Consider the following 57671-nt stretch of genomic DNA (forward strand, 5'->3'; position numbering starts at 1 on the left):
GCCGCTCTCCACGGCGGCCCGGACGGCGCAGCCGGGCTCGCGGACGTGGGTGCAATCGGCATAGCGGCAGTCCTGGGCCAGCACGAGAATGTCCTCGAAGCCTTGGGCCACCCCTTCGTCGGCGCCCAGCAGGCCGAGTTCGCGCATGCCGGGGGTGTCGATCATCAGCGCGCCCTGATCGAGGGCGATGAGCTGCCGCCGGGAGGTTGTGTGGGTGCCTTCGCAGGTGGCGCTGACACCCTTTGTCTTGAACGTGTCGCGCCCGATCAGGCGGTTGATGAGGGTGGTCTTGCCGACGCCCGATGACCCCAGCAGGCCATAGGTCCGCCCGGGCCTCAGCACTTGTTGGAATTGATCGAACCCGGTGCCGGTGACGTTGCTCAGGGCGATCACGGGAACGGCGGGGGCGGTCTGTTGCACCACCGCGAGCTGTTGCGCCAGTTCTTCTTCGGCGATCAGGTCGGTCTTGGTGAGCACGATGATCGGCGCGACCCCGCCGTCGGCGGCCATCACCAGGTAGCGTTCCATTCTGCGCGGGTTGAAGTCGAAGCGGCAGGATTGAACGATGAAGGCGGTGTCGATGTTGGCGGCGATCATCTGGTAGTCCACGTTGGCGCCGGCGCACTTGCGGCGCAGGAAGGTTCTTCGGGGAAAAAGGTCGTGGATGACGGCGGCGGTGTTATCGGAGTGATATTGCACGCTCACCCAGTCGCCGACGCAGGGCAGGTCGACGGGGGAATCGGCGCGGAAATAGAGTTTGCCGGCTGGTTCCGCGGGCACCTCCTTGTGTTCATCCCGAACCATATAGGCGCCGCGGTCGACGGCCGAAACGCGCGCGACGGCCCGATCCGCCTGCTCCAAGGCCCCGGCGTGTGCTTCGAACCAGGGGTCGAAGCCGAGGTCGTTCAATGTCATGGATTCCGCCATTGTTTCGTCCTGGGCGCGGGCGCCGGGTGGGAGGGAATTTCCGTGCACCCGCCGGGCCGGGTTGGTATTCACGTGCTTCCCGTGGCCTTGAAGAAGGTGTAGCAAAAGGTGCCGTCCGCTTCGGTGGTGCGATAGAGGTCCGCGACGCCCTGGTCGAATGCGGCCGGGGCGATGATGTGCGCATCGACCGCGGCTTGCCGCACACCTGCGATCATGGCCGTGAAGGTCTTGCGGGTGAACCCATCGACCAGTTCGGGCTTGCTTGAATCGACGTAGACCATGCGCGGCGATACCCGGACGTCGCGATAGCCGGCTTCCGTGAGCAGCGGGTAGAGCGATCGGCCGATCAGCGCGTTGCCGCCCGCGCGGGCCTGCAGTTCCACCTGGCACTGAATGGCGGCGCAGGCGGCGTCGCTGCGCGGATGGAAATAGGCGGATCCGTGGTCCCCTTCGATGACCGTGATCGTTCCGCCCGCCCGCAGGAAGCCTTTCAGGTGCGTCAGGGCCGCACCCGGCGCTTTCAGGTGCTCCAGGACGAAGCAGACGAAGATATGGTCGAAGGATTGCGGGTCGAAGGGCAACTGGAAGATGTCGCCCTGCCGGAACCGCACATTGGTCAGCCCTGCCGCGGCGACCTTGCGCCGGGCTTCGGCGACCGATTGCGCGGAGATATCGACGGCGGTGATTTCGGCGCCGGGGCTGTTCCCGGCCAGGGTCAGGGTTTGCGCGCCGACGCCGCAGCCGGCTTCCAGAACCCGGCTGCCGGCCGGGAACGCCGTATCGGCGTGCAGCAGATCGACCAACGTGGTGGCCTGGTCTTGCAGGCGTATGTTCTCTTGCGGGTCATACCCGTGAACGTATGCCGTCGTCATGTCTCCCCTCTTCCCGGCGAACCTTTGAGCGGCGCACACGGGCGCCATGTGTGGCGGATCCGCCGGAACCGTTGCGGCCTGCCGCTGCCGCCCAATGGTTCCGAAAATCGACCTTTTGCGAATCCATCGGGCCTTCGCTATGCCGAATCGGGATAATTGTCAATGCTCTCCCGGTCTTCGAGCAGGGCAATCGCATATGGTGGATACCGCGTCGCGCCGGGCAGGTGGCCCCGTCACGGTGCACATCGTAATCGCTTTGCGGCCCGGATAGCAAGAGCCGTTGAATGGTACATATATGGCCCACAAAAGATCCCCACGGTCTATAAGAATACCAAACATGTCTTGACTTTTTTCTCAACGGTCATTATGCATAAGCCTTGTTGGGATCACCGGGCGGTTGTGCGCTCTTTTTGCGAACCAAAGGACAGCTTATGCCGAAGTCCATCACACGTGCTTACTCGCGCTACAGCCGGGATGCGGCGGCCTTGCTTGGCGCGTTGATCCGCGAAGCGCGCAAGGCGCGCAGGCTCACGGCCCGGGAATTGGCTGATCGCGCGGGTATTTCCAGAGGAATGCTGCAACGCATCGAAAAGGGCAACCTCAAATGTGAAATCGGCGCCGTGTTCGAAGCGGCCGCCATTGTGGGCGTCAAACTGTTCGATGCGGATGAAGGCGCGCTGACGAAACACCTGCATCAAACCACGGAAAAGCTGTCCCTTCTGCCCAAATCCGTTCGCAAGAAATCCAAAGCGGTGCGCGATGACTTCTAGACATGAGAAGGAAGCGTTTGTCTGGATATGGCTGCCGGGCGAAACCGAGCCTGTGGTGGCCGGACGCCTTGAAGCGGATGACGGCAAGCTCTTTTTCAACTATGGCAAAAGCTATCTGGAGTGTCGGGGCGACGGCACGCCCGCGATCGCTATTTTCGATCCCGAATTGCCGTTGCAGGCCGGCGTGCTGCCGCTGCACGAGGGCTTGACCATGCCGGGCTGTATCCGGGATGCCGCCCCCGACGCCTGGGGCCGGCGCGTGATCCTCAACATGACATTGGGGCTTAAAGGCGCTGGCGACGATACGGCCGAACTGGATGAGTTGACTTACCTGCTGGCCTCCGGCTCCGACCGCATCGGCGCGCTCGATTTTCAACGCTCCCCCTCGGAATACGTGCCGCGTACCGCGAATAATGTCCTTTTGGAGGAGTTGATTACCTCCGCCGAACGGGTCGAGAATGGCGTGCCGCTTACGCCGGAGTTGGATCGGGCGTTGTTCCACGGCAGCTCCATTGGCGGCGCGCGTCCCAAGGCCTTGATTCAGGACAAAGGCAAGAAGTACGTGGCCAAGTTTTCTTCCGGCACCGATTTGTACAGCGTTGTCAAGGCCGAGTATGTCGCCATGCGGCTGGCCCGGTTGGCCGGGTTGCATGTCGCGCCGGTAAAGCTGGTCAAGGCCGCAAACAAGGACGTCCTGCTGATAGAACGGTTCGACCGCGTGCCGCAAGGCGGCAAGTGGGCCAGGAAGCTCATGGTATCGGCGCTGACGCTGTTTCGGCTGGATGAGATGATGGCGCGGTACGCCAGCTATGAAGTGTTCGCCGAAATCATCCGTCACCGCTTCACCGATCCGCGGCCGACGCTCAAAGAGCTGTTCTCGCGGCTCGTTTTCAATGTGCTGTGCGGCAATACCGACGATCATGCGCGGAACCACGCCGCATTTTGGGATGGCCATGCGCTGACCCTGACACCCGCTTACGACATCTGCCCGCAAGGGCGCGCGGGCAATGAGGCGTCACAAGCCATGCGCATATCCGGCGATCATCGTTCGAGCCAACTGAAAACGTGCCTGTTGACCGCAAGCAATTTTCTCCTCTCCAACAAAGAAGCCCGCGACATCTTCGGCCACCTGACCGCCGTGATCGAACGGCATTGGGACGCTGTCTGTGAAGAAGCCGAGCTCAACGAGGTGGATAAGCGACTGCTGTGGAAACGGCAGTTTCTGAATCCCTTTTCCATGGAGCAATAGACCTGGCACCTTCGGCGGTCGCCGAGACGCCCCGTGTTATCAACGGAGTTGAACAGTGCGGGCCCCTTTCCCGCGAACCCCACGCCGCACTAAAACGTATTGCGGACGGAACGCGAATCTGCTGCCCGGCACGGCGGCGCGGGCTCGCGCAGCAGTGTCTGCAAGGCGCTGAGCTGATCGACCGAGGCGGGGATGCCGGCCTGTTGGAGCAGGTGGCGCAGACCGGTGCGGCCGGAGTGGGGACCCGGCAGGAAACGTTGGCGGCGGCCGATGCGTTCCGGCGGGAAGGGTTGGTAGGTGTCCGGGTTGCGCAGCAGGGCGTGGCAGTGGATGCCCGAGGCGTGGGTGAAGGCCATCGCGCCGACGATGGGCTGGCCCGGCGGGATCGGCCGTTCGGCGGCCCGGGCGACGCGGCGGCAAAGGGCCGGCAGGCCGGCGGGGTCGAGCCGACTGGTGAGGTCAGGGTGGCTGTCGAGCAGCACGGCCACCTGTTCCAGGGCGGCGTTGCCGGCCCGTTCGCCGAGGCCGTTGACGGTGAGGCTGAGGGCCGCGGCGCCGGCTTCGGCGGCGGCCAGGGCGTTGGCCGTGGCCAGGCCGAGGTCGTTGTGGGCGTGAAACTCCAGGGGCAGGTCCGGGGCGGCGGTTATCAGTGCTTCGATCAGGGCGGTGACGGCGGCGGGGCGGGCGATGCCCACGGTGTCGGCGATGCGCAGGCGATGGACCCCGAGGGCGGCGGCGGCACGGGCGATGGCGATGAGGCGCTCGGCGGGGGCGCGGGTGGCGTCCTGGGCGCCGATGGTGACGCGCTTGAAGCGGGCGCGGGCCGGGGGGACGAGGGCGTGCAGGCGGTCCAGGGGCCAGGCGGGGTCCTTGCCCAGGGCGGCCAGGTGAATGTCGGAGAGGGGCAGGCTGATGTGGACGGTGTCGGCCCGGCCGGCGGCCGCCGCGTCGAGGTCTTCGGGACGGGCGCGGCACCAGGCGGAAAGGCGGCAGGGCAGGCCCAGGGCGGCGATGGCGCGCATTGTCCTGATTTCGGAGGGTCCCATGGCGGGGGTGCCGATCTCCAGTTCGTCGATGCCGATGGCGGCCAGGGCGCGTGCGATGGCGAGACGGTCTTCGCGGCCCATGGCGACGCCGGGGGCCTGCAGGCCGTCGCGCAGGGTGGTGTCGACGAGGGTTACGGGCCGTCTGTGGAGCGCGGGCGGGTGCATGGCGGTCTCTCCCGGTTTCAGGGGGTGGGGTGCCGGCGCAGGCAGATCATGCGGGTGGGGCGCCAGCCGATGCAGTGGTAGAAATCCAGGGCGTCGAAGTTGGTGCGGTCCGCCAGCAGTTGCAGGCGGGTGGCGCCCCGGTCCAGGGCCCACGCTTCCAGGGCGGTGGCGATGCGGCGGCCGATGCCCTGTTGGCGCCAGGCGTCGTCCACGACGATGTCCTCCACCAGGACGACAAGGCCGCCCTCGGCGGTGGAGATGAGGGTCTGGGCCGATCCCATGGCCACTACCTCCCCGGCCGCGGCGGCCACCTTGATGCAGCGGTGCTTGCCGCAGCCGTCGAGCAGCAGGGCCAGGCCGCGCCGGTGGCGGAGGGGATCGATGGCGAAGTCGGTTTCGATGGCGAAGAGTTGTTGCAGCAGGTGGACCATCGGTTCGATGTCGTCGGGCCGGGCGTCGCGGATGGTCATGGTCATGGAATTCTCGCGATTTTGCTGAGTTTATTGAGTTTTTTGGGTTTATTGGGTTCTTTGAGTTCTTTGGTTGATTCCGATGGTTGGGTTGGGGTCAGGTGATCAGGTGTGTTGTGGCCTGGGTGTTGTCTTCTACGGCATCGAGGATTTCGTCGACGATGGCTTCGCTTTCAACGCCGCCGTACCAAGTACCCTGGGGTTGGACGATGAGCACCGGGCCGTGGTCGCAGGCCTTGAGGCAGCCGGTGCTGGTCACCTGGGCGTCCATGCCGCGGTCCAGGATTTCGTTCTCGATGTAGGGCAGCAGGGCGGTGGAACCCTTTTTGTGGCAGGCCCCCTTGGGGTCGCCGTCGGCCCGGAAGCTGGCGCAGACGAAGATGTGGCAGGCGGGCTTTTCCATGGTTTTTCTCCTTTTGTGGAAGTGTTTTCTGATTATTATGCGAATCGGTGGATCCGCTACGCTTGATCCACCCTACGGCATCTACGATGGCAGGGAATGGGTGGATTTGCTGCCCTTATTTTTTCACCCACACCCCATCATATCTCCTCCGCAGGAGGTCCCGCAGGATCGCCGGGGCGCGATGGGCAGCGGCGGAATCGGTTGCCCGGCGAAGAGGCGCTCCAGGGTATCGTGGATGAGCCCCTCGCAGGTGATGATCTCGATGCCGGCGGCGGCGAGGGTTTTGCGGGGGGTTTCGCCGATGCCGGCCACCAGCAGGGTGTGGCAGTCGCGCAGGCGCATGGCCAGTTGGCGCCAGCGCAGAGGGCCGGTGCCGGGTTCGGGGGTGGCCCGGCGTTCGAGCAGGGCCGGTCCCTCCGGAGTTTGGGCGTAGATGTGCAGTTCGGCGGCTTCGCCCAGGTGCTGGTTGATCAGGGCGCCTTCCATGGTGGCCACGGCCACGTGGGGGCGGTCGGCGGCGCTGGTGGTCGGTTTGGCGGCCACCGGTTCCGCCGCGTGGCCGCAGCGTTGCAGCAGGTCCGTCAGCTCCGCCGAGGGGGCTTCGCCGAGCAGGCCCACGGCGTCGGCCCGGCAGCGGGTGCAGTGGGCCATCTGGGGCACGTGGCGGCCGGCGGCGGCGCGGATGGCGGCCACTTGCGCGGCGGCCGGGGGTTGCAGGTGGGCCAGGGCGCTGCCGGGGCTGGGATGGTAGGGCATGCTGTTGAACAGGTCCACGCCCAGTTGCCCCATGCGTTCGGCGATGGCGACGATGTGGTGGTCGTTGATGCCGGGCAAAATGATGGCGTTGATCTTGACGATCATGTCCCGCGCCTTGAGGGCCCGAATGGCGGCGATTTGGCGCTCCAGCAGCAGTGCGGCGGCCTTTTCGGCGCGCACCACGTGCTTGCCCACCCGCATCCAGCTGTAGACTTGGGCGCCGATGGCCGGGTCGATGGTATTGACGGTGAGGGTGACGTGGCTGACGGCCAGGCGGTGCAGGGCCTCGATGTGGGGCAGCAGTTCCAGGCCGTTGGTGGCCACACAGAGCATCACGTCGGGAAACCGGCGGCGCACCAAGTCAAAGGTCGCCAGGGTTGCGTCGGCGTTGGCAAAGGGATCGCCGGGGCCCGCGATGCCCACGACCCGGATTTCGGGGCGCCGGGCCATCACCTTTTCCAGGTAGTCCAAGGCCTGGGCTGGGCTGAGCAGGGCGCTGGTGACGCCCGGGCGGCTTTCGTTGACGCAGTCGAAGCGCCGGTTGCAGAACTTGCACTGTACGTTGCAGCGCGGGGCCACGGGCAGGTGGATGCGGCCGAAGCGCCGGTGGCTGCCGGGATTGAAACAGGGATGGTGGCTGAGATTCATGGCGATACGCTTTTCTTTTTCCGCTCACATGTAGGTGTATCCCACCGGCGATGCGGCCTGGCGGGTTTCGATGAGGGCGTTGGCCAAGCGGTCGAAGAGGCACGCGGCCCCTTCGTAGCCGACGTGCAGCAAGCGCGGGCCGCCCATGCGGTCGTGGATGGGAAAGCCCACCTGCACCAGGGGAATGCCCAGGCGCCGGGCCATGGCGTAGCCTTTGCTGTGGCCCACGATGAGGTCCGGCCGGGCGCCGGCCACGGCTTCTTCGATGGTGGCGAAGTCGGCGCCTTCCAGGATGGTCATGCCGGCGTGTTGCCGGGCGGGCACCAGTTGGTGCAGCACCGGGGCCAGGCGGCGGCCGGCGCCACCCGAGGCGCACACTACGGGGTGGATGCCGATCTCGGCCATGAAGGCGGCCAGGCCGGCCACCAGGTCCGCCTCGCCGTAGAGGGCGGCGCGCACGGTGTTAACGTGCTTGTGCCCATCCACCAGGGTGTCCAGCAGGCGACCGCGCTGGGCCTGGTAGATGTCGGGCACCGGGCGGCCGCTGATCTCGGCCAGGGCCTGGAGCAGGGCGTCGGTGTGCCGGATGCCCACGGGCAACCCTAGGCGCCGGGCGGGCACGCCGCAGCGGGTTTGCAGGTCGGTGGCAGCGGTGTCGCGCTCTGCGGCCAGGGTGTGGCCCAATTCGATGGTGGCGGCGGCGTTGCCGGCGGCGATGATGTCTTGCAACGGAGTGCCGCCGGGGGGGATGCGCTGGTAGCTTTCCCACTGGCCGCCGTCCAGGGTGTCGCTGTAGTCGGGCAGCACCATGGCCTGGAGACCGAAGGCGGCCGCCATCTCCTTGAGGTGGCGCAAGTCGGCGGGCGACAGCAGGCCGGGCAACAGGTTGACCTGGATCGTTGCCTCGCCGCCGCGGCCTTGGGCCAGGGCCCCCAGGACGGCCCGCACGGCGCGGTGAAACCCTTCCATGTGGCTGCCCTGGTAGCTGGGGGTGCTCACGTGGACGATGGGCGGCCGGGCGCTTTCGGGCACGGCGGCCAGGAAGGTTTTGATGAACATGGGCACGTCGTCGCCGATGGTCTCGGACAGGCAGGTGGTGGCCACGCCGATCAGGGCCGGGGCGTACTGCCGGCAGACGTTCTCCAGGGCCAGTTGCAAATTGGCTCCGCCGCCGAACACGGCCGTCTGCTCGCCGAAGTTGGAGCAGGCGATGTCCATGGGCTCCTTGAAATGGCTGATCAGATAGCGCCGGATGTAGGTGCTGCACCCCTGGGAGCCATGCAGCAAGGGCACCCCGCCGGCAATCCCCTTGAACACCAACGAAGCCCCCAACGGCGCACACAACTTGCAGGCATTCTGCACGGCGGAAGCGGCAACAACCGGCACAAGCGAAGCCAAAGTGTAACCATCATCGCAAGGCGTATCGGATTCCATAACACCTCCATAAGGAGTAGAGTTGGTAGAGTTGGTAGAGTTTGTTGGGTTTGTTGGGTTTGTTGGGTTTGGAAGCGATGGCCGCCTTTGTAAAACAGGTACTTCTCCCCTACAATCCACACCCGCACCCCCGACCATAAAACGACCCGATCCTTAACTTAAAACTTAACACTTAACACTTAAAACTACTTTGTTTCACTATCTCCCATACCGGACTTGTCACCGACAAATGCACTTCCCTCGCAAAATTTCGCATCCCCTCAAACCCCGCCAGGGGTGTTTTGCGTTCGTGGTTGTGGTCACAGAAGCCCAGGCCCAGCTTGTAGGCGATGGGACGCTCCTTGACGCCGCCGATGAACAGGTCGGCCCCCTTTTCCACGACGAAGCGGGAGAGCTCCAAGGGGTTGGCGTCGTCCAGGATCACGGTGTCCGGGTCGCACAGGGCACGCATGTGGGCGTAGTCGTCGGCATTGCCGGTCTGGGAGCCGGCCAGCACCACCCGCATGCCGATCAGGCGCAGGGCCTTGATCAGGGAGAACACCTTGAAGGCACCGCCCACGTAAACGGCGGCGCACTTGCCTTCCAGGACGGCGCGGATGCGGCGCAGTTCCGGCATCACGGCGGCGACCGCCTCGCGCACCAGGGTTTCGGTGCGCGCCCGGACGTCGGGATGGTCGGAGAAGTGCGCGGCCACGTCGTAGAGCGCCTTGGCGGTGTCTTCCAGGCCGAAGTAGGAGGCCCGGATGTAGGGGATGCCGAAGCGCGCCTGCATCTGCTCGGCCAGGAAGGTCATGGCGCCGGAGCACTGCACCACGTTGAGGGTGGCGCCGTGGGCCCGGCGCACATCGTCCACCCGGCCGTCGCCGGTGAGCACCGACACCACCTGCACGCCCATCTGTTCGTAGTAGCGCCGGATCAGCCACGCCTCGCCGCCGATGTTGAATTCGCCCAGGATGTTGATGCTCACCGGGGCGATATCCGTGGTGTCACCGGTGCCCACCAGGCCGAACAGGGCGTCGCAGGCCGCCTTGTAGCCGTCCTTCTTGGTGCCCTTGAACCCTTCGGAGTGCACCGGCAGCACCGGGATGGCCTGCTCCTTTTCGACCCGGCGGCAGACCGCCGCCACGTCGTCGCCGATGATGCCCACGATGCAGGTGCTGTAGACAAAGGCCGCCTTGGGCCGGTAGGCGGCGATCAGCTCGGTGAGGGCTTTGTAAAGCCGTTTTTCGCCGCCGAAGATCACCTCCCGCTCGCCCAGGTCGGTGGAAAAGCTCATGCGGTGCAACTGGGGGCCGGAGGAGAGCGCCCCGCGGATGTCCCAGGTGTAGGCGGCGCAGCCGATGGGGCCGTGCACCAGGTGCAGGGCGTCGGCGATGGGGTAGAGCACCACCCGCGACCCGCAGAACACGCAGGCCCGCTGGCTGACGCTGCCGGCCAGGCTGTGCCGGTCGCAGGCCATCTCGAAGGGCGCGCCGCCGGCCTTGTCATGAATTTGCTTCTCGCGTTCCCGCAACAACGGTATGGATGTCATCATTTGATCTCTTTCTTCGAGAATGCCTGCCACGACGGTGGATCCACTCCGCTTGATCCACCCTACTCGTCGTTTAATGCGGCAGGCCTTTCAGTGCCGGATCGGTGAACAGGCCAAACCCGTCGCCCCCAAGAATCGAACAGCCGCATCCCTTCACTTAAAATGATCTCTTCTTACAGCACCAACTCAAATTCGATGTCGCTGCTGTCCCGCTCCTTCCGATCCAACACCGCATCCAACATCTTCTCCAGCAGTCGCAGGGCGCCGCGGTAGCCCACGGTGGGGAAGTAGCTGTGGCCCATGCGGTCGAGGATGGGAAAGCCGCAGCGCACAAAGGGGATGTCTTCATCCCGGGCGATGTACTTCAGATAGGTGTTGCCCATCAGCAGGTCCACGGAGCGCTCCTTGATCCACTGGTGGAAGAGAAACATGTCGCCGGGCACGGCGATGCGCAGGTCGTCGCCGGCATCGGCGAGGGTTTCACGCAACTGCTCCTCGAACTTTTTGCCGGCCGGCGAGCCGGTCACCAGGTAGACCGGGCGCATGTCCAGGGCGGTCAGAAAGCGGGAGAGGGCCAGCAGCTGGTCCGGATCGCCCACCAGGCCCACCCGCTTGCCGTAAAGATAGGGGTGCCAATCGGAGATGGCGTCCACCAGCTGGCCGCGCTCCAGGTCGATGGTTTCAGGCACGTTGACTCCGGCCATGCGCCGCAGGGTGTCCACGAACAGGTCGGTGTCGTGCAGGCCGATGGGCAAGTTGAGCACGGCGCAGGGCACCTTGCACTTGGCGTCCATGGCCAGCCCCGCGGGGGCCGAGGCCAGGGCCCCCAGGGCGATGCTGCCGACGCTGGCGCCGCTTTGGCGCAACTGGTCGATGGTGACGCCGCCTTCGGGGAACATGCGGTACTTGCCGGTCAACGGGCCGTTGAGCACCCGGGCGGTGTCGGGAAACAGGATGGCGGAGATGCCCATTTCGGTGGCCAGGCGCCGGATCTCGGTCATGTCGGCCGGCTCCACGAAGCCGGGGATCAGATTGATGGTGCGGCTGCGCGGCCCGCTTTCGGCGAAGTAGTCCACCATGGCCTTGGTCATGCTGGCAAACCCGGTGACGTGGGAGCCGACATAGCTGGGGGTGTTGGCGTGAAACACGTATTTGCCCTCCGGTATGCGACCGTCGGCCTTGGCCTTGTTGACGATCTGGGGAATGTCATCGCCGATGGTCTCGGAGAGACAGGTGGTGTGCACCGCGATCACTTCCGGTTCATAGACCGTGAAGATGTTGTCGATGGCCTGCAGCAGGTTGGCCTGGCCGCCGAAAACCGAGGCCCCTTCGGTGAATGCGCTGGTGGCGGCCATCACCGGCTCCTTGTAGTGGCGCGTCAGGGTGCTGCGGTGGTAGGCGTAGCAACCTTGGGATCCGTGGCTGTGGGGCAGGCACCCGTGGATGCCAAGGGCGGCGTACATGGCCCCGATGGGTTGACAGGTTTTGGCCGGATTGACGGTCAACGCCTTGCGTTCCTTGATGTCGGCGGTGGTGTGTCTGAGTAGCATGGTGGTACACTCCTTACTTCGTGTCCATCCGGACACTCGCTTGCGTGGGTGTGATACGTGCGTGTGAGAAGATCGGTTGCGGCGATCATTCAAAGGCGTATTTGGCGGCCAGTTCCGGATTCTTCTGCCAGGGGGCTTTCAGGTAGCCCCACACCCGGCTGTTGACCATGCGGTCGATCTCCTGGTAAAAGTTGATCGCCCCTTTGAACCCGGCATAGGGCCCCCCGTAGTCATAGCTGTGCAACTGCTTGAGGGGGATGCCGTGCTTCTGGATTACATACTTCTCCTTGATGCCGGCACAGAAGATATCCGGCTTGAACAGCGCGATCATCTTCTCGGTTTCGTGGTGGCTGATGTCGTCGATCACCAGGGCGCCGGCAGGCATTTCCGGCATCATCCCCGCGTAGTCGGCAAAATCGACCCCTTTCGCAGCCAGGGTCTCGGCCCGCTGCGCATCCACCCGCGGCCGGTAGCGTTCTGGATCGGGATGCACCTCCAACTCCTGGATGTTGCGGCTGTCGGCGTCCACCTTGATGTCGGGCAGCACCCGGCGGCCTTCATAGTCGTCCCGGTGGGCAAATTCGTAGCCCGCCGACAAGGTCTTCATGCCCAGCTCCGCGAAAAGCTCCTGGTAATGGTGCGCCCGCGAGCCGCCCACGAACAGCATGGCCCGCTTGCCCTCGGTGCGCGGCCGCACCGCCGCCGCCTCGGCCTCCACCGCCGGCAGTTCGGCGGCGATCACCGCCTCCACCCGTTCGCTTAGGGCCGGATCGTCGAAATAGGCGGCGATTTTGCGCAGAGACTTGGCAGTGGCCGCAGCCCCGATGAAATTGACTTTGATCCAGGGCAGCCCGAACTTGGTCTCCATCATTTCGGCCACGTAGTTGATGGACCGATGGCACATGATCAGGTTCAGATCGGCGGTGTGGCTGCGGGCGAAGTGCTCGATACTGGAGTTGCCGCTGTAGGTGGCCACCAGGGTCAGGCCGCAAGCCTCGAAGATGCGCTCGATTTCAAAGGCGTCGCCGCCGATATTGTATTCGCCCAGCAGGTTGATCTTGAAATCCCCCTCGGGCACGGCATCGTCGGTGCCCACCACGTGGGTGAAGATGCCGTTGTTGGCGATGTGGTGGCCGGCCGACTGGCTGACCCCCTTGTACCCCTCGCAGGAGAAGCCGAAAACGTTGATGCCCAGCTTCTCTTTCATCTCCCGGCAGACGGCGTGCACGTCGTCGCCGATGAGCCCCACCGGGCAAGTGGAAAAGACAGCGATGGCCTTGGGTTTGAAGTTGTCGTAGGCCTCCTGGATGGCCAGGCGCAGCTTCTTTTCTCCGCCGAAGATGATCTCCTCGTCCTGCATGTCGGTGGTGAAGCAATAGGTCATGAAGTTGTGCCCGTCCGGCGAACTGTCGGGATCGGTCTGGTTGCGCCGCGTCAGCCAGCTGTAGAAGCCGCACCCCACCGGCCCGTGGGTGATGTTGACGATGTCCCGCGTAGGCCCCAGCACCACCCCCTTGCACCCGGCGTAGCAGCAGCCCCGCTGACTGATCAGCCCCGGCACGGTGCGCACATTGGACATCACCACCGGCACCGACCCGTCCTCCCCCACCCGGTTGACCACGATCTGCTTGTCCCGCTTACGGGCCACCTTGGGCGGATACTTCTCCAACAAGCGCCTCCGCACCCCCTCCAGATCCTTGCCCTCCAGCACCCCATCCGCATCCTTGTATTCGGCTGAAATCGCCATAACCCATTCTCCTTGTCACAAATCAAAATTCTCCAATTCCCAACCCATAATGGTGGATCCGCTCCGCTTGATCCACCCTACATCCTCAACACAAACGCGCTCCCCAAATCAAATGGCAGCATTCCACAACTTAAAACTTTAAACTTAAAACTTAAAACTTTCTTCACACCACATCATCCAACACCTCTTCCCCATCCTCCCCCGTCCGCACCCGCCAGGCATTCATGCACGGCAGCACGAAGATCATGCCGTCCCCCGGCTTGCCGGTGCGATTGACCCGGACAATGGTGTGGACCGTCTTCTCCACCAATGTGTCGGGCACCACGATGAGCAGGGCGCGCTTGGGAATCAGCCGCTGGCTCTGCCCCAACTGGGAGATGGCCTCCTCGTAGCCGCGCTCGGCGCCCTGGAGCAGGTGCAGGTCCACCAACCCCTTGCCGCGGCCCAGGGCATCCCGACCGGTGATCGACGGCAGCCCCACTTCGGCCAGGGCCCGCTTGGTCTGATTCATGCGGTTGAGCCGCACGATGGCCAGAATCTCTTTCATATCTTCACCTCTTCTGTGGTGCCGTCGGCGTTCTCCTTGACACCCGAGCTGATAGTGTAGGCTTCCAAGACCGGCGAAACGAATATCTTGCCGTCGCCGAAGGCCCCCTTTTCTCCCGTGCGGGCCGCTTTGATGATGGTGCGCACCACGAACTCCTTGTCGTTGTCCTTGACGACGGTGAGCAGCAGCTCCTTGGGGATCTCGTCGTAGGTGATTTCGCCGATCTTGATGCCGCGCTGCTTGCCGCGGCCGACCACCGACATCTTGGTGACGCCGGGAAAACCGGCCTCCATCAGGGCCGCCAGGACATCATCGACCTTCTCGGGTCGCACGATGGATCGAATCATAATCATCGCTATACTCCTCTCATGAAATTTTTGCGTTGAAGGTGCCCCGGAACGCCGCGGTCAGTTGGCGATGCCGTAATCGATCAGCAGTTTCTCCAGTTCGTCAATGTTCATCGGTTTGGGAATCACCTTCATTTCATTGCCGTCGATCTTTCTCGCCAGGGCGCGGTACTCGTCCGCCTGGTTGTGGGCCGGATCGAAATCGATGACCGTTTTGCGGTTGATTTCCGCCCGCTGTACCATGTTGTCGCGGGGCACGAAGTGAATCATCTGGGTGCCGAGCCGGTCCGCCAGGGCCTCGATCATCTGCACCTCGTTGTCCACATTGCGGCTGTTGCAGATCAGCCCGCCCAAGCGCACACCGCCGGCCTCGGCGAATTTGACGATACCCTTGCAGATGTTGTTGGCCGCATACATGGCCATCATCTCGCCCGAAACGACGATGTAGATCTCCTGGGCCTTGCCTTCACGGATGGGCATGGCGAACCCGCCGCAAACCACATCGCCGAGCACGTCGTAGAAGACATAGTCTAGCGCCTCGCTCTCGGCGTAAGCCCCCAACTGCTCGAGCAGGTTGATGGAAGTGATGATGCCGCGCCCGGCGCAGCCGACCCCCGGTTCCGGCCCGCCCGATTCGGTGCACAAGCAGCCGCCGAACCCCTCCTTGCGCACATCGGCCAAATCCACGTCCTCGCCCTCCTCGCGCAGGGTGTCCAGCACTGTACGCTGCGCCAGACCGCCCAGCAGCAGTCGCGTTGAATCGCCCTTGGGATCACATCCCACCACCATCACCTTCTTGCCCATCTCGGCCAGACCCGCCACCGTGTTCTGGGTGGTGGTGGATTTTCCGATGCCGCCCTTGCCGTAAATTGCTACTTTGCGCATGACCTCTTCTCCTGTAACCCGATCGTGTTGGGGATTGCATTGATCGAAAGAACACGGCGCAGGGATTTCCGGTGGCCGATCAATGCTTCCGATTGCCGTTTGGACAATGATAGATCAAGGAGTGTGCCAGCTTGCAAAGCATCGGCTTCCTTTTTTCCGGAATGCGCGCCAATGGCGGGGGAACAGACGCCCACAAGAAAGATGTCGAGCGATTGGACTGCAAATGAGCGGGACGTTTGTCGACATTATTGTCGCGCTCTACAAAAGTGTCGACAACCTTCTGTTTTTCTCCTGCGACATGCGTCAACCGCGCGCAACGATGCCGGCGCAACACCCGCTGCACCGTTCGCAAAGCACCGGCGCCGGCCGCGATTACAACTTCTTCAAATCGATGCCATACTTGCGGATGCGGTACCCCAGCTGTCTGGGGGTGATGCCCAGCATGCGGGAGGCCTGTTGCTGGTTGTTGCGGCTGTGTTGCAAGGCTTCGAGGATGCGCTGACGCTCCAGGCGCTGCACCTGGTTGCCGAGATCGGCGCTGTCGGCGACGGTATCTTCGTCGGTTGCCGGCGTTGCACCTTTGAAGCAGAGGATCGCGGGCGGCAGGTCCGCTTCGGTGATCACTTCCTTTTCGGTCATGATCACCATGCGCTCAACGGTGTTGGCCAACTCGCGCACATTTCCCGGCCAGCTGTATTGCTTGAGCCGCGCCACGGCGTTGGGGTGCAAACGCAGGCTGCGGTTGTGGAGGTTGTTGCGTTTCTGCAGGTAGAAGTCGAGCAGCAGCGGAATGTCGTCGGCGCGGCGGCGCAGGGGCGGCAGCACGATGGGCACCACGTTCAAGCGCCAGTACAGATCCTCCCGGAAGTTACCGCGGGCCACCTCGTCCATCAGGTTGCGGTTGGTGGCGGTGACCACGCGCACATCCACGGTGAGATGCTCGTTGCCGCCGATACGCTCAAAGGCCCGCTCCTGAAGCACCCGCAGCAGTTTGACTTGCAGATTCAAGGACAACTCGCCGATTTCATCCAGGAAGATGGTCCCTTGGTCGGCCAGCTCGAAACGGCCCGCCCGGCGCACGGCGGCGCCGGTAAAGGCCCCTTTTTCGACGCCGAACAGTTCGGCCTCGATGAGATTTTCCGGCAGGGCCGCCAAATTGACCGCCACAAACGGCTTGCGCGCGCGACCGCTCTGGTAATGCAGGGTCCGGGCGACCAGCTCTTTGCCCGTGCCGCTCTCCCCCAGCAGCAAAACGGTGGTGTCGGTGGCGGCCACCTTGCGCACCATCTTCAACACCTGCTGAAAGGGGGCGGACTCGCCCACGATGTTGGGCAGGCTGAACTTCTCCTCAAGCTGCGAACGCAGATTGCCGCACTCGTGCTCCGCTTTGCGCAGGTGCTCCCAAAGCACCACGAACTGGGCGATGAAGGAGGCCACGATGGAGAGCACCCGCAGATCGTCGTCCACGTTGCCCTCCGTGGCGCTGTAAATGCCGTCCACGCTGATCACCCCCAGGGAATTGCCGTCCAGGGCGATGGGCATGCACAGGAAAGAGATACCGCTCTTCTGGGGTCGCGATTCGGTCTTGTTGAGAAACTTGGGCTCGGCCCCGATATTGGGCACGAACATGGGGCGACCGGTCTCGATCACCTGCCCCACGATGCCTTCGCCGATGCGGTACTTGCCGCGGCGGACCGCGTCGTGGGTCAAGCCGTAGGCCGCCACGATCTTCAACTCCTTGGAAAAGGGGTCGAGCAGAAAGACGCAGCCCCGTTGCATGCCCAGGCGCCCGGCCAGGATCTGCATGGCGGCCTGCAGGTTCTGCTCCAGGTCGAACGATCGCGTCAGCACCTGGCTGACCTGCAAAATCGCGCTCAACTCCTCGTTTTTACGCAGCAGCCGGTCCATGGGGCACCTGATCCCGTCAAAGGTCCATCTCACCAACGCTTCCTTTGAGCAATGCCCATGCCAGGATCGTTGCCACCCGATATTTCCCGCAAGGGGCTCGAATCGCTTAAAATCCTTCCATCCGGCAAGCGAACCGGACGAACCCGCATGCTACATACTTGTCATATCAATCATCCATGGAAACGTTTTTGTATTCCGGCGGGCGGGAGATTTCTGCTTCAAGACAGGTGTGGCGCAGGCCGGCTGGCGCAAGAGGCAACGTCCGGTTCAGGGAATGGTAGGGAACCTTGGTTGGCTGCCTGTTTTCTCCATGATCTTCATACAGACACCCTCTTGTGACAGTCCGGCACACTCAATACGGATGTCTGCATACTTACGGTACAGCGGGACGCGTTCCTGGAACAACTCGGCAAAGCTCTGATCAGCCGGTTTTGCGAGGCCCCGCTTGCCGAAATCCGCCACCCTGGATTGCAGCGCAAGCATGTCCACATCCAGGAAGATGAGAATACCGCATGTTTTGAGATATGTCATGGATGCGTCACTGTAAATCGCACTGCCACCGGTGGCGATGACGTGGTTGTGGACGTCCAGCCCGAGGAGAATCTGCTCTTCGATTTTCCGCAGGGCAGCATATCCGTCTTGGTCAACGATGTCCTGCAATGTGCGCCGGTGCGAGGTCTGGATCAGCACGTCCGTATCCACGAAGTCCCGGGATGTCATCTTCGCAAGGATCACCCCCACCGTGCTCTTTCCGGAGCCGGGCATTCCGATCAATACAATGTTTGAAGGTGTCGCTGTCATCCTACGAAAAAGCCAACCTCCGGGATAATCATGCCGATCCTTGGATTCATGGAGACGCCTCGGTTGCATAACGGCGCGTTTCAGCGGGCGCATGGTTCTTGCGATCCACTGCAAACACGATTCAATTGGATTGTCAACGCAAGGATGGGTCAACGCCCCTGATTTATGCCCATGTGCGCATTCTTGGCGGCATTGGGATGCAGCATCCCGCGGTGGCGCGCGGGTGGCGTCAGGCCGATGGGGCGAGGCGTTTAAGAGGCGGATGCCTATGGTTCCCAACGGCCGCAAAGCCATGGACAGGGCGGCGATCCGATGCTAATTTCAACACGACGGATTTGTTTCGATGCCCTGTGGGCATCGGCCGGTTCGACCCCCAACAAGACAGGAGGCCGCATGCGCTCCACGCTGCAAAAAACCGGGTTGTTCCTCGGACCCATCCTCTTTTTGATCGTTTTGGCCATGGATCTCGACCCGGAACGGGCGGTGGTAACGCGCATGGCGGCGGTGGCGGTGCTCATGGCCACCTGGTGGGTCACCGACGCGGTGCCCATGTCGGCCACCGCCTTGCTGCCCATGGTGTTGTACCCCCTTTTGGGCATTCTCAAGGGCAGCGAGCTGGCCCCGGTCTACATCAACTCCACCATCTTTCTCTTTCTGGGCGGTTTCATGATCGCCGTGGCGATGGAGAACTGGCTTCTGCACAGACGCATCGCGCTGAAGATCATCCGCATCATCGGCGGGGGACCGGCGCGCCTGGTGCTGGGTTTCATGATCGCCGCGGGATTTCTGTCCATGTGGATTTCCAATACCGCCACGGCCATCATGATGCTGCCCATCGGCATGGCCATCGTCTCCAAGCTGGAGGCGGATTTCGGCCGGGAGCGGGTGCATCCCTTCACCGTGGCGCTGATGCTCGGCATCGCCTATGCCTGCTCCACCGGCGGCATCGCCACCCTGGTGGGGACGCCGCCCAACCTGGCGCTGCAGCGGATTTATGAACTGACTTTCCCCGAGGCCGCGCCCATCGCCTTCGGCCAGTGGTTCGTCATGGCCCTGCCGCTGTCGCTGGTCATGGGCGCCATCGTGTGGTTGCTGCTGACGCGGGTTTTCTTCTCTTTTCCGAAGGACCTGCGGGTGGACCGGGATGTGGTCGAAATGGAATACCGCCAACTGGGCCGCATGAGCTATGAAGAGAAAATCGTCGGCGCCGTCTTCGCCGCGACGGCGCTGCTGTGGATTTTCCGCACACCGCTCAACCTCGGTTTCGTGGGGATACCGGGATGGTCCCAATTGCTGCCCTACCCCGGCATGATCGACGACGGCACCGTGGCGGTCGCCATGGCCTTGATCCTGTTCATCATCCCCAGCCGGGACAAGAAAAGCAAACGATCGGCCATTTTGGGACTCAACACGGTGCAGCGGCTGCCCTGGAACATCGTTCTGCTGTTCGGCGGCGGTTTCGCCCTGGCCGAAGGGTTTCAAGTCACGGGCCTGGCGGATTACCTGGGCGCCAAGATGTTCGTGCTGCAGGGGATCCATCCGATTCTGCTCATCGCCGTCATCTGCGTGGGCCTGACCTTTCTGACGGAACTGACCTCCAACACGGCCACGACCCAAATGATTCTGCCCATTGTCGCCTCGGTCGCCGTGGCGATGCAGATTCACCCGCTGCTGTTGATGGTGCCGGCCACCATCGCCGCATCCTGCGCCTTCATGCTGCCCATCGCCACGCCGCCCAACGCCATCGTCTTCGGCAGCGGCCGCATCCAGATTCATGAAATGGCACGTGTGGGCATCTTCATCAACCTGATCGGGGTACCGATCATCACCTTTTTCTTCTATTTCATCGGCCGGCTGGTCTTCGACATCGACCTCGGCGCAATGCCCCAGTGGGCGATCGACGCGGCGGCCGGCAGGTAAGGGCTCGCGAAACAATAAATTTGCATTTTAGGCGCCCGGTTCGGCGCATGCATCCGCATGGGCGGCGACCACCTGCCGGGCAGCGACCCGCACTTCCTCGCGATCATCCTCGGTCAAATCGGCCACCGCGGCCGCGGCGCGGGGTCCCAGGGAGGCGAGCGCGTCGGCGGCCTGGTTGCGGATGCGCCAATCGTTGTCCGCCAACAGGGCCGAGAGGGCCGGAATGGCCGCTTCTCCCTGCGCCTCGGCCAGGCGTGCGACGAGCAACCGCCGCACCCGGGGGTCGCTTTCCCGGTGCAGCAGGGCCGCCGGATCCGGCACCGCTGCACCGGCCCGCAAGGCCGCGGCGGCAATGGCTTTGTCGGGATGCTCAACGAACGGGGCAGCGGCGTGACGGAACAGGTAGCGTGCCGCGCCGAATTTTTCGATGGCTTGCAATGCGGCCAGCTGCAGCGCCGCGTCGCAGCTCTGCAACGCCTCCAGACAAAGTTCCACCGCACGGGCGTCTCCGGCACGCGCACCCCAGGCGAGCAACCACTGTTTTTGTCCACGGCCCAGGGTTGTCCACCGTTCGCGTAAGCGGTGATAGGCGTGCGGCCCGAGCGATTCCAGCAAAATTAGGGTTGTGCGCGCCGTGGTCGTCTCCTGCAGGGCGTCCAGCCAAGCCGCCTCGGTGGTGTCGTCCAGGGGCGGCGTGGGAAAGGGCACATCGCAGTGCACGGCGATGCGCACGGCATCGGCGGGGGCGTGTCCTGTCTCGCGGGCCAGGATGTTGGCGGCGCAGCGGGACTGGGGGGGATGCGGGTGCCGCCGGAGAAAACCCAGGAAGAAAGACCGCATCCGGTCACCCGGCTCGCAGGCCAACCGCCGCGCGCAGATCCACGCCTCCCGGTCGTCGCGGGTGGCGCGGAAATGGTTTTGAAAGGCGGGCGCAACCCGTTCGTCCCTGAAAACCGAAAGGGTGCCCAGCAGCGCCTGGCGCAGGTCGCGGTGCCGTTGCGTGTGGACCTGTTGAAACAATTCCGACAACAGGTCGGTGCCGTTGTGCGGCCCGTAGGCGAGCGCTTTTTGCGGAAGACGGGAAATGGTGGCGAGTACCGACAGACGCACTTCCAGCCGTGGGTCGCGCAGATGGCGGAACAGGTCGGCGGCGCCGGCGATTTGAATTTTGGCGGGTCGGCCGCCGTCACGGGCGGTATCAGAGGAATTCGACATCGATCCACCCCCTGTCGGACGGCAGTGTTTCACAGGCGCAGGCGGCCGCGGTCACCAACTGGCCGATGTCGTTCTTGAGTGTGTGGTGCACCGTGCCGCCATGGAAGGGTTCCTTGTCGAAAAGGGCCATGACCCCGATATCCCCGGACACACCGGCGTGGAAAAGCTCCACCAGCTGCACCTCCACATAGAGCCCTACGGTGAAATCGACGGCGCAGTTGTGGGCCATTTCAAAAGCCAACTCCTGCGGCGTATCCGGAACAGTGCCCTGGCCGGCCGCCTTATGCCCGATCCATTGATTGCCTTGGACATCGGTGCGCTCGAACCGGACGCCATCGACGGCGACAGTGGCGATCTCCAGCAGCACGGGCACATCCACGCCGATGGTGGGACCGAAACCGATGCTGCTCAAGGTGACATCCAGTGCTTCGTGGATGGCGATCACCGCCGCGCTGGCGATATCGATGTAGGGGATCTCGACGGTGGCCGCCGCCGCCACGACGATGATGGCCCATAGATTGATGGGAAGGGAAAAGATGCAGTCGAGCTGCAAAACCCCGTTGCGCGCGGCGTATTTATCGCTGGACTCCCCGATCATGGCCAGGGGGGTCCCGGCCAGATCGGTGGCCTGCTCCGCGCACACCGCGGGGATCAGATCCTCGATGTTCAACACCGCACCGATCAAATCCACGGCCGCCTTGAAGGCGTCCACGCTGGCGCTCAATTCGATGCTGGGCCCGGTGCGCCACCCCCAGTGGGGCACGTAGTGGTGGGTGTAGACCTTGTAAAATTCGCATCCCAGGGTGATCTCCACCGACATGCCGGCGCCCAGGAAGATGCCCGCCATGGCTTCGTCGTCCTCGATGGTCAGGGTCAGCGTCTGCTGCTCCGCATCCAGTCCGCCTTCGGCGCTGAGGGAGAGCGCGTAGCCCGGACCGCACAAGCCCGCGTGCACGCCGACGGCAAAGGCGGCGGTGGCCCGCACCGCGTGAAATTTGCTGAATTTGTGATCGCCGTGCAATTGCCTGGAGGCGCCGGTCTGAAAGCCGGCCGGAATATCCGGTATGGGCGGAATGAGGGCCACGCCCTTGCACAAGGTCAACTCGTTGAGCGACAGGGGGGTGCCGATGAGGGTCTTTTCTATCGATATCGCCATGGTGTGCTCCATCCAGCTTGGGTCCGGGCGCAACCGCAGCGCCGACACCCGTTCCGTTCTGTCAATTCCGCGCAGGTTACAGCGGTATCCCCAGCATGATGGACAGGGAGCCGTCATCGAATTCACCGACAAAGACCAGCCGCCCCTGGCTGTCCACCTGCTCGCGCGCGTAACCGAAAGCGATGGTGGTCAGGGCCGGCCCGCCGCTACCGAGCAACCGGGTGCCGGTTTTGAGCAACGAAGCGGTGCGATAGCCGTTGGAAACCAGCAACTCCTCCGTGTCAGCGTTGCGGGCCAGAAAATAGACCAGGCCGTCGGGGCCCGTCACCGGCCCGCCGATCCCCTCGATGCGCATGCCGGTGGGGGTGAAATGACCGGTGCCGGCCAGGGTGTCGCCCCCCGAGGTCAGGTGCACGATGTCGTCGGTGATCATGGCCACCAGGGCCACCTTGCCGTCGTTGCCGATGCGCGGGCCGTAATGCAGCGATTCGGCCACGGTGATCGCGGAGCGCCGGGTGGCGGTGGACAGGACGGCCTCGGCGGAGGCGGCCACCGGTGTCGCCCCGTATCCGCCGTTGTCGGCCACCGAGCCGGTCAGCACCACCGTGCCGTTTTCCAGCGCGCCGTCTGTAGCGTCGTCCATGGGCATGGTGTGCACCTGGGCCACATAGGCGCCGAAATCATTGGCCTGCACCAGGCCGATTTTGCCGATGCGCCGGTCGGTGCCCGGAATGGCGGCGCCGGCGGTCAGCAGATTGGTGCCGTCGCCGTCGATGACGCCGAAGGGAAGATGAAAAAGGCTTTCGCCGGTGGCCGCGCCCTGCACTTCGCACCAATGGGCGGCCACCAGCAGGTCATCGCCGTAGGTCAGGTCGAAATTGCCCAGGGCGGCGCCGAAAATGAAAAGGGGATCCGGCGTGGGGGTCCTGAATCCCAGCAAACGCTGCAAGCCGTCGTCGCTGCGCCCGTCGCGACGGCTGCGCTCCAGGTAGAGGCTGTAGGACTGTTCGTCGTCATTGAGTAACCGCACGGCCACGGAACCCCGGGCATTGAGATCGGCCAGTTGCACCTGCAGCACCGTGCGACCATCGGTGGTGGTGTCGCCGGCACGCACGATTTTGTGAAGCCCCTCGATCCGGGGTTCCGCCCCGCCGTAATCCATGCAAAGCTCGTAAAGACCCATGGTCAGGCCGCTGCCGCTGCGGCCCAGTGTGTCCCCGGCATGAAAGATGATCTGATGGCCGTCGTGGATTTTGACCGACGGGGGCAAGAAGACGGCCTCTCCGGCTTGGGCCAGCCCATCGCCCGTGGAGAACAGCTTGTAAAATCGATAACCGTTGGGCAGGGTGGGCTGGTGGCCGTCGCCGGAACCGCTGCCGCAGGCGGACAGCATCACCGCGCCCAGCGCGCCGCCCATTGCTTTGAGAAATCCTCGCCGAGTGCTGTGCATAACCGTGGCTCCATTGTGTTGCGCAGTGGACTGTCAATGGCTTTGAACCGGAATGAACGGGAAAGGCAAACCCGGCAGAGGAGGGCATCCCCGGTCAAATACCGACAAGGGCCTTGTTAAAGACGGTAATGATATCGGTCGCCCAGCGCGCCACTTTAATGAAAAGTGCCCTTCCACTTTTCCCCTTGCATTCTTGAAGCCCGCAATCACTGAAAATTTTCTGTCATAAAATTAAAGTTATTTTCTTTACGGACCGATTACCAATTGAACACAATTCATAAAAAAGGGGTGCGCACATGAAGCGGTTGAGCCTGAAGGGCAAAATGATCATTGGATCGTTGACTTTGGTGATACTGGTCATGCTCATCTCGACCACCGTGGTGACCGTTGTGATCAACGGCCAATACAAAGTGGCGGCCGATCGGGATATCGACAAGGCGATCCGCATCGCGCGGGACGACCTGTTGACCACCCGGGAAAAGATGGCTGACGATACCCGGCAAATGGCCACCGTCAACACCATGGGCGCCAAGGTCAAGTTCATATCCAATTACAAAGGCCGAGCGCTCAACGACACCAGCGAAAATCTTTTGCGGGAGATCACCACCGACATCCTGCAAATCGCCAATGTCGGCAATTTGTGGCAGGCGGCGATATATGATCGGGAAGGGGATTTGGTGGCCTTCGCCCTGCGCCGGGACGCGCAGCGCCACCTGTTCGCCTATACGGTCGACCGCAATGCCGGCACTTACCGGCATGCCGTGGCGGAAATCGGCGCAACCGCCGACCGGCCGGCCTGGGAAGAGACGGACGCATTCACGGATCTGCCCGTGGCACTACAGTTGGAAGGCGCGGTGCCCGACAGGGAAACGGTGCGTTTTGCCCAGATGGGCCGGGATGTTTGCCTGGTGGCCTATGTGCCCGTTCTGGCCGATGACATCAACCGGCAGACGGGGGATATCGAACAAAACCAGTACGGCGTCGCCGTCGCGGTCAGACGCCTGGACGGGGCCTTCGCGGAGCGCATCGCCAACCTGACCGGCCTGCGGGTCAATATTTTCAACCGCACGGGGCTCAGTGCCGGCACCATGGCCGACTACAAGGCCCACACGGACGGCGGCATGCCCGAACCACCGGCGGTGGATCGCCTGGAAGACCAAGCGGTTCAACGGGCCGAGGTGGCCTTGACGGACGACACCTATTTCCAGGGCAGCCTTCCGCTTTACGCCGGCGGCGACCGGGTCGGTGTGCTGGCGGTGCTCGAATCCCGGGGGGTGGTGCGCGACAATCTGCGGCAAATGATACAATTGCTGCTGCTGGTCTCCCTGGGCTGCATTCTTTTCATCCTCCCCGTCACCGCTTGGCTGGCCAACGCTTTGATCAAGCCGATCCGCCACGTATCGGCGCGCTTGCAGGACATCGCCGAGGGGGAGGGGGATCTGACCTCGCGCCTGGAAATCCAAAACCAGGATGAGGTGGGGGACCTGGCCCGCTGGTTCAATGCCTTCATCGAAAAACTGCAGGAGATGATCCGGTCGGTGGCGGGCAATGCACGGACCATCAGCCACTCTTCCGATGATTTTACCGGTCTCGCAGGTCGGATGTCCGCCGGCGCCAATGACATGGCGGCCAATATCAACGGTGTCAGTGCTTCGGCCGAACAAATGAGCGCCAGCCTCGCCTCGGTGGCCGGCGCCATGGAACAGACCGCCGCCAATGTCAGCGCCATGGCCGCATCGGTGGAGGAGATGACCAACACCATCAATGAAATCGCCAAGAATTCCGAAACCGCGCGCCACATCACGGAGGATGCCGTCGCCAAGGCCAACCGCAGTTCTGCGCGGGTGGGCGAGCTGGGCACGGCGGCCCGCGAAATCTCCAAGGTGACCGAGACCATCACCGGCATTTCGGAACAGACCAATCTGCTGGCCCTGAACGCCACCATCGAAGCCGCCCGGGCCGGCGATGCGGGCAAGGGGTTTGCCGTGGTGGCCAACGAGATCAAGGAACTGGCCAAACAGACGGCCGCGGCCACCCTGGACATCAAGGGCAAGATCGAAAGCATTCAGGGTGTCAGCAGCGATGCGGTCACCGATATCGGCGCCATTCTAACCATTATCGGCAATGTGAACGATGTGGTCGGGACCATCGCCACGGCCGTCGAGGAGCAGTCCGTCACGGCCAAGGAGATCGCGCAGAATGTGTCTCGAGCGGCCGAGGGCATCCAGGAGGTCAATGCCAGCATGGCCGACGGCAGCAACCTTGCCCAAGCCATCGCCACGGACATTGCCGCGGTCAACAAAGCCACGGAGGACGTCTCGACCCAGAGCGACCAGGTCAATGCCCGGGCCGGAGAAATGAGCGCGCTGGCCGATGCATTGAAGGGCATGGTGAGCCGTTTCAAGGTGTGAGGCCGTCCCGGCGGCCACTGCGGGCCGGCACGGGTGAGAGGGGGACGTTCAGCGCAACGAACGCTCCCCATTCTTTTGGCGGCTATCTACAAAGCCGCGGTTGGGGCTTGCCCCATTGGAAATCGAAATCGTGATCGAAATCGATGCCGCTTGAGCCCGCCTCCAATCTTACTTGGGCATTGCGCATCATTGTCACGAACCAACAGTGTGCACACAACAGGAGGCAAAGTCACCGCTTCAGGGGCCAAGAACGGCCCTCTGCAAGTTCAGCCCGAATTTGGTTGCTCAAAAGCCTGCATCTCCACCCGCAGCTTTTCGAATTGATCCTTCATGTTCGCCACTTGGGCCGCGGCGCTGTCGGGGCTGCCGCTATTGATCGCTTTTTCCACGTCATCGGCCGCTAGTTGCAAGGGCTTGGCCCCCACGTTGGCCGCCGCGCCCTTGATGGTGTGGGCCAGCCGTTGGGCCCCGGCAGTGTCGGCCTTATCCAGGCTGGATTGCAAGGCCGTCATCCGGAGGGGGATATCGTTCAAAAAACCCTCGATCACCTTCCGGGCCAAGGCTGCATCACCCATCAGACGGTGCAGCAGGGCCTGCTCATCGAACCGGCGCTCGGCCTTCGGCGCTGGTGGCCGCTGCACGGCGCTTGTCTGAATCGGGCCGGATGGGTTGGACCGCCCACGGGCCGGCAACCATTGGTTCAGAATACCGGCCAACACCCTGGGATTGAAAGGCTTTGCCAGGTAATCGTTCATGCCCGCCGCCAGGCATTTTTCCCGATCCCCCTGCATGGCATGCGCGGTCATGGCGACGATGGGCACGTCATGGCGCCGCACCGCTGATCGGGGGTCCCTTATCCGGCGCGTGGCGGTCAAGCCGTCCATCACCGGCATCTGGACATCCATCAACACTACATCGTAGGCGCTGGTTTCCAGGGCCTTGACCGCCGCGGCCCCGTCGGCCACGACATCGGCCTCCAGCCCCAGGTTCGCCAGTATGCCCAAGGCCACTTGCTGATTGGTGGCGTTGTCCTCGGCCAGGAGCAGGCGCGCACCGCTGCCGGCAAAACGCTGACGCAGTTCCCTGTCGTCGTGACGGGGCGCCGTGGGGCTTGGGACATCGACGCCGTCCGCTTGGTCCGACGCCAATACCCGGGCCAACACCGCCTTCAGATCGTGGTGGCGCACCGGTTTGTCCAAACAGGCGGCGAAACCGGCGCGGGTCAAGCGGCCGGTGTCACCCCGTGCGCCCATGGAGGTGAGCAGCACCATGGGTAGATCGTCCCAGCGGCGATCCGAGCGGATGGCAAGGCCCAATGCCTCACCGTCCATATCGGGCATCTGCATGTCCACCAGGGCGAGGGCGAACGGGGTACCGTCAGCCTGCGCTTGCGCCAGCAGGGACAGGGCGGTGGGGCCGTCCACCGCTTCGCCGGGCCGCATGCCCCAGGCGGTGAGACGCCGGCTCAGGACCTCGCGGTTGGTGGCGTTGTCATCCACGATCAACACCCGCACCCCCTGCAGGTCCGCCGGCGGGGGTTGCGTTGAACGATCGGCCTCACTCTGCTTGGCCAAGCGGAGGGTGAACCGGAAAGTGGCCCCTTCGCCTTCGCGGCTCTCCAGCCCGATCCGGCCTTCCATCAGTTCCACCAGCTCCTTGGCGATGGCCAGGCCGAGCCCGGTACCGCCGTAGCGACGGGTGGTGGAGGCATCCAGCTGGCTGAACTTTTGAAAGAGCAAGTCCTGTTTCGCCTCCGGGATGCCGATGCCGGTGTCGCGAACGGCAAAGTGGAGCAAGGCGCTGTGCCGGTCCTGGTTTGTTGCCGTCACCTGCACCGCCACTTCGCCGGCGGGGGTGAACTTGATGGCATTGCCGGCCAAGTTGGTGAGCACCTGGCGCAGGCGCCCGGGATCGCCCACCAGGCGTGTGGGAACGGCGGGATCGGCGGCGCAAACGAACTCCAGCCCCTTGTCGTGGGCCCGCAGGGCCAGGCCCTCGGCAAAATCGTCCAGCAAAGCCGCCAGATCGAAGGGGATATGCTCCAGCTCCAATTTTCCTGCTTCGATCTTGGAAAAATCGAGGATGTCGTTGATCAGGGTCAGCAACGACTCGCTGCTGGCGTGCACGATTTCGGCATAGCGACGCTGCTCAGCGCTCAAATCGGTATCCAGCAGCAAACCGGTCATGCCGATCACCCCGTTCATGGGGGTCCGGATCTCGTGACTCATGTTGGCCAAAAACCGGCTCTTGGCCACATTGGCCGTCTCGGCCTTGCGGGCCAGCGCCTCGGCCCGGGCGGTGGTTTCGGCCAAGTGGCGGTTCATCTCCTGCAGCTGCAACTCGGCCGCCTTGCGTTCGGTGATGTCCCGATGGGTACCGATCATGCGCAAGGGGCGGCCGTCGGCACCATGGGCGATGCTCACCCCCCGGACCCAAATCCAGCGCCATGCGCCCGATGCGGCACGCAGACGGTATTCGAACTCGTAATATTTGTGTTGCCCCGCCATATAGTGCGCCAGGGCCTTCTCGATCACGGGCAGGCTCTCGGGGTGGATGTTGGCGCGCCACCATTCGTAGCCATAGTCCCGCTCGCCGGGCCGATACCCCAGCAGACGCACCCAGTTGTCGTTGAACCAGAGCCGTTTGTCCGCCACATCCCAATCCCACAAGCCTTCGTCGGTGCCTTCAAGCATCAGCTTCAACCGCTCCTCGCGCTCCCGCAGGGCGGCGTGGGCCTTTTGCTTGTCCAGGGCGTGGGCGATGGTTTCACCCACGAAACGCAGCAGGCGTTCCGCCTCGGTGTCCCAATCGCGGTCACAGCGCGCCATCTGAAAGCCGATGCCGCCGACAATGCCGCCTCCGGCATGGATCGGCACGATCAGCATGGACCGAATCGAACGGGCCTCGAAAAAGGCCCGATCCTGCGCTGCCGCCGCCGGCAGGTCCGCCACCTCGGCAATGCGGACCGTCTCGCCGGCCGACAGACGCCGCATCGACCACGGCAGCGTGTCGGCCGGCCGCAGATCGGACATTCGGTCCATGAGGGGAAAAGACCCCTCCGCACACCATTCATGGGTAATGTCCATGCCTCGACCATCGTCCTGGAAGCGCAAGAGGTGGACCCGGTCCACCGTGGAATGGGTACCGATGGCGGCCAAGGTCCGCTCGATGGCGGCATCGGTTGCGGACATTTCGATGCGGGCGAAGTCCGAGGAGACGCGACCGATCAGCCCCTCGAAGGCGGCCCGCCGCTGCAGTGCTTTCTCGGCCCTGTTGCGATCGGTCACATCGATGGCGTGTTCGATGATGCGCACCACCTCTCCCCGGCCATCGAAAATCGGATGGGCATAGACGGCGATATCGCGCAAGGCGCCGCTGATATCGTAATGGACATGCTGCACCAAGGCCGGCGCCTTGGTGGTCTTGACCCGCTCCAGGGGGCAGGGATGATCGTGGCCGCTGCAGGGCGTTTCCCGGTGGTGGGAAACCAGGTGGCAGCACTGCCCCGCGACGGCGACGCCGCCATAGGCCTGATTGGCCATTTCGATGGCAAAGGTCTCCGCGTTGATGACGGCAAAGGGGTGGCTCAGGGCATCGATGGCCGTGCGCAAGAAATCTTCACTCTCCTGGATGCGCTCATTTTGTCTGCGGGTGATGCGATTGAGGCGGGCGGCATGCAGTGCCGTTGCCGTCAGCAAAACGGTCAGCAATGCCACGCCGATCAGCCAGCCGTGATACTGCCGCCAGACGTCGACCAAGGTGAAGACCCCGTAGTCCGCATAAGGTCCGATGCGCAGGTCCCGCAAACAGTCGTGCACCTCCTGATAGCTGCGGGGTGTGGTCCAACCGGCGCATTGGGCGGCCCGGGCGGCGTCACTTTCCGCCGGCATGGTGATCAAGGCGGCGGCCACGGCCCGGGCCACGCCGTCGGGCGTGTGCTGCAACTTGGCGAAGGGCCATTCGGGGTAAAGGTCCGTGGAACGACGCAAGGGAAAATCGGCCGTCGGGGGACGGGCGGCGATGATGCGGAAATGCGCCAGGTCAATGGACCCCTCCCGAGCCATGCGCTCCAAAGTGTCGGTGCGCACGGCACCGGCATCCACCCGCCCGTCGCGGACCGCCGCCACCACGGCGTCGTGAGTGCCGCCGAAGGTCAGTGCGGCAAACTCTTCAGGCACTTTGAGCCCTTGCCGCTGCATTTCCAGCCAGGACACGTGCCAACCGCCGAAGGAGCCCGGATCCACCGCCATGAAGCGCACCCCCTTCAAATCGGCCACATCGCGGATCAGCGGATGATCGTGGCGGCAGAACAGCACCCCTCCGAAACGGGGGATGCCTTCGCCCCCGTCCCGGTCGTGACGGTTGCGCAGCGTGGCGATGGGACTGATCCGGTAGCGGATCTCCAGCTCGGCGAAATAGGCGGCGTTGGCGATCAGAAAATCGATCTGCGCCGCCTGCACCGCCGGCGCCACCTCATCAAAGGTCAGGGGCACGATCTCAAAACGGTGTCCGGCAATTTGGTTTTGCAGATAGTCCGCGGTGGGCCCCCACTGCGTGACGGTGCGTGCCATCCCCCGATGGGCCAGCACCCCGATGCGCAAGAGGTCGTCATCGCTTGCGATTGCGTCCCACGGCCGGCAAAGAAGGATCAAAAGAAGCAGTACCCGCGCCCAGCGCACCCGCCGGCGCAGGGGTGCCGGTGCGGGTGCTTGATCGGCCGCTATCCGATGCGGGTGAGCGGCTCCTGCCGTGCGGGGGGTATTTTTCATCCGAAATCCTCAAAGTCCAAGTGCAGAAAGACACTGTCCAGGAGATTATCGACCGTTTGTCAAAAATCTTCAGGGCCTGCAGTTACAATTCGCGCATCCCATCTCATCTATGTCGGGCAGCCAATTCCGATTCCGCCGCGCATCCACCTCGAAACAATGCTATGGCAAAAGGCGCCGCCGGAGCAAAGGAAGGGGACTGTGTAGGCCTGCTTTCATACCTTTAGGGCCACCTCCGTCAACTCAGGCACTCGTTGAGGGCTTCGAACAATATCATCTGGGTGCAGCGAAAATGGGCCGCACCCTGCTTGCCGGCAATCGGCCGCACGCGGTAACCCGATTTCACGATTCGCGGTAGGTCTCGGGATCGATCCCCTTGCGGTTGAGCATCTTTTGCAGGGCTTGCCGGCTCAATCCGGAAAGCCGGGCGGCTTTGGAGACATTGCCTTGGGTTTTGCGCAACAGCTGATCGACGTATTGATCGGTGAAAGCGTCGATCAACCGCTCCTTTTCGTCCAGGTAGGGCCGGATTTCTTCGATGCCGCCGGGGAACGGGGTGATGCCGGCCGCCCTGTCCGGCTCTTCCGCAACGGCCGCCAGGGCATCGCGGTCGATTTCCGTTTCCGGTGTAAAAAGCACCAGGCGGCGCACGAAGTTCTGCAACTCCCGCGCGTTGCCGGGCCATTCGCGCCGCACCAGCCGGTTCATCACTTCCGGTGCGATCCGCTTGGAGGCGCAGCCCAACTCGTCGCACACCTGCCGGGTGAAGTGTTGCACCAGCAGGGGAATGTCTTCGCGCATTTCGCGCAGCGCGGGGGTGAACACGCTGACCACGTTCAACCGATAGTAGAGATCTTCGCGGAAGGTGCGGTCCTTGATCTTCTCTTCCAGATTTTGATTGGTGGTGGAGAGGATGCGCACATCCACGCGGAAGTCGTGGGTGCCGCCCAGGGGACGGATCTCCCGCTCTTGGAGCACCCGCAGCAGTTTGGTCTGCACACTGACCGGAATATCGCCGATCTCGTCCAGCAACAGGCTGGCGCCGTGCGCCTGTTCGAAAAGTCCCTTGTGATAGGCCATGGCGCCGGTGAAGGCCCCCTTTTCGTGGCCGAACAGTTCGCTCTCCAGCAGGTGTTCCGGGATGGCCGGGCAGTTGACCGCCACCAGGTCCCTGCTGCTGCGGCCGCTCAGGCCGTGGATGGCCCGGGCCACCAGCTCCTTGCCGGTGCCGCTTTCGCCGCGGATCAAGACGGCATAGTCGCTGTTGGCCAGCGATTTGATGGCCTGATAGAGGCGCCGCACCGGCTGCGACTGGCCCAGAAAGTGGGTGAAGGCCGCCTTTTCCGATACCTGCCGCCGCAGGGTCAGGTTCTCGCCGATCAATCGGCTGCGCTCCAGCCCTTTGCGCAACACCCGCAGCAGGTCCGGTATCTCGAAAGGCTTGGTGATAAAATCGTAGGCCCCCTGCTTGATGGCCGTGACGGCAGTTTCGATGTCCCCGTAGGCGGTCATCATGATGACGGTGGGCGGCGGTTCGCACCGGCCGAAGGCCTCGAGCAGCGCCATGCCGTCCACCTCGGGCATGCGTACGTCCAGCAGCACCAGGTCATGGCATTGCTGCTGGATGTCGGCCATCACCGTCTCGGGATCATCCGACACCGTGACCGAGACCCCCTCCAGTTCGTAGGCCAGCACCCGCTGCAACCCCTCCAGCATGTCCTTTTCATCATCGACGATCAGCAATCGCTGCGGCTGCATGGATCAGGCCTCCAGGGGCAAACGGATGGTGAAGCAGGTCCATTGGCCCGGTTCGCTTTCCACTGTGATTTCGCCACCGTGATCCTGGACGATGCCGTAGCTGACCGAAAGCCCCAGGCCGGTACTCTGCCCGGTGGCCTTGGTGGTGAAAAAGGGATCGAAGATTTTGCTCTTCATGGCCGGCGCGATGCCTTTGCCGTTGTCCCGGATATGGACCTCGACCCATTTTTCATCGGCCTGCCAGACGGTTGCGATGGTGATCGCGCCCGGTCCCTCCATGGCCTGGCACGCGTTGATCAGCAGATTGATCAACACCTGTTTGATCTTGTTCACATCCATGACGATGTGGGGCACCGCATCGTCCAGTTGCAGATCGACCCGCACCTTCTGCTTCTTGAATTGGTGGTTGAGCAGTTGCACCACCTCGAAGACGATGCGGTTGAAGGCGGCGGCCTGCTTGGCGCTTTCGTGGCTGCGGGCGAACTGCAGCAGGTCGCTCACGATGCGTTTGGAATTGAGGGCCTGCTTTTCGATGGTGGCCAGGTCCTTGAGCCCTTGGGGAAAATCGGCCAGGGCCCGTTTGAGCAAATCCACGTAGCAAAGAATGACGCCCAAAGGGTTGTTGATCTCATGGGCCACACCCGCGGCCAATTGGCCCATGGCCACCAGCTTTTCCGCCTGCTGGATCTTCTCTTCCATCTTCTTCTGATCGGTGATCTCCCGACTGTAGCGGATGATGCGCACCAAGCGGCCGGCGTCATCCAAAACCGGGTAAAACTGCACCATGAACAGCGCGCCGCCCGGATAGCGCACCTCCTGGGTCACGGCCTTGCGGGTGTTGACGACGCTTTTCAGGCCGCAATCGGCGCAGGGTGCCAGATTACCCGAGTGGGCTTCGTAGCAAGGTGCATCGTAGACATCGGCCAGCGTCACCTCGTAGCGCCTGAGATAGGCCTGGTTGACCATCTTGATGCGAAAGTCGCTGTCCAGCAGCACCACCATGTCGGTGATGCCGTCGAAGGCCGATTGCAGCAACTCCTTGCTCTGCACCAAGCGTTGGCGGTCGCTGAAACTTTCCAGGGCGATGCCGATCTGGCGTCCGATGGAGAGCAGCAGCGCCTGTTGATCAGGGGTGATGGCCTCGCCCGGCCGCTCCAGAAAACTGATCACACCCAGTGACTTGCCGCGGCAGGCGATGGGCACATTGAGGCAGTCGGCCCCTCGTCGGGAAAGAAAGCGGGTGATCTGCCCGGCAAAGGCCTGACCGATATAGGCGGCCACCGCCGGCTTTGGCGCGGCGGGATCCTTTTCGCTTGGAGAAGGATGGATTTGGCTCGGCAATCCATCGGCGCCTTGCTGAAAGTGTAGTTGGAGGGTTTGATCTTCCTCCTGCAGCAAATAGAGCCCCACGCCCTGGATCGGAATCATGGCCAGGCTCTCGCCCAGCACGCTGGGCCATATCTCCTCCATGCCCCGGGCCTGGCTGGTCATTTCCGAAATACGGTTCAAGGTTTTGAGCTCCTGGTTGCGGGCCGTCACCTTTTCCTGCAGCAGGCGTCGGCTCTCTTGCAGCGCCCGGGTCCGTTTGGCCACTTTGCGCTCCAACTCCAGGTTGTGAAGCTCCAATGCCTGCCGGCTGCGGCGCAACTGGCCGGCCATATTGGTGGCCGCCAGGGTCAGGGCGCGCAATTCATCGTTGACCGGCACCTCGTCGGAAGGGTCGGGGCAAAGGTCCTCGTCCACCGCTTCCCGGAACACATTGAGCACACCGCGCAGGTCGTTGACCACGATGCGGTTGAAAAAGAAGGTCAAAAACAGGTAAAATAGCGAAACAAATAGAAAAACCGTCAAGAAAACCGAGGTGGCCCGCCCCTTGATGTCGGACAGGGCCTTGTGCACCGGTACGCCCACGGTAATGATGCCGGCCAGTTCCCCCGGATAGTGGCCGAAGCCGTTTTCCGCGCCGTAGGATCGCACCAGTTCGGTGGGGGCATCGGCGGGATCGCCGTGGCAGTGCATGCAACTGTTTTCGAAAAACACGGGCTGGTGACGCACGAAATGGGCTTCGTTGCGGCTGCCGGACATGCCTTGCCAGTTGTGTTGGTCGGGGTTCTGCCTGAAGTGTTCGATCATGCGCCGCTCCAAGGCATCGGCCTCCGCAGCGGGGTTACGCGCATTGATCGATACCCGTCGGTATCTGAAATCCGCCAACTCTCGACCGAAGCGGTCCATGATCGCCCGACCGACATAGGAGGTGGACATGGCTTCCATCATGAAAAAGTCGGGACCGAAGGCGTCGAACATGCGTGGCCGCAGCTCTTCACGGATGTAGGCCCGACTGGCCTCCACCGCCGCCATGACCAATTCGGTGTTGGCATGGGCGATCTCCTCCAGCTGCCGCTTCTCGTGGCGATAGATGAGAAAGGCACTGGCAAAACAGACGACCAGCAAACAGAGTGCGATCCCGATGTGGAATCGGGTTCTCAGGCTCCAGGACGATTCGAAGGGTTGTGCGGTGATCCGTTTGGGTTTCATGGCATTCAACTTTTGTCGCATCTTGCATCGAGGAGAAGGGGGGCAAGTGCCAACCACGGCATGCACGGGTGACAACCAGGGTTGTCAATCCATGGTTTGAAAGGGACACCCAATCTTTTGGCCCGCGTCTCCATACTCAATACAACATACCGGTTTTTTTGTTTTTTTAATCTTTCTTCGCCTCACCGGCAAAAGTGGCGCCGCTCTTGCTAACCAATCACGCCGGTTGTGTACGCTCCGGCGGTCACTCATACCACTCAACGTTTACCGTTATCAACATATCAACGATTCAATCGCATTGGAAAGGAGATGTTCATGGCAAGCAATCAATCAGGAGACGCCGGGTTCGTCGTCGACAAGCAGGGCTGGGAGTGGTCCCAGTTGTGGAAAAAGGAGGATTGGCTGGCAATCTGGCTGGGTTTCATCATTTTGATCGTCGGTCTACTGATCTTTCTGCCCCGTCCGCCGGCCGATCTGGACGCCAAGCTGGCCGGCGCCGACGCCATCATGCAATCGGAAAGCGAACGGGCGCCATTTCACACCATTGAATGGCACCAGGCCAATTCCACCAAATCCGGCCTGCGCGGCCGCAGCGAACCCCACGGCAAAACCCTGAGCAAATGGCTGAGCACACCGGCCCGCTGGTCGTCCAACCCCCTTCAGGCCCTCTATCTGAGTGAATCCGGGGCGGCCCAAATCAGGGAAGGCGCGGCCGCCGCCTACGACCAGGCCAAGGCGCGCACGGCCGAAGCCCTGGCCAAGGCCCGCGCCGCCCAGAACGCGGCCGAGTCGGCCGGCTTCCAGGATCGGCCACTGAACAAACAAGCCGATGAAGCGATCAGGGCCTGGCGCGATGCCCGCAGCAAGGAGAGCAGCGCCAAGTCCAAGGCCGAAACCAAGGCCTACAACAAGATCCCCTACCTGATCGGCATCCTGATTCTGTTCATGTTGTTCTTTACCCCCGGCGCCAAGCTCATGGGCAAGAACACGGGCATGTTCATGAAGGGTTTCGTGTTCGTCTTCCTGTTGGCCATCGTGGCCGAAATCATCGGCGGCCAATCCACCCTTCGCAGCTGGGGCTTCGGCCCGCTGATCTGGGCCATTCTGGGCGGCATGTTGATCGCCAACACCATCGGCGTTCCCAAGTTCATCCAGGAGGGGGCCCAGACCGAATATTTCATTAAAACCGGTTTGGTGCTGCTGGGCGCCGAGATCCTGTTCGGCAAGATCCTGGCCATCGGCCAGGCCGGCATCTTCGTGGCCTGGGTGGTCACCCCCGTTGTGTTGGTCTTGACCTATATGTTCGGCCAGCGTGTCTTGAAAATGGAATCCAAGACCCTGAACATCACCGTGTCCGCCGACATGTGCGTCTGCGGTGTTTCGGCGGCCATCGCCACTGCGGCGGCCTGCCGGGCCAAAAAAGAGGAGCTGACCATCGCCCTGGGCATGTCCATGCTCTTCACCGCCATCATGATGATCGCCCTGCCCTCTTTCATCGTGGCCATCGGCATGCACCCGGTGTTGGGCGGCGCCTGGATCGGCGGCACCATCGACTCCACCGGCGCCGTGGTGGCCGCCGGCGCCTTCCTGGGCGAGACCGGCATGTTCGTGGCCGCCACGATCAAGATGATCCAGAACGTAATGATCGGGGTCATCGCCTTCGGCGTGGCCGTCTACTGGTGCGCCCGGGTCGATTGCGCCCCCGGCCAGATGGTCAGCAAGATGGAGATCTGGTACCGCTTTCCCAAGTTCGTGCTGGGCTTCATCGCGGCCTCCGTCATTTTCTCGATCCTTTTCGAGTCCATGGGCGACAGAGCCACGGCCCTTGTCGACCAGGGTGTTTTGCGCGGCTTCTCGCGCGTTTGCCGCGAATGGTTCTTCATCCTGGCCTTCGCCTCCATCGGCTTGACCTCCAACTTCCGTGAAATGGCCAAACATTTCAAGGGCGGCAAGCCGGTCATTCTCTATGTGTGCGGGCAAAGCTTGAACCTGATTCTGACCCTGGTCACCGCCTACATCATGTTCTTCGTGGTGTTCCCGGGCGTCACCGAGAGCCTGATGAACTAATCGCGCAACGCCAACGCACAAGGAGCCTGTGTCATGGGTACCATCAAAGGCAATAGCGCCGACATGAACGGCCATCGCAATTACAGCCTGCGGGGCTGGCTCGGCTTGGCCGCCGGCTTGGGTCTGTTGTGGGTGACCGCCTATGTGATTCTGCCGTGGGGCAACCAACTGCCCTACATCCAGCCGATCATGCAGGCCATCGAAGATTCCGAAATCGATGCCGGCACCTACTGGTACACCCAGTCGGAGGAGACGGCCGTGGCCACGATGTTTGTGCAAAACACCCTGCGGACGCAATAAACGATCTCTCAGCTCCTTGAGACCCCCGAAGGTCCGGGCGGCATCCGCCGCCCGGACCTTCACCCTTTCACACAGGACCGGCGCCATGAAATCGGTCTCGCCCGTTTCACTGCTCCACCGCCTGCATGCCTGGTGGGAACACCGTGTGTTGTGGGAACCCAAGGCCTGGATTCAGGTGGAGGTCACCACCGCCTGCAATGCCGCCTGCACCTACTGTCCCCGCACCGTTTACCGTTCCCGATGGCACAACCGGTTTCTTCCCTTGTCACTGTATCGGCGACTGCTGCCGGCCTTTGCCAAGACCGAACTGGTCTATCTGCAAGGCTGGGGCGAGCCCTTGCTGCACCCCGATCTGCCCGCCATGGTGGCGCTGGCCAAGCAAGCCGGCGCTCGGGTGGGCACCACCACCAACGGCATGCGCCTGGATGCCCCTTTGGCCGAAAAGTTGATCAATGCCGGACTGGATCTGATGGCCTTCTCGCTGGCGGGCGCCGGCACCGCCGACAACGACCGCTTCCGGGCCGGTACGGCCATGGAAACGGTGCTGGCCAACATTGCAATGCTGGCCGACATCAAAAAACGCCTCGGCACAAGAACACCGGCGATCCATATCGCCTACCTGATGCCGGCCTCGGGCATGGCGGAATTGGAGGCGCTGCCCAGTCGTCTGCAAGGCACGGCGGTTGAAGAGGTGGTGGTCAGTTTGCTGGATTTCACCCCCGATGACGATCGGCTCAAGGCAGAGGTGGTGAACCTCGACGATCCGGCGCGACGGGCAACCCTGGCGTCCCTTTTCGAACGTGTGCACGCCGCCGGCCAAGCCGCCGGCATAACGATTCACACCCCTTTTCCGGGCGACAGCACAATGGAAACCGTCTGTACGGAAAACATTCAGCAGGCCCTGTGCGTCTCCGCCGACGGGGAAATCTCGCCCTGCATGCCGGCCAACCTGCCGCTCACGGACGTGCACCACCTGATCGACGGTTGCCGTCGTCCCTACCGGCGCCTGACCTTCGGCAATATCGGCGTCGACTGGCTGCCGGTGATCTGGCGTCGACCGGCCTATGTCCGTTTCCGTGCCGCCCATGCGCAAGGCGTCATTCCGGCGCCGTGTGCCGGATGCGCCAAGCTGCGTCGTCTTCCTAGGACTTGAAAATGTGATCGCGCTGCTGCCGGCGCAGCGTGCGCATGGCCGACTGCATCTGCGCGACCAACGCGCCGGTATCGATTTCGGCAGGTCTGGCCTGCAGTGCGGCTTCGATGACGGCCGCCTCAAGCTCGAAAAGCCGGTCCTGAAACGTTTTGTACTTGCCGGGGGAGATGTAGCTGTTGCGCACCAGCGCTTCATAGGTTTGGCCGTTGCTGTTGAGCAGCTGCCGAAAGTGGGCGGCCAGACATTCGATCTCGCGCATCTGCTTTTGATGCAGGGTGCGTTCCGCGGCATTGTCCGGCCGCGAATCCGCGCCGAAGGCCGCCACGGTTTTTTCCAGGGACGCGCCATCGACAACGGCGTTGAAAGCCAGGTCCAAAGCAATCTTCTTGTTTTTCAAGAACCCTTCGACAAAATCGCGAATGCCGTTTTTGTACTTTTTCAGATCCTGCATGAAAAACAGGAACAGCAGGGGCAGCAAGATGATCCAGACGGTCACCTTGGGCTTGTGGATCACCTGTTTGGCCAAGGCATGCGCAAACACCTGCTCGCCGTGCCAGATCAACGCATGCCGCTCTTCCAAGAGTTGTTGTGCCAAAACCGCGCCTCCTTCGCACCCTACGCAATCGGGAAAATGGTCATACCCTTTCCATAGCCGATAATCCAACCGATTTCGATAGCCAATTGCCCCTGGAAAGGAATTTGATCAGGTCGCCATGGAGCCCGCGGAGCCCGCCAGGGCGGGCAGTTTTAAGTTTTAAGTGTTAAGTTTTAAGTTAATGAATTCTGTCGTTTAGATGTGTGTGTGTGTGTGTGTGTAGGGAGGGGGGCGAGTGTTTCGGGGGTGTCGGGTGGCCGAAGGCCAGGAGGTGTTTCGCATAAGGGCTCGCGAAAAATTAACTTCGCATTTTAGGCGCCCGGATTTGGGTCGGATTGGTTTGATCAGCGGATTCAAAACCGGAGGCATAGCGAGCTATTCCGAGGATTTTGAATCCGCTGATCGGGCCAAGACGGCCTGAAGCAGGGATGCATAAAATGGGAAGTTATTTTTTCGCGAGCCCTAAGCGGCGGCAACCGGATGGTTTGTGTATGTGGCGTGAACGCTACCCGCCTAAACGGTGGCGGCAGGGTGTGCATCACCTCTTGTTGCTGCGCAACACTGGCAACCAGTTGCCAGTGCCACCCCCGCCACCCCCTAACCATCTCTAATCGATAGAATACCTTCAACTTAAAACTTAACACTTTAAACTTAAAACTGGCCCGCCAGGGCCTCTGGGTGCCACCCGCGTTACCCATGCCAAAACGACATGCGATTGCCCTGGCCGACTTCCGCCACAAGGTTGACAAGCGCCGCACCGCAAGATAGTCTCCGCGCGCGGAGTTGGATTCCCGACCAAATGCGGCAGTGCGTGATTGTTCCTTGGTCCGTCGCCCCTACCCCGGCAACAGTTTAAGAAGGAGGAATAATGAAAAGGTGTGCTTGCCTTAAGGCCATGGTTCTGATGGGATGTTGTCTCTGGATCGCCCTGGGTGTGGTCATCCCCCAAGGCGCCGAGGCCAAAACCGTCACCCTTACCTACAGCAACTTTTTCCCGCCCACCCACATTCAAAGCCAACTGGCCGAGCAGTGGTGCCAAGAGGTGGAAAAGCGCACCGAAGGCCGGGTACGCATCAAGTACTTTGCCGGCGGTACGCTGACCCCCGCCAACCAGACCTATGGCGGCGTGCTGGACGGCATTTCGGACATCGGCATGTCCGCCTTCGCATATACCCGCGGCCGATTTCCGGTCATGGCCATCGTCGACATGCCCTTGGGCTATCCCACCGGCGTCGCCGCCACGGCGGTGGCCAACGCGGTTCAGGCCAAGTTCCAACCCGAAGAGCTGGCCAATACCCAGGTGATGTATTTGCACGCCCACGGCCCCGGCATCATTCACACCCGCGGCAAGCCGGTGCGCACCCTGGAAGACTTGAAGGGCGTAACCATTCGCTCCACCGGTTTCAGCGCCGAAATGGTCAAGGCGCTGGGCGCGACCCCGGTGGCGCAACCCATGCCCGAAGCCTACCAGAGCCTCCAAAAAGGGGTGGTGGACGGCAGCGCCCATCCCATCGAAGCCAACCAGGGATGGAAGCTGGGCGAAGTGGTCCATCACGCCACCATGGCCTACTCCGTGGGTTACACCACCGCCTTCTTCGTGGTGATCAACAAAGACAAATGGAACAGCCTGGAAGCCCGGGATCGGGAAACCATCGAAGCCATCAACGCCCAATGGGCCGTTAAACACGGCGAGGCGTGGGACAGCAGCGACACCGAGGGATTGCGGGCGTTCTTTCAACAGGGCAACAGCGCCTTCGGTCTGGACAGCCGGGAAGCGGCACGCTGGGAGGCGGCGGTGGCCCCCATGATCGATGCCTATGGCCAAAAACTGGAAGATGACGGTCATAACGGCAAGGCCATTCTGAAGGCCATTCGCGAAACATTGAAAAACCATCGTTAACCCAATGGAATCCACGGGGGCGTAGGGGCGCGGCGGCGGCAACCGCCGGCATCCCGGCGCCCCCCGCCTTTGCCAGCAACAGCCACGGCCAATCCCATGAATCTGATCTGGAAAGCGTTTCAATGGATCACGGATAAGGCAAAAGCCGCCGGCGGCCTTTGCCTGGTCGGCATGACGGTGCTGACCTGCGCCGACATCATCGGCCGTTTCTTCAAATATCCCATTTTCGGTTCCGTGGAACTGGTCACCTTCATGGGCGCCCTGGCCGTCGCCTTCGCCCTGCCGTTCACCCACCAGACCAACGGCCATATCGGCGTGGAGCTGGTGGTGCGGCGCCTGACGCTGAAAACCCGGCTGATCATCCACATTCTGACCGGACTTGCCGGTTCGACCCTGTTCGCGGTGGTGGCCTGGCGCATGTGGGTGTACGGCCTGAATCTGAATCAGGCGGGGGAGGTGTCCATGAATCTCCAGCTGCCGGAGTACCTCATCGTTCTGGCGGTGGCCGCCTGCTTCTTTGTTTTGACCATTGTCATTCTCAGGGGGGTGATCGAAGCCTTCGGTCAATTGAAAACCAAATGAATCCCACACTGATCGGTATTGCCGGCATCGTGCTGATGGTGATCGTTTTCCTGACGCGCATGCCCGTCTCCTATGTCATGACCCTGGTGGGCCTGGCCGGTTTCAGCCTCCTGGTATCGACCCAGGGCGCCCTGAACATGCTGGCCAAGGATATCTATTCGGTCTTCGCCTCTTATGGCCTGACCACCATCCCCCTCTTCATCCTCATGGGCCAACTGGCCTTCAGCAGCGGCATCAGCCGGCGATTGTACGACACGGCCTATAAATTCATGGGCAGCACCCGCGGCGGGCTGGCCATCGCCACGGTTTCGGCCTGCACCGCCTTCGGATCGGTGTGCGGCTCCAGTCCGGCCACGGCGGCCACCATGGCCACGGTGGGCCTGCCGGAAATGAAACGGTTCAAATATGCGGACGAGCTGGCCACCGGCGCCGTCGCCTCGGGCGGCGGCCTGGGGATGATCATGCCCCCCAGCGTGGTGCTGATCGTTTACGGCGTCCTGACCGAGCAATCCATCGGCAAGCTGTTCGTGGCCGGCATCGTCCCGGCCATCCTGATCACCTTGCTTTTTTGCCTGGCGATTCTGGTCTGGTGCACCATCGCGCCCCAGCAAGGGCCCCGGGGCGAAAGCTTTTCCTGGAAAGAGCGGATCAAAGCACTGGGCGATCTGGGGGAAACCCTGCTGGTGTTCGCCCTGGTGATGGGGGGGCTCTTTTTCGGCTGGTTCACCCCCACCGAAGCGGCGGCGGTGGGGGTTTTCGGCGTGGTGGCGGTCTCCTTGCTGCGGCGGCGCCTCACCTGGAAGGGGTTCGTAGCGGCGCTTTACGAAACGTTGCGCACCTCGTGCATGGTGATGATGCTCATCGCCGGCGCCATGGTGTTCGGCAAATTCATGGCGGTGACGCGCATTCCTTTCGACATCGCCCAATGGATCGAGCACCTGAACCTGGCGCCCATCCTGATTCTGGCCGTCATCGTGCTGGTCTATTTCGTCGGCGGCTGCTTCATGGATTCCCTGGCCCTGGTGATGCTCACCGTGCCCATCTTTCTGCCCCTGATCCTCCACTTGGGCTACGATCCCATCTGGTTCGGCATCGTGATCGTGATGGTGACCGAAATGGGGGTGATCACGCCGCCGGTGGGCATCAATGTCTACGTGGTCTACGGGGTGGCCCTGGGCATGAAGGAAGAGGTGGCCCTGGAGTCGATCTTCAAGGGCATCCTGCCCTTCCTGCTGGCCATCTTCGTCGGCATCGCCCTCATCGCCCTATTCCCCCAGCTGGTGCTGTTTCTCCCCAACCTGATGTATTAACCCAGCCGGGGAACGAAACAGCGCCGGAAAGCCGCCATGTAACCGTCTTGGTGGTCGCTGCGGTCTCTTTAAAGGTAACGGATGGGGGGCATGCCTTTGCGACAGCGCAGGGCTTCCAGCAGCCCTACGGTGCCGGTCATCATGTTGTCGCCCCATGGGGCTCCCCAGATGATGGGCAATCGGCTTGGCCCCAGCAGGCCGCGTTTGGGGCCGGTGGCGATGATGGCCCCGAGGGCGTCGAACCCCACGGCATGCCGCAGATAGGCGCCGTGCCCTCCTTCGGCCAGAATCCGGTCATGGCGCACCCGTCCTTCGGCCAGCTCCCGCAAGAGCGCTTCCAGACGTTCCAGGGTGATGTCCCGCGTGTGGTACTCCACGAAGCCGGCCACCCGGTCTTGCTCCATCACGGCGGCCACGGTGTGGGAGGTGGCGACATCCAGGATCATCACCGGTTGAGCACCGCGAGCATGGGGATCCTGCGCCGCGCCCGTCATGGCGGCCATGCCGCTGTCCATCACGTACACCTCCGCGGCGCCCAATTCGCGGGCGCCGCGCGCCATGGCGCCAAGGCGGGTGAAGGCCGGAGGCACTTCATCGTCGCGGAACAACAGGGTGTGGGGCAGTGGTGAGCGGTCCAGCATCGTCTGAAACAGGTTGTGGCGAAAATCGAGGTGGGACACGCCCTGCGGCGCCGCGCCATGGTCCTGGGCGCAAAGGGCCACCGCATCAAAGTTCATGGGAAACCCTAGGCCTTCGATGATCCGGGCGATCCGCACCGGCTGCACATCCTCCAGCACGATGGGAGCATACCGCTCGTCGCCGGCCAACCGGTCGATGGCCTTCTCATCGATCAAACGGATGCCCCAATCGCGCACCCGCGCCATATCGTGGTGCAAGGTAGCCGCCGCCGAATGCGACATCAGCACCTCGGCATCGGCGGCCCGCCGGCGCAGCGCCGCCGTCACCGGTCCGCCGCCCATCTCCACGCCGGTCACCAGCAGGTTTCCTTGCGTCGCATCGATCCGCCCAGCCACCAGCCGCACGGGCGACGGCGCCACGGCCTTGAAATGTTCGCCGGTCGCGGCATCGTACAACAAGATGTCCATGGTCCCGGCACCGATATCGATCATCAAAAATCGGCCCATTAGGCATAATTCCTTTCCTGGCAAAACAATAAACAAAAGGATCGGCCACCGCCAGCTTGTCATCGGTGGATAACAACCCAATCCTATCAAGATAAAGGATCCAAAAGAGTAAGGCAAATCCGATTCATCGGACAGCGCCCCGGACAAGACGCCCGATAAGGCTTGACCCAATTCACCGATCAATATACCCTTTCGGGCGAAACCTGCCAAAGATGATCCGTATCACCGGTCCAACCCGCTGCATCGGCGCTTTGGAAAATATTTCTTTTTCATCGGCCTCCGGCCGATTTCCCACAGGAGGAAGCATGAGTCAGTACAAATGGCCGTCATCGGAAGAAAAAATGCCTGAATGGGTCGAAAAAGCCCAGGCCATGTTCAAGCGTTACGGCCCCTTTGCCTATATCGGGATACTGGCTGTGGTGGTGCTGGTCTGGCTGGCCACGGGCATCTATGTCGTGGGACCCGGCGAACAAGGCGTCGAACGCCGCTTCGGCAAACATGTCAACACCACCGACCCTGGTTTGAACTACCGCATCCCCTGGCCTATCATGACCGCCGACGTGGTGGATGTATCCAGTATCCGGCGCGTGGAGGTCGGCTTTCGCAGCATGCGCGCCGGCCGCGATCAGACCATCCTGGAGGAGTCCCTGATGCTCACCCGGGACGAAAACATCGTGGACGTGCAGGTGATCGTGCAGTATCGCATCAAGGATGCGGCCGAATATCTCTTTCGGGTCAAGGATCCGGAAAATGTGCTGACCACTTCGGTGGAGGTCGCGCTGCGCAGCACGGTGGGCCGCATGTTGATCGACGAGGTGATCACCGAGCGACGCGCCGAAGTGCAAGCCGACACCAAGGAGTTCCTGGAACGGCTGGTGGACGCTTATCGGACCGGCATCCTGGTCACCGACGTGCGTTTGCAGGTGGCCGATGCCCCCGCCCAGGTAAGGGACGCCTTTCATGAGGTGGTTCGGGCGCGGGAGGACCGGGAGCGTCTGGTCAACGAGGCCCAGGCTTACATGGAAGACATCCTGCCCAGAGCCCGCGGCGTGGCGCAGCGCATCAGCGAAGAGTCCATCGCCTACCGTGAAGAACGCGTCCGGCGCGCCAGGGGCGATGCCAACCGTTTTTCCCAGGTGCTGACCGAATACCGGGAAGCCCCCGACGTCACCCGCGAACGCATGCATATCGAAGCCTTGGAAAGGGTCCTGGCCGAATCGCAAAAGGTCCTCATCAGCGACAATGCGGACAAAGGGGTGCTGCCGCTGCTGCCGCTGCGCGGCCTGGAAGGTGCCGTGCCGCCGCGAAGCAACAACCGCTGACGCCGTCCGCGACGCATTGCCGCCGGGGGTTTTCCTTCTCCCGGCAGATCTGAAACAAGAGGACCTACGCAACATCAGAAAGGATCATTGACATGAAAAACCAGGCAAACCGTTTGCCCATACCTTTGGTGGCCGCCATCGTGGCGCTGGCGGTGATCGCCGTCGTCGCCGTCCAGGGCATCGTCATCGTCGACGAAACCAACCAGGCCATCATCACCCAGTTCGGCGAATACCGCCGTACCATCAACGAGGCGGGCCTGCACTACAAGATTCCGTTCATTCAGAAAGTCAGCTTTCTGGAACGTCGCATGCTCTCGTCCGATGCCCTCTCCCAGGAGTATCTCACCCTGGACAAAAAGCGGGCGGTGGTGGACCATGTAACCCGCTGGCGGATTGCCGATCCGCTGGAGTTTTTCGTCACCGTACGAACCGAAATGGGCGCCCAGGCGCGTTTGGACGACATCGTGGGCTCCGAGCTACGGCGCCAACTGGCTGTGCACAACCTTGAAAACGTCATCGCCGACGATCGCGAACCCATCATGGAGTTAATCGCCGAATCCTCGCGCCTGGAGGCCAAACGGTTCGGCATTCACGTCGTGGACGTGCGCATCAAACGGGCCGACCTGCCGCCGGCGGTGCAGCAGAGCGTCTTTCAACGCATGGAAGCCGAGCGCAAACGGGAATCGGCCCGCTATCGCGCCGAGGGCGAGGAGCGCGGCGCATTGATTCGGGCCGAAGCGGAACGGGAGCGCACGGTGATATTGGCCGATGCCCAGGAAGCGGCCCAAACCCTGCGGGGCGAGGGTGACGCGCAGGCCATCGCCATCTACGCAGAAGCGTTCAACCAGGATCCGGAATTTTACGCCTTTACACGCCGCTTGGAAGCATATGAGAAGTTGCTCGGCGAGAAGGATATTCTGGTGCTGGACAGCAATTCCGACTTCTTCAAGTACCTGGTCAGCCACGAGATGCCGGCCGGCGCCCGGCGCTAACCAGCTAAAGGGCCATAAAAAGTGGGTGGGTGGCTGCCGCCGATTAAAGGCGGCAGCCACCCCTCATGAGCCGCTCCGCTCATTGTTGCTGATGCTGCATATTCATCCACTGATCACCCCGAAGCAGTCTGGAGCAGAGATGCGCAAAAAGGAAGTTGCTTTGCCGGGAGTCCTCAGAAGGGACTGATGAAATAATCTTCCCCTTTTTTGACCTCCACGCCCCCCACGCCGGTCAAATCCACAGGCCCCTCGTCCTGGGCATAATCCACCTTGATCCGAATCGTGGCGACCCCCAGCGGTTTGCCGCCGGCATCCATCACGGTACAGGTAATGCGATGGTTGCCCACGCTCAATCCGTCATGGACCAATGAACGACCGCTGCCGATCTCCCCGTCCACCTGGGATGTCCAGACCACGGCGGCATTACCCACCGTCCTGCCTTGTGCATCCCTGACGGTCACTGAAAAATTGATCTCCTCGCCGACCACGAAAACACCGTCATGACGCGGTGTGTCAATGCGCACCGTCGGCCCCTCATCGGCCGTTGCCGCCACCGCTCCGCTAACGGCCGAAACAACCACCAAGGCGACCACCAGGCGGATCGCCAACCCCCGATTGAACTGACTATTCATTGTCTTTCTCCTTCTATGATGACTGCTAAACAAAAAGCGATTTTCATAACACGAAACCGGTAACAATGCCAGGCACGAATCTTCTTGACAAGCGGCCCGATTTTTTCTCTAAGGGCCGGATGGAAACATGGATCGCGGTCATCATTCTGGGAATCATCGAGGGCATCACCGAATTTCTACCCGTCTCTTCCACCGGCCATCTGCTCATTGCCGGCCATTGGCTTTCGCCCCGTAGTGACCTGTTCAATATCGTCATCCAAAGCGGTGCGGTGCTGGCCGTGCTGCCCCTTTTCCCCGAAAGGCTGCGCCAATTTTTCTTTGAGTGGCGCCGACGGAGCACCCAAGTTTATCTGTTGAAAATCGCGGTGGCCTTCGGCATCACCGGCATCGGCGGCCTCTTCCTGCACAGCCGTGGCTTCGAGCTGCCCGAAACATTGGGGCCGGTGGCCTGGGCCCTGCTCATCGGCGGCATCGCCTTCATCCTGGTGGAAAAGCGGCTCCAGGGACGGCCCGTCCATACCGACATCACCTGGATGGTGGTACTGGCCGTGGCGGTCGGGCAGCTGATCGCCGCCGTCTTTCCGGGCGCCTCGCGCTCCGGGTCCACCATCTTGCTGATGCTGCTGTTGGGGGTCAGCCGGCCGGCGGCCACGGAGTTCTCTTTTCTGGTAGGCATCCCCACCATGCTGGCGGCGGGCGGTCTGAAGATTTACAGCGCCCTGGTCCATCCGCCGATCGACGCCCTGCCCGAAGATTGGGGCATGGTGCTGCTGGGCTTCGTGGTTTCCGCCGGGGTCTCTTTCATTGCCGTTGGCTGGCTGCTGCGTTTCATCCAGACCCACACCTTCATCGTTTTCGGCTGGTACCGCATCGCGGTGGCGGGTGTGCTCGGCGCGCTCTTTCTATTTCAATAGCCCTCAGGGGCGTCTCCATCCATCGCTATCAGATGATCGATCCCCGCCCTGAAGGTCTCCGGCGGCGGCAAGAGGCTGAGCACCACGACGCCCTCCCGGTTGAAGTCGTAAAACAGGCCCGGATGCACCAGTGTGTTGTGCCGCTCCAGCAACCGCAGCACCCGCGCCTCGTCGCCGAGGGCGTCATCGATTTCCAACACGGCGTACCAGCCGCCTTCACAAGGCAACAGGCGACAGTGGGACACCGCTCCGACCATCTGTTGCAGCAGGCGCCGATTGGCCGCCAGACGGCTGTGCACCTGCGCCTGGATGATCCGTCGCAGCGCCAGCAGGGAGGGTGCGGCGTGCTGCACCGGCGTTCCGGGTGAAAGATAGAAATCGAGCAGGGTCTCCAGGCGTGATCCGCTGGATCGGACCAGGTCCGTGTGACCGCCCACGGCGATCCAGCCCAGCTTGACCTGGGGCAACGCCAGCATCTTGGAAAAACCGTTCAAAACGAAGGTCAAGGCGCCAGCATCGGCCAAGGCACTGCGGGTTTGGGCGGCGGGGGTTGCGGGCGCGGGATAATCGGCGAACACCTCGTCCACGATCAAAGCCAACCCATGGCGCCGGGCAATGCGGTCCAGGGCGGCCAGGGCGGCCGGACCGGCATAGGCCCCGGTAGGGTTGTTGGGGCTGATCACCACCACCGCCCGGGTGCGGGGCGTAATCAAAGCCTCGAGCACCTCCAGGTCGATGGACCACCCCTGATGCGGATCCCAGCGGCACGGGTAGGCCACGGCGGACACGCCTTCGAAGCGTGCCAGGTAGCCGAGCAGGGGATAACCCGGCACGGGAATCAGCACTTCATCCGCGGGATCGGCCAGCAATTTGAACAGCATGGCGTAGGCCTCGCTGGTGCTGGCGGTCAAGTAGAGCGCATCGGCGGAAACACAGATGCCTTGCGCGGCGTAATAGGCCGCGATGGCTTGCCGCGCCGTCGCCAAGCCCCGCGGATCGGGGCGGTAGGTCATGGCGGCCGGCGATGCCAAGGCGGCCAGGATCGCCGCCGTCGGGTAGTCCAACCCCACTCGGGTTGGGTTGGACCGGGTCAGGTCGTTCAAGGCGATGCCCTCCGCCTGTTTGCGCGCCACCAGGCGGGCCAGCGCGTTGGCGGGGGCATTCCATTCGAACCGCTTGGAAAAATGCGCGTCCCTCATTGGGTGTCCAGCAGCCAGCGCTCCAGTTCGTCGATGGCGATGGGCGCCACCAGGGCTTTGCCCAGCCCTTGCAGCAGAACGAAATGGATTTGATCCCTTTCGCGCTTTTTGTCTTTCTTGAGGGCTTCGAACACGGACCGGCGGTCGAATGCGAGGGTGGTGGGCAGGTCGAGCCGCGCCAGCAAGGCGATGATCCGCTCCAGTTCGTCGCCGGACAGCAACCCTTTATGGTGGGAGAGACGGGCGGCCAGCACCATGCCGACGCTGACGGCCTGACCGTGGCTGATGCCCAACCGTTTTTCCAAGGCATGGCCCAGGGTGTGGCCGAAGTTGAGTTTGCGCCGCTCGCCGGACTCCCGCTCGTCTCGATTGACCACCTCGGCCTTGATCTCCACCGAACGGCGCACCAGTTCCAACAGCACCTCTTCGTTCAGGGACTGGATGGCCTCGCAATGGTTTTCGATGAAGGTGAAGTAGTCTCGGTCGGCGATGCAGGCGTGCTTGACGATTTCAGCCAGGCCGCCGGCGATTTGGCCGGGCGGCAAGGTGTGCAGCAGGCCGATGTCGGCGATCACGAAGCGGGGCTGGTTGAACACCCCCACCATGTTTTTATACCCCTTGAAATTGATGCCGTTCTTGCCGCCCACGGTGGCATCCACCTGGGCCAACAGGGTGGTGGCCACAAAGGCGAAGGGCACGCCGCGCATGTAGGTGGAGGCGGCGAAACCGGTCACGTCCCCCACGATGCCGCCGCCGATGCCCACGATGAAACTGGCGCGGTCCGCTTCCAGGGCGATCAATCGGTCATAGATGGCGGCCAGGGTGTCCAGGGTTTTGTGACTTTCACCGCAGCCGATGGTGATGGTGGGAAGATCGGGGAACTGCGATTGGTAAAGACGCCCCACGGTTTCGTCCGTTATGAGGATGGTATGGCCCGCGGGCAGGTAGCGCTCCAGACGCACCAGCCGTTCGCCCACCAGGATGCGGGAGCGGCCGCTGCGGCCGTCGACGGTTATTTCGTGCATGATGGTGATCTTCCTCTCTTTGGTGCCGTGACTGAAATCATTCCTGCAGCATGGCGTGCATCCGGCGGGCGTGGCCGCACAGGGTGATGAACTGTTCCGGATAGAGCGATTGGGCGCCGTCGCTCAACGCCTGGTCCGGCTGGTGATGCACCTCAACCATCAAACCGTGAGCACCGGCGGCCACCGCGGCCCGGCTCAAGGGGAGCACCTGGTCCCGCACGCCGGCGGCATGGCTGGGATCCACGATGATGGGCAGATGGCTCTCCTTGAGAATCACCGGCACCACCGACAAATCCAGGGTGTTGCGGCTGTGGCGCACGAAGGTACGTACCCCCCTCTCACACAAGATCACGTTGGAATTGCCGCCGGCCAGAATGTACTCGGCGGCCATCAACCACTCCTCCAGGGTGGCCGACATGCCCCGCTTGAGCATCACGGGCCGCCGGCTCTGACCGGCCCGCTTGAGCAAACTGAAATTCTGCATGTTGCGGGTGCCGATCTGCACGATATCGGCATACTCCTCCACCTGATCGAAGGTTTCGCCGTCCATGACCTCGGTCACCACCGGCATATCGAACCGCTCCCGGATCTTGGCCATGATCTTGAGTCCCTCCAGGCCCAGCCCCTGGAAGGTATAGGGTGAAGTGCGCGGTTTGAAAGCACCGCCGCGGAAGATCTGGCCGCCGGCCGCTTTGACCTGTTCGGCGATGGCCATGGCCGGGGCCTCGCCTTCGATGGCGCAGGGCCCGCCCATGATGGTCAAGTGGCCCTGGCCGATGGTCACCTTGCCCACCCGGATCAAGGTGTCGGCCGGCTGGATCTCCCGACTGACCAGTTTGTAGGGCCGCGTTACGGGAATGGCGTCCTTGACCCCCGGCAAACCGGCGAACAGCGCAGGGTCCACCGGACCGGCATTGTTGAGAATACCGATGGAGACCCGGTCGCCACCGGGAATGGGGCGCGCGGTGAACCCCCGGACCTCGATGGTGCGCACCACCTGGTCGATCTGTGCCGCCGTGGCGTTCTTGTCCATAACGATGAGCATGGCACTTCCTCCTTAAGGTCGTTGACCGAACACCCGCTGCCCGCCAAAAGAAAAGGACCGTGGGAAGCGAATGCCCACGGTCCTTAGTATGTGAATCGTCAATTGCGGCGATCGTCAACCGGCAGGCATCCATGGCCGTTGGCAGGCACACCACCACCAGTTGGAAAAACAACGCGCTGCAACTTTTTGAAAACCCATTGTCCACCTCGAATAATAGGCGATATGAGCACCCTGAAGCGCGTTTGTCAATAGCCAAGGGAAAAACTGTTTTGGTTTGCCGGCAGCGCCATGGTAGCTTGCACACATCGGGACGACAAAAAAACCATCGCTCCATTCATCCTCACCCATGCAACGGTGCGCGGAGGTACCATGACCACCGACAAGGCGGCGCCCGGCAAAGGCGGCAAAAGATGGCGCACGCTGTTGGCAGGCCTTTTGTTGGCCGTTTTGTTGGGCAGTTATCCGTGGGTCATCAACCGCTGCGCCTTCTACCCGGAACGGGACAACCCGTGGACGGGACAACGCCTGCCGGCAGGGGTGCAGGAAGTTTATCTGACCACGGCCGACGGGCAGCGGCTCCACTGCTACTGGCTACCGCAGCCGGCGGCGGAGCGGGTGGTGATCTATTTCCACGGCAATGCGGGCCATATCGGCCACCGGCTGCCGGAGTTGCAGCACCTGACCACCATGGGGTGCAATGTGCTGGGGGTGAGCTACCGCGGCTACGGTCTCAGTTCGGGGCGGCCCACCGAGGCCGGTATTTATGCCGACGGACAAGCTGCGCTGGCACACGTCACCGAACAGCTGCACTTTCCCTTGGACCGGGTGTTCGTGCTAGGCCGGTCCATCGGCAGCACCGTGGCTGTGGCGCTCGGTCAAAGCCACGCCTTGGGCGGTGTGATTTTGGTCACGCCTTTGACCAGCGGCAAGGAAATGGCCCGAATCCATGGCTTCGGCCTGTTGAGCGCCTTTGCCGGCAGCCGCTTCGACAACACATCAAAAATCGGCCGGCTGCAAGCCCCCTTGCTGGTGCTGCACGGCACCGAGGACACCATCACCCCCTATTTCATGGGCCGGCGGATCTATGAACAGGCGCCCTCGCCCAAGCGGTTCGTGACCCTCGAGGGGGGCGGCCACAACGATATCGGCAGACCGGACGACGACGCTTATTGGACGCCCATCGCCGACTTCATGGATTGGGCGCAGGGCCGCAAAACGCATTGAGATAGGCCTGCTCGACCCGTTCCGCTTCCCGCTCCCGCCGCCAGTAGAGAATGGTCGCACTGCCGTCCCCGATATCGATGATGGACCCGCGCAACGTGTGCTGGATGTGGTGGGTGAATTCATGGGCCAGAATGGCCTGTCCGCGACAAGGATCCAGAAAACGGCCCACATAGACCGTTCCCGTGCGGGTATCGTACAGGCCCAGAATGTCGTCCATGTACCCTCTGAGGATCATCCGGGCCCTGTCCGGACCGTATTGGTTTTCCCAGCGCAAATACGCCCGACGGTTGCTGCGGACGAAGACAGTGGCCAATTCGTCCTTGGATACCCGGTGCACCGGCGGCAACGCAACGGCGGCACCGATGCCCATTTGGCGCAGTGTCCAAGCCAGCACCGCCGCCTCCTCCGAAGGCGCTTCGGCAATCGCGGCCGGCAGCAAAAGGCTCCATGCCATCAGCACAACCAGGGCGAAGGGATAATGTTTTTTAAAAGTTTCGACCATACCAGACACCTCTTTGAGCTTCTATGTCTGGTATCGTCCGTGCGCCCCGATTCTTGAGCCGAAAACCGGATGGCCGAATCGGTCGCCTGCAACCGGCCCTGCAACCAGCGCCTGCTGCAGGCGCCTTGGTTCAGGGTGCGGGGGGTGTGCCGATCATTTGCCGGGTCTCTAGCCAATCCTGCATATCCAAAAGGGTACTGGTCAACTGGTAGCGGCCGATTTCAAACACACCGTAATCACCACCGCCGGCCATGGCCGATGCGAATCGGGTGGCATTGGCATAAAACAGCCAGGTGTTCATCCAGCGGCGCTCGATATGCTCGTCGAACAGGCTGCCGCCGCGGTCCAACCCCCGGGCGTGCCCTTGCGCCCATGCCGTTTCCATCAGCCGGGTGGCGGTGCGCACCTGGTGGTTGGTTTCTGCGATGGTGTTGTCCAGTCGCTCGAAGTGGGCGTCGACCCAGCCGGTGCCATGGCACGCCAGGCAGGTGGATTGCATGGTTTGACGGCGCTGTGCAATGGTTTCAGCGTCGATGAGATAATCCTTGGCCGGCGTGCCGTCCAGATCGGTGGGCAGGGGCAAGCCGGCGGCGTTGCGGATGATGGTGGTATCCGGGGATCGGGGTTTGGGATGGGCGTAGATCAGCCCGAACAGCCGCCATCCCAGGCGGTCGCTCATTTTGTGTGTGCGCCGGTTGATCACCATGCCCTCATCGTCCACCAGCAAGCTGATGTGGCAGGCGGCACAGGTGGGGGCTGTGAAATCCTTGCCCACGGTCCAGGGCACCGGGTCGAAGCGCCACTGGTCCGATTTGGCGGAGAAGATATTGCCGTGCTTGCTGGCGGCATAGATTTTATAGGCGGGCACGTCCGGCCCCGCATGGCACTCCATGCAGGTGTATGGCTTGCGGGCCATGGCGATGGAAAACTGGTGGCGGGTGTGACAACTGGTGCAGCTGCCGTGACTGCCGTCCAAATTGATCCGCCCCACCCCCTGGTTGGGCCAGCCCTCGATCACCGGAAATTCCATCTCGCCGTAATCGGTATCGCGCCATTGGGTGCCGCTGACGGCCAGTTTGGTGCCGTGGCAGTAGTAGCATCCCTCGGCCCGGGTGCGGGCATCGGGCGCATCGAAAACCATGTGTTTGCCCGCCTTGTGGTGGCTGCGTCCCAATATGGTGCGCTCCAGGTCGTTGTACACCGCGTTGTCCGCCAGGTTGGTGTGGGCCCGGGCCATGATGTTGTCGGCATACTCGGCGCGCTCCTGGGCATGGCAGGTGGCGCAGTCGTCCGGGCTGACCACCACGTGGATGTCGTAGCCGTTGTGCTCGAAGGTGTCGGCATGGGCGTCGCCGCGCAACATGTGACACTCGGCACACCCCACGCTTGTGTCGCGAAGCGGCTCGGGCACCTGCCGGCTGGAGACCTTCAGTGCCGTACCCGTGACGGTCATGGCCTTGCCGGGGGTGGTCGCCGCGTGCCGACTGCGTGCCCAATCGGCCACGATGCCCGGATGGGTCACGGCGTGGCATTCGATGCACTCCTGGGTTGAGACACTGACGGGCGCTTGTTCCGCAGGCACCCCAGGGACGCACATAAAAAAGACCAAAAGAACGACCAGGAAGCGAAACGTTGTTTGCATGGCGATCTCCTCTGACACGGTGGGTAAACGGATGCTAATAAATTACCACAATCGCCAGGCGCAATCCACAACACACTGCCAAGCCCTTTCACATACATATTGACACCCGCACCGTTCTGTCGGCATTCTTAATGTTCGCGCAAAGCAATTCAACCTGAGCACATTGATCCAATCCATCGCAGAAAGGAAGCGGTTTGCAACGCCCCTGGTCGCACCGATTCTTCAGCATTTGGAATCGACTGGAAAAACGATTGATGCCCACCTATGTTTGGGGTGCCGATCCGCTGACCTTCTGGCAGGAGCGCATCCTTTTCATCCTCTGTTTCATCACCACCGCCTTCGGTGCCATCCCCCTGATCCCCTCGGTCATCATGGCCTATCAGGAGGGGCTCTGGAGCGTAATCCTCCTCGATTCCGTCTGCTATGCCATCATCGTGGTGCTGCTGGTGAACCGCAACTGGCCCCTGCGACTCAGAGGCTACATCGCCTGCCTGACCTTTTACGGCTTGGGTGCCGGGCTGCTGTTCATTCTCGGCCCCCAGGGCGCCGGCTACATCTGGCTGTTCGGCGGCTCGATCATGGTGATCTCCATCGTGGGCCTGGAAGGGGCCTTCTGGATGCTGCTGATCAACACCCTGACCCTGCTTTCGGCCTCCTTCTACACCCACCTCTTTCAACCGGAGTGGGCGCCCTATCTGGGACAGCCGCTGCAAAAAATGCTCGTGTTGTCCATCAATTTTCTTTTTTTCAACACCTTTGCCACCGTGACCCTGGGCTTCATGCTCAACGGCCTGAAAACGGCCCTGGAAAAGGAGCGGCAGGTCAGCGCCCATCTACGGGTCAGCGAGGAGCGCTACCGCATCGTGGCCGATTTCAATTACGATTGGGAGTATTGGATCAATGCCCGCGGCCGTCTGGAGTACGTCTCGCCCTCCTGCGAACGCATCACCGGCTATTCGCCCAAGGCCTTCATGGACGATCCGGGGTTGCTGCTGGCCATCGTTCATGAGACCGACAGGGAACCGGTCGCGCAGCATCTTCAAACCGACGGCAATCCTTCCAAAGGGGTGGACAATCTCGATTACCGCATCGTCACGCGGGAAGGCCAGACCCGCTGGATCAGCCACTCCTGCCAGCCGGTCTTCGACGATGAGGGCCGTTTCCTGGGGCGGCGGGCCGGCAACCGGGACATCACGGACCGCAAGACCATCGAAGATGCCATCCGATTGCACCATGAACGGTTTCTCACCGTTTTGGACAGCATCGACGCGTCCATCTACGTGGCCGATGTGGACAGCCACGAAATCTTGTTCATGAACCGCCACATGATTCAACGCTATGACCGCGACTGGACCGGTCACACCTGCTGGCAAGCGTTGCGCAAGGGGTCGGGGCCCTGTGAGGTCTGCCGCAACCGGGAATTGGCGGTTCAAAGCAACGACGGCCGGGAGGTGCACAGTTGGCAGGAACAGGATCCGGAGACCCGGCGCTGGTATGTCAATTACGATCGGCTGATCAAATGGACCGACGGCCGACGGGCCAAGATCCAGATCGCCACCGACATCACCGAATTCAAAAAGATGGAGGTCGAGCTGCGCCAGAGTCATAAAATGGAAGCCATCGGCACCCTGGCCGGCGGCATCGCTCACGATTTCAACAATCTGCTCTACGCCATCATCGGATATGCCGAATTGTGCCAGGACGATGCACCCGAAGGGTCATTGCTGGAAGCCAATCTGGTCGAACTGCTGGCCGCCGCCAAACGGGCCAGCGACCTGGTCCGCCAGATCCTGACCTTCGCCCGACAATCGGACGAAACCGTCAGCCCCTTGAGCATCGCACCGGTGGTCAAAGAAGCGCTGCGCCTGATCCGCGCCACCTTGCCCAGCACCATTCAGATCCACTCGCGCATCAACAGCCAGGCCACCGTATTGGCCAACCCCACCCATCTGCATCAAATTTTAATGAACCTGTGCACCAACGCGGCCCATGCCATGTCACCCGGCGGCGGCACGCTGACCGTCAGCGTGGAAGAGGCTTCAGCGACGGAGGAGGATCCGACCACAACGCCGGACGGGCAAATGGTGGTGCTGACGGTGGCCGACACCGGCACCGGCATTGCGCCGGAGCACCTGACGACCATCTTCGAACCCTACTTCACCACCAAGCCCCCCGGTGAAGGCACGGGCATGGGTCTGTCGGTGGTGCACGGCATCGTGGAAAAATGCGGGGCCAAGCTCGCCGTCGAGAGCCGAGTGGGACAGGGCACCACCTTCGCGATCCGTTTTCCGGTCACCGAAGAACCGGCACAAGCACAATCATCGGCGGAAACCGCCGAACTGCCCATGGGCACGGAACATGTCCTGGTCGTGGACGACGAACCGGCTGTGCTCAACGCCATCGGCCAGACCCTGCAGCGCCTCGGTTACACCGTCACCCGCCACACCGTTCCACTGGCGGCCCTGGACCAGTTCCGCGCCCGGCCGGAAGCGTTCGACCTGCTGATCACCGACATGTCCATGCCGCAAATGAACGGCCACCAACTGGCCCGCGAAATATTGCGCATCCGCCCGGACCTGCCGGTGATTCTCTGCACCGGTTACAGCAATCTGATCACCGATGAGACCGCCTTTCAAACCGGCATCCGCGCCTTCGCCACCAAACCGATCGCCAAAAAGGAATTGGCCATAACCGTGCGCGATACGCTGGATGGCATCTGGACCAAGTAGGGGCATAGGGCGTCCCCTATCGTCCCAGATAGTAATCCAAAACCCGATCCAGATAGCTGTCCGCATGGGGCGGCGCAAGGCTTTGTGAGGCGAAATGGGCCAAGGTGCGGCTGTTGGCAAACCACT

General features: G+C 62.4%; 45 protein-coding genes (1 of these 45 running past the window's edge). 15 read left to right on the plus strand and 30 right to left on the minus strand.

Annotation, left to right across the window (positions count from 1 at the left end; all coding sequences use genetic code 11):
* Together rsgA and MRX98_RS00010 are read right to left on the minus strand one after the other, a co-directional pair.
* A partial coding sequence (gene rsgA / locus MRX98_RS00005) for a ribosome small subunit-dependent GTPase A (protein WP_246901919.1) occupies window positions 1-915 on the minus strand: 915 nt, incomplete at its 3' end.
* A gap of 80 nt (window positions 916-995) precedes the next feature.
* Window positions 996-1799, minus strand: coding sequence for a methyltransferase domain-containing protein (locus MRX98_RS00010; RefSeq protein ID WP_246901921.1), 804 nt, complete (start codon window positions 1797-1799; stop codon window positions 996-998).
* A 431-nt stretch (window positions 1800-2230) separates the two neighbouring features.
* On the opposite strand from MRX98_RS00010, the gene MRX98_RS00015 reads away from it, so the two are divergent.
* Both MRX98_RS00015 and MRX98_RS00020 read left to right on the plus strand, forming a co-directional pair.
* A complete protein-coding gene (locus MRX98_RS00015) occupies window positions 2231-2569 on the plus strand; it encodes a helix-turn-helix transcriptional regulator (RefSeq protein WP_246901922.1) in 339 nt (112 codons plus the stop codon).
* A gap of 52 nt (window positions 2570-2621) precedes the next feature.
* Entirely contained in the window at window positions 2622-3818 is a 1197-nt protein-coding gene (locus MRX98_RS00020) for a type II toxin-antitoxin system HipA family toxin (RefSeq protein ID WP_246901923.1), read from the plus strand.
* A gap of 89 nt (window positions 3819-3907) precedes the next feature.
* Here MRX98_RS00020 and MRX98_RS00025 read toward each other — a convergent pair whose 3' ends face one another.
* From MRX98_RS00025 to MRX98_RS00085, 13 genes are all read right to left on the minus strand, one after another.
* Window positions 3908-5029, minus strand: coding sequence for a homocitrate synthase/isopropylmalate synthase family protein (locus MRX98_RS00025; RefSeq protein WP_246901924.1), 1122 nt, complete (start codon window positions 5027-5029; stop codon window positions 3908-3910).
* A gap of 17 nt (window positions 5030-5046) precedes the next feature.
* On the minus strand, window positions 5047-5505 hold the full coding sequence (locus tag MRX98_RS00030; protein WP_246901925.1) for a GNAT family N-acetyltransferase: 459 nt from the start codon (window positions 5503-5505) through the stop codon (window positions 5047-5049).
* A gap of 91 nt (window positions 5506-5596) precedes the next feature.
* Window positions 5597-5902 carry a (2Fe-2S) ferredoxin domain-containing protein gene (locus MRX98_RS00035; protein WP_246901926.1) on the minus strand — a complete coding sequence of 102 codons (306 nt, stop codon included), beginning with the start codon at window positions 5900-5902 and terminating at the stop codon, window positions 5597-5599.
* Between the two features lie 123 nt (window positions 5903-6025).
* Window positions 6026-7306, minus strand: coding sequence for a radical SAM protein (locus MRX98_RS00040; RefSeq protein ID WP_246901927.1), 1281 nt, complete (start codon window positions 7304-7306; stop codon window positions 6026-6028).
* Window positions 7307-7330: 24 nt separating this feature from the next.
* Entirely contained in the window at window positions 7331-8740 is a 1410-nt protein-coding gene (locus MRX98_RS00045) for a nitrogenase component 1 (RefSeq protein ID WP_246901929.1), read from the minus strand.
* A gap of 172 nt (window positions 8741-8912) precedes the next feature.
* Complete coding sequence (gene nifE, locus MRX98_RS00050) at window positions 8913-10274, minus strand: nitrogenase iron-molybdenum cofactor biosynthesis protein NifE (protein ID WP_281432135.1); 1362 nt, start codon at window positions 10272-10274, stop codon at window positions 8913-8915.
* Window positions 10275-10444: 170 nt separating this feature from the next.
* Window positions 10445-11821, minus strand: a complete 1377-nt coding sequence (locus MRX98_RS00055) for a nitrogenase component 1 (RefSeq protein WP_246901931.1) — start codon at window positions 11819-11821, stop codon at window positions 10445-10447.
* 85 nt (window positions 11822-11906) lie between these two features.
* Entirely contained in the window at window positions 11907-13568 is a 1662-nt protein-coding gene (nifD, locus tag MRX98_RS00060; protein ID WP_246901933.1) for a nitrogenase molybdenum-iron protein alpha chain, read from the minus strand.
* 163 nt (window positions 13569-13731) lie between these two features.
* Window positions 13732-14115 (minus strand): P-II family nitrogen regulator, encoded by a 384-nt coding sequence (locus MRX98_RS00065; protein ID WP_246901935.1) that lies wholly within the window; start codon window positions 14113-14115, stop codon window positions 13732-13734.
* Window positions 14112-14468: a P-II family nitrogen regulator gene (locus MRX98_RS00070; RefSeq protein ID WP_246901937.1), complete on the minus strand. Its 357-nt coding sequence runs from the start codon at window positions 14466-14468 to the stop codon at window positions 14112-14114. Before MRX98_RS00070 ends, MRX98_RS00065 begins: the two co-directional genes overlap by 4 nt.
* Window positions 14469-14522: 54 nt before the next feature.
* The gene (gene nifH / locus MRX98_RS00075; protein WP_246901939.1) at window positions 14523-15347 is read right to left on the minus strand and encodes a nitrogenase iron protein; all 825 of its coding nucleotides are present in this window, start codon (window positions 15345-15347) and stop codon (window positions 14523-14525) included.
* A 372-nt stretch (window positions 15348-15719) separates the two neighbouring features.
* Window positions 15720-17288, minus strand: a complete 1569-nt coding sequence (locus MRX98_RS00080) for a sigma 54-interacting transcriptional regulator (protein ID WP_246901941.1) — start codon at window positions 17286-17288, stop codon at window positions 15720-15722.
* Between the two features lie 234 nt (window positions 17289-17522).
* Complete coding sequence (locus MRX98_RS00085) at window positions 17523-18149, minus strand: shikimate kinase (protein WP_246901943.1); 627 nt, start codon at window positions 18147-18149, stop codon at window positions 17523-17525.
* A 300-nt stretch (window positions 18150-18449) separates the two neighbouring features.
* Between MRX98_RS00085 and MRX98_RS00090 the strand changes: the two genes are divergently transcribed.
* The gene (locus MRX98_RS00090; RefSeq protein WP_246901945.1) at window positions 18450-19976 is read left to right on the plus strand and encodes an SLC13 family permease; all 1527 of its coding nucleotides are present in this window, start codon (window positions 18450-18452) and stop codon (window positions 19974-19976) included.
* Window positions 19977-20003: 27 nt separating this feature from the next.
* On the opposite strand, the gene MRX98_RS00095 is transcribed toward MRX98_RS00090, so the two are convergent.
* The 3 genes from MRX98_RS00095 to MRX98_RS00105 all read right to left on the minus strand — a co-directional run bounded on the left by MRX98_RS00095 (window position 20004) and on the right by MRX98_RS00105 (window position 23797).
* A complete protein-coding gene (locus MRX98_RS00095; protein WP_246901947.1) occupies window positions 20004-21191 on the minus strand; it encodes a HEAT repeat domain-containing protein in 1188 nt (395 codons plus the stop codon).
* Window positions 21175-22347: a hypothetical protein gene (locus MRX98_RS00100; RefSeq protein WP_246901949.1), complete on the minus strand. Its 1173-nt coding sequence runs from the start codon at window positions 22345-22347 to the stop codon at window positions 21175-21177. The genes MRX98_RS00095 and MRX98_RS00100 overlap by 17 nt, the downstream gene beginning before the upstream one ends.
* 76 nt (window positions 22348-22423) lie before the next feature.
* On the minus strand, window positions 22424-23797 hold the full coding sequence (locus MRX98_RS00105) for a hypothetical protein (RefSeq protein ID WP_246901951.1): 1374 nt from the start codon (window positions 23795-23797) through the stop codon (window positions 22424-22426).
* 296 nt (window positions 23798-24093) lie between these two features.
* Between MRX98_RS00105 and MRX98_RS00110 the strand changes: the two genes are divergently transcribed.
* Window positions 24094-26208 carry a methyl-accepting chemotaxis protein gene (locus MRX98_RS00110; protein WP_246901952.1) on the plus strand — a complete coding sequence of 705 codons (2115 nt, stop codon included), beginning with the start codon at window positions 24094-24096 and terminating at the stop codon, window positions 26206-26208.
* Between the two features lie 266 nt (window positions 26209-26474).
* On the opposite strand, the gene MRX98_RS00115 is transcribed toward MRX98_RS00110, so the two are convergent.
* The 3 genes from MRX98_RS00115 to MRX98_RS00125 all read right to left on the minus strand — a co-directional run bounded on the left by MRX98_RS00115 (window position 26475) and on the right by MRX98_RS00125 (window position 35267).
* A complete protein-coding gene (locus tag MRX98_RS00115; RefSeq protein ID WP_246901953.1) occupies window positions 26475-30977 on the minus strand; it encodes a response regulator in 4503 nt (1500 codons plus the stop codon).
* 339 nt (window positions 30978-31316) lie between these two features.
* A complete protein-coding gene (locus MRX98_RS00120) occupies window positions 31317-32732 on the minus strand; it encodes a sigma-54-dependent transcriptional regulator (protein WP_246901954.1) in 1416 nt (471 codons plus the stop codon).
* A gap of 3 nt (window positions 32733-32735) precedes the next feature.
* Entirely contained in the window at window positions 32736-35267 is a 2532-nt protein-coding gene (locus MRX98_RS00125) for a c-type heme family protein (RefSeq protein WP_246901955.1), read from the minus strand.
* A gap of 315 nt (window positions 35268-35582) precedes the next feature.
* Here MRX98_RS00125 and MRX98_RS00130 point away from each other — a divergent pair, with 315 nt between their 5' ends.
* The 3 genes from MRX98_RS00130 to MRX98_RS00140 all read left to right on the plus strand — a co-directional run bounded on the left by MRX98_RS00130 (window position 35583) and on the right by MRX98_RS00140 (window position 38787).
* Entirely contained in the window at window positions 35583-37334 is a 1752-nt protein-coding gene (locus tag MRX98_RS00130) for a YeiH family protein (protein ID WP_246901956.1), read from the plus strand.
* A gap of 33 nt (window positions 37335-37367) precedes the next feature.
* Window positions 37368-37634, plus strand: coding sequence for a hypothetical protein (locus MRX98_RS00135; RefSeq protein ID WP_246901957.1), 267 nt, complete (start codon window positions 37368-37370; stop codon window positions 37632-37634).
* An 85-nt stretch (window positions 37635-37719) separates the two neighbouring features.
* Window positions 37720-38787: a radical SAM/SPASM domain-containing protein gene (locus MRX98_RS00140; RefSeq protein ID WP_246901959.1), complete on the plus strand. Its 1068-nt coding sequence runs from the start codon at window positions 37720-37722 to the stop codon at window positions 38785-38787.
* On the opposite strand, the gene MRX98_RS00145 is transcribed toward MRX98_RS00140, so the two are convergent.
* A complete protein-coding gene (locus MRX98_RS00145; RefSeq protein ID WP_246901961.1) occupies window positions 38777-39382 on the minus strand; it encodes an NF038143 family protein in 606 nt (201 codons plus the stop codon). The genes MRX98_RS00140 and MRX98_RS00145 overlap by 11 nt on opposite strands.
* Before the next feature lie 868 nt (window positions 39383-40250).
* Here MRX98_RS00145 and MRX98_RS00150 point away from each other — a divergent pair.
* From MRX98_RS00150 to MRX98_RS00160, 3 genes are all read left to right on the plus strand, one after another.
* Window positions 40251-41282 carry a TRAP transporter substrate-binding protein gene (locus MRX98_RS00150; protein ID WP_246901963.1) on the plus strand — a complete coding sequence of 344 codons (1032 nt, stop codon included), beginning with the start codon at window positions 40251-40253 and terminating at the stop codon, window positions 41280-41282.
* Window positions 41283-41378: 96 nt separating this feature from the next.
* On the plus strand, window positions 41379-41864 hold the full coding sequence (locus tag MRX98_RS00155) for a TRAP transporter small permease (RefSeq protein WP_246901965.1): 486 nt from the start codon (window positions 41379-41381) through the stop codon (window positions 41862-41864).
* A complete protein-coding gene (locus MRX98_RS00160; RefSeq protein ID WP_246901966.1) occupies window positions 41861-43174 on the plus strand; it encodes a TRAP transporter large permease in 1314 nt (437 codons plus the stop codon). Before MRX98_RS00155 ends, MRX98_RS00160 begins: the two co-directional genes overlap by 4 nt.
* A gap of 68 nt (window positions 43175-43242) precedes the next feature.
* Here the strand turns inward: MRX98_RS00160 and MRX98_RS00165 are convergent, their stop codons facing one another.
* The gene (locus MRX98_RS00165) at window positions 43243-44319 is read right to left on the minus strand and encodes a DUF1786 family protein (protein ID WP_246901967.1); all 1077 of its coding nucleotides are present in this window, start codon (window positions 44317-44319) and stop codon (window positions 43243-43245) included.
* 305 nt (window positions 44320-44624) lie between these two features.
* Between MRX98_RS00165 and hflK the strand changes: the two genes are divergently transcribed.
* Both hflK and hflC read left to right on the plus strand, forming a co-directional pair.
* Window positions 44625-45641 (plus strand): FtsH protease activity modulator HflK, encoded by a 1017-nt coding sequence (hflK, locus tag MRX98_RS00170; RefSeq protein WP_246901968.1) that lies wholly within the window; start codon window positions 44625-44627, stop codon window positions 45639-45641.
* A gap of 92 nt (window positions 45642-45733) precedes the next feature.
* Window positions 45734-46633, plus strand: a complete 900-nt coding sequence (gene hflC, locus MRX98_RS00175; protein WP_246901969.1) for a protease modulator HflC — start codon at window positions 45734-45736, stop codon at window positions 46631-46633.
* Window positions 46634-46806: 173 nt separating this feature from the next.
* Here the strand turns inward: hflC and MRX98_RS00180 are convergent, their stop codons facing one another.
* Window positions 46807-47265 (minus strand): hypothetical protein, encoded by a 459-nt coding sequence (locus MRX98_RS00180; RefSeq protein WP_246901970.1) that lies wholly within the window; start codon window positions 47263-47265, stop codon window positions 46807-46809.
* A gap of 119 nt (window positions 47266-47384) precedes the next feature.
* On the opposite strand from MRX98_RS00180, the gene MRX98_RS00185 reads away from it, so the two are divergent.
* Window positions 47385-48179 (plus strand): undecaprenyl-diphosphate phosphatase, encoded by a 795-nt coding sequence (locus MRX98_RS00185; RefSeq protein ID WP_246901971.1) that lies wholly within the window; start codon window positions 47385-47387, stop codon window positions 48177-48179.
* On the opposite strand, the gene MRX98_RS00190 is transcribed toward MRX98_RS00185, so the two are convergent.
* From MRX98_RS00190 to aroF, 3 genes are read right to left on the minus strand one after another with little or no spacing between them, the layout of a single operon-like run.
* Window positions 48173-49378 (minus strand): pyridoxal phosphate-dependent aminotransferase, encoded by a 1206-nt coding sequence (locus MRX98_RS00190; protein ID WP_246901973.1) that lies wholly within the window; start codon window positions 49376-49378, stop codon window positions 48173-48175. The genes MRX98_RS00185 and MRX98_RS00190 overlap by 7 nt on opposite strands.
* Window positions 49375-50403: a 3-dehydroquinate synthase gene (gene aroB / locus MRX98_RS00195; RefSeq protein WP_246901975.1), complete on the minus strand. Its 1029-nt coding sequence runs from the start codon at window positions 50401-50403 to the stop codon at window positions 49375-49377. Before aroB ends, MRX98_RS00190 begins: the two co-directional genes overlap by 4 nt.
* A 37-nt stretch (window positions 50404-50440) precedes the next feature.
* The gene (aroF, locus tag MRX98_RS00200; RefSeq protein ID WP_246901977.1) at window positions 50441-51448 is read right to left on the minus strand and encodes a 3-deoxy-7-phosphoheptulonate synthase; all 1008 of its coding nucleotides are present in this window, start codon (window positions 51446-51448) and stop codon (window positions 50441-50443) included.
* Window positions 51449-51817: 369 nt separating this feature from the next.
* Here aroF and MRX98_RS00205 point away from each other — a divergent pair, with 369 nt between their 5' ends.
* Window positions 51818-52672, plus strand: coding sequence for an alpha/beta hydrolase (locus tag MRX98_RS00205; RefSeq protein WP_246901978.1), 855 nt, complete (start codon window positions 51818-51820; stop codon window positions 52670-52672).
* Here MRX98_RS00205 and MRX98_RS00210 read toward each other — a convergent pair.
* Entirely contained in the window at window positions 52638-53174 is a 537-nt protein-coding gene (locus MRX98_RS00210) for a hypothetical protein (protein WP_246901980.1), read from the minus strand. The two genes, MRX98_RS00205 and MRX98_RS00210, sit on opposite strands and share 35 nt — an antisense overlap.
* Window positions 53175-53304: 130 nt before the next feature.
* Complete coding sequence (locus tag MRX98_RS00215) at window positions 53305-54816, minus strand: multiheme c-type cytochrome (protein ID WP_246901982.1); 1512 nt, start codon at window positions 54814-54816, stop codon at window positions 53305-53307.
* Window positions 54817-55070: 254 nt separating this feature from the next.
* Between MRX98_RS00215 and MRX98_RS00220 the strand changes: the two genes are divergently transcribed.
* Window positions 55071-57545, plus strand: coding sequence for a hybrid sensor histidine kinase/response regulator (locus tag MRX98_RS00220; protein WP_246901983.1), 2475 nt, complete (start codon window positions 55071-55073; stop codon window positions 57543-57545).
* A gap of 16 nt (window positions 57546-57561) precedes the next feature.
* Here MRX98_RS00220 and MRX98_RS00225 read toward each other — a convergent pair whose 3' ends face one another.
* On the minus strand, window positions 57562-57671 hold the final stretch of the coding sequence (locus tag MRX98_RS00225) for an SDR family oxidoreductase (protein ID WP_246901985.1). 985 nt of this gene lie beyond the right edge of the window; only the last 110 of its 1095 coding nucleotides appear in the window; its start codon lies beyond the right edge, outside the window; it ends in the stop codon at window positions 57562-57564.

This window comes from Desulfatitalea alkaliphila (assembly GCF_022968795.1).
Classification (GTDB): Bacteria; Desulfobacterota; Desulfobacteria; order Desulfobacterales; family Desulfosarcinaceae; genus Desulfatitalea; species Desulfatitalea alkaliphila.

What these genes read in the sequence shown, in the direction of transcription:
- MRX98_RS00010 (WP_246901921.1), bottom strand. Translation starts at nt 1,799, where the DNA reads ATGACGACGGCATACGTTCACGGGTATGACCCGCAAGAGAACATACGC.
- MRX98_RS00015 (WP_246901922.1), top strand. Translation starts at nt 2,231, where the DNA reads ATGCCGAAGTCCATCACACGTGCTTACTCGCGCTACAGCCGGGATGCG.
- MRX98_RS00025 (WP_246901924.1), bottom strand. Translation starts at nt 5,029, where the DNA reads ATGCACCCGCCCGCGCTCCACAGACGGCCCGTAACCCTCGTCGACACC.
- MRX98_RS00030 (WP_246901925.1), bottom strand. Translation starts at nt 5,505, where the DNA reads ATGACCATGACCATCCGCGACGCCCGGCCCGACGACATCGAACCGATG.
- MRX98_RS00035 (WP_246901926.1), bottom strand. Translation starts at nt 5,902, where the DNA reads ATGGAAAAGCCCGCCTGCCACATCTTCGTCTGCGCCAGCTTCCGGGCC.
- MRX98_RS00040 (WP_246901927.1), bottom strand. Translation starts at nt 7,306, where the DNA reads ATGAATCTCAGCCACCATCCCTGTTTCAATCCCGGCAGCCACCGGCGC.
- MRX98_RS00045 (WP_246901929.1), bottom strand. Translation starts at nt 8,740, where the DNA reads ATGGAATCCGATACGCCTTGCGATGATGGTTACACTTTGGCTTCGCTT.
- nifE (WP_281432135.1), bottom strand. Translation starts at nt 10,274, where the DNA reads ATGATGACATCCATACCGTTGTTGCGGGAACGCGAGAAGCAAATTCAT.
- MRX98_RS00055 (WP_246901931.1), bottom strand. Translation starts at nt 11,821, where the DNA reads ATGCTACTCAGACACACCACCGCCGACATCAAGGAACGCAAGGCGTTG.
- nifD (WP_246901933.1), bottom strand. Translation starts at nt 13,568, where the DNA reads ATGGCGATTTCAGCCGAATACAAGGATGCGGATGGGGTGCTGGAGGGC.
- MRX98_RS00065 (WP_246901935.1), bottom strand. Translation starts at nt 14,115, where the DNA reads ATGAAAGAGATTCTGGCCATCGTGCGGCTCAACCGCATGAATCAGACC.
- MRX98_RS00070 (WP_246901937.1), bottom strand. Translation starts at nt 14,468, where the DNA reads ATGATTATGATTCGATCCATCGTGCGACCCGAGAAGGTCGATGATGTC.
- nifH (WP_246901939.1), bottom strand. Translation starts at nt 15,347, where the DNA reads ATGCGCAAAGTAGCAATTTACGGCAAGGGCGGCATCGGAAAATCCACC.
- MRX98_RS00085 (WP_246901943.1), bottom strand. Translation starts at nt 18,149, where the DNA reads ATGCGCCCGCTGAAACGCGCCGTTATGCAACCGAGGCGTCTCCATGAA.
- MRX98_RS00090 (WP_246901945.1), top strand. Translation starts at nt 18,450, where the DNA reads ATGCGCTCCACGCTGCAAAAAACCGGGTTGTTCCTCGGACCCATCCTC.
- MRX98_RS00095 (WP_246901947.1), bottom strand. Translation starts at nt 21,191, where the DNA reads ATGTCGAATTCCTCTGATACCGCCCGTGACGGCGGCCGACCCGCCAAA.
- MRX98_RS00100 (WP_246901949.1), bottom strand. Translation starts at nt 22,347, where the DNA reads ATGGCGATATCGATAGAAAAGACCCTCATCGGCACCCCCCTGTCGCTC.
- MRX98_RS00105 (WP_246901951.1), bottom strand. Translation starts at nt 23,797, where the DNA reads ATGCACAGCACTCGGCGAGGATTTCTCAAAGCAATGGGCGGCGCGCTG.
- MRX98_RS00110 (WP_246901952.1), top strand. Translation starts at nt 24,094, where the DNA reads ATGAAGCGGTTGAGCCTGAAGGGCAAAATGATCATTGGATCGTTGACT.
- MRX98_RS00115 (WP_246901953.1), bottom strand. Translation starts at nt 30,977, where the DNA reads ATGAAAAATACCCCCCGCACGGCAGGAGCCGCTCACCCGCATCGGATA.
- MRX98_RS00120 (WP_246901954.1), bottom strand. Translation starts at nt 32,732, where the DNA reads ATGCAGCCGCAGCGATTGCTGATCGTCGATGATGAAAAGGACATGCTG.
- MRX98_RS00125 (WP_246901955.1), bottom strand. Translation starts at nt 35,267, where the DNA reads ATGAAACCCAAACGGATCACCGCACAACCCTTCGAATCGTCCTGGAGC.
- MRX98_RS00130 (WP_246901956.1), top strand. Translation starts at nt 35,583, where the DNA reads ATGGCAAGCAATCAATCAGGAGACGCCGGGTTCGTCGTCGACAAGCAG.
- MRX98_RS00135 (WP_246901957.1), top strand. Translation starts at nt 37,368, where the DNA reads ATGGGTACCATCAAAGGCAATAGCGCCGACATGAACGGCCATCGCAAT.
- MRX98_RS00140 (WP_246901959.1), top strand. Translation starts at nt 37,720, where the DNA reads ATGAAATCGGTCTCGCCCGTTTCACTGCTCCACCGCCTGCATGCCTGG.
- MRX98_RS00150 (WP_246901963.1), top strand. Translation starts at nt 40,251, where the DNA reads ATGAAAAGGTGTGCTTGCCTTAAGGCCATGGTTCTGATGGGATGTTGT.
- MRX98_RS00155 (WP_246901965.1), top strand. Translation starts at nt 41,379, where the DNA reads ATGAATCTGATCTGGAAAGCGTTTCAATGGATCACGGATAAGGCAAAA.
- MRX98_RS00160 (WP_246901966.1), top strand. Translation starts at nt 41,861, where the DNA reads ATGAATCCCACACTGATCGGTATTGCCGGCATCGTGCTGATGGTGATC.
- MRX98_RS00165 (WP_246901967.1), bottom strand. Translation starts at nt 44,319, where the DNA reads ATGGGCCGATTTTTGATGATCGATATCGGTGCCGGGACCATGGACATC.
- hflK (WP_246901968.1), top strand. Translation starts at nt 44,625, where the DNA reads ATGAGTCAGTACAAATGGCCGTCATCGGAAGAAAAAATGCCTGAATGG.
- hflC (WP_246901969.1), top strand. Translation starts at nt 45,734, where the DNA reads ATGAAAAACCAGGCAAACCGTTTGCCCATACCTTTGGTGGCCGCCATC.
- MRX98_RS00180 (WP_246901970.1), bottom strand. Translation starts at nt 47,265, where the DNA reads ATGAATAGTCAGTTCAATCGGGGGTTGGCGATCCGCCTGGTGGTCGCC.
- MRX98_RS00185 (WP_246901971.1), top strand. Translation starts at nt 47,385, where the DNA reads ATGGAAACATGGATCGCGGTCATCATTCTGGGAATCATCGAGGGCATC.
- MRX98_RS00190 (WP_246901973.1), bottom strand. Translation starts at nt 49,378, where the DNA reads ATGAGGGACGCGCATTTTTCCAAGCGGTTCGAATGGAATGCCCCCGCC.
- aroB (WP_246901975.1), bottom strand. Translation starts at nt 50,403, where the DNA reads ATGCACGAAATAACCGTCGACGGCCGCAGCGGCCGCTCCCGCATCCTG.
- aroF (WP_246901977.1), bottom strand. Translation starts at nt 51,448, where the DNA reads ATGCTCATCGTTATGGACAAGAACGCCACGGCGGCACAGATCGACCAG.
- MRX98_RS00205 (WP_246901978.1), top strand. Translation starts at nt 51,818, where the DNA reads ATGACCACCGACAAGGCGGCGCCCGGCAAAGGCGGCAAAAGATGGCGC.
- MRX98_RS00210 (WP_246901980.1), bottom strand. Translation starts at nt 53,174, where the DNA reads ATGGTCGAAACTTTTAAAAAACATTATCCCTTCGCCCTGGTTGTGCTG.
- MRX98_RS00215 (WP_246901982.1), bottom strand. Translation starts at nt 54,816, where the DNA reads ATGCAAACAACGTTTCGCTTCCTGGTCGTTCTTTTGGTCTTTTTTATG.
- MRX98_RS00220 (WP_246901983.1), top strand. Translation starts at nt 55,071, where the DNA reads ATGCCCACCTATGTTTGGGGTGCCGATCCGCTGACCTTCTGGCAGGAG.